A 55869-nucleotide genomic window follows, 5' to 3' on the forward strand; every position below is an offset into this window, starting at 1 on the left:
TCCCTCAACGATGGCCGCACCTCGGACCATCGCGACGCGGACAACACCACGTGCACGCCGTACGAAAGCCCCTGAGCCGCCAGCGCGGTGACCGACTCTTCCAGCGTGTCGAATTCCTGTCGCACGCTTGCCCAGCCGTCGATGACGAGGAAAACGTCACCGAACCGGTCAGCGGATGATTCGATGTCCCCACGCCGCTGCCGGTATTCGGCGATCGACGCGATGCCATGCTCGCGAAACAAGGCTTCTCGGCGACGAACGACCGACTCGCATTCGGCGACTATCCGGCCGACCAGACGTGGCTCGGCCCGGCCCGCGACCGCACCCACATGCGGCAGACCGCGCAACACCGACAGCGCCCCACCACCGAAATCCAGGCAGTAGAACTGCACCTGACTCGGACGATGCGTCGCCGCGAAGGCCGTCGTGAACGTGCGCAGCGCGGTCGACTTCCCGGATTGGGGTGCGCCGATGACCGCCAGATTGCCTGCGGATCCAGACATGTCGACCACCAGCGGCGTCCGGCACTGGTCGAAGGGCCGGTCGACCATCCCGATGGGGACGGTCAGGCCACCCGGCGCGCACGCGGCGTCGGCCAGGACGGTGTGCAACGCCGGCGCCGGGCCGAGCGGAGGCAACCATACGCGGTGCGCGGGCGGCCCCTCGCCGGACAACCGATCCAGGACAGCACTCGAGATGGTTCGTTCGGGCACCGCGCTCGCCGGGGCGGCGCGGCTGATCGTCCCGGTCACCCGGGTGCCGAACACCTGCACCGTCCGCGCCGCGACAGCCCGCCCGCCGGCCGGCGTATTCGTCGGCAGCGGCGCCGAAACCAACGCGGCCTGGAAGCGAATCGGTTCACCGCCGCCGATGCGCAGAAAACCGGCGCCGGGTGCGCCCGGCAGTCGGTATGCGTCGAGACTACCCAACACGGTCTGGGATTCATTGGCCGACAGTGTCTTCAAGCACATTCGATACGACAGGTGGGCTTCCAGTCCGCGTAGCCGGCCCTCGTCGAGACGCTGACTGGCCAGCAGCAGGTGCATGCCCAGCGACCGGCCGAGGCGGCCGATCGCGGCGAACGTGTCCGCGAAATCGGGTTGCTGGCTGAGCAATTCGGAGAACTCGTCGACGATGATGAACAGTGTGGGCAGCGGGGGCAGCCCGCCAACGCCACGCGCCCTTTCGTACGCCGCGATGCTGACGCAGGCCGCGCTCCGCAGCAGCTGTTGACGGCGGTTCATCTCGCCGGAAAGGGCATCGCGCATCCGCGCCACCAGCGGGGCGTCGTCGGCCAGATTGGTGATCACCGCCGCCACGTGCGGGGCGTGCGCATACTCGAGAAAGGTTGCCCCGCCCTTGAAGTCGATGAGCAGTAAGTTGAGGGTGTCGGGCGGGTTGTGCGTCATCATGCCCAATGCGATGGTGCGCAACAGCTCTGACTTGCCGGACCCGGTGGCGCCGATGCACAGCCCATGTGGGCCCATCCCCTCTTCGGCCGGCTCCTTGATGTCCAGCTCGACTGGGGCACCGCCGACGGTGGTTCCGATCGGTACGCGGAGCCGGTCGCGGTCTCGTCGGCGGCGCCGCAAGGCGACGGGATCGAAGCGGTTCAGATCGGAAAGCCCGGCTAAGCGTGGCCAATTCGGCTCGGCACCACCCGGCCGTCCGATGCCTGGGTGGCACCCCGCCAGCCGGCGCGCACATATCGCCGCGTCCAGGGGCGCCATCCCGTCGGGACACCATCCAGGTGCCGGATCGGCGGACGTCCGGATCAGCAACGGTGCGCCGTCGCGGCCGGTGCCGACCACGACCGTGGTTGCGCCGATGATCGGATCGATGTCGACGGCCAGGTCCGTGACGACCACCACTTCGGGTCCTTGGACCGCGGCAAGCGCTTGCCGAGCCTCCGCTGTGCTCGGGTAGATCATCCGCACCGGGCCCGCGTCATCGTGGTGTACCGGATGCTGATTGTGCGGAAGCCATTTCAGCCAATCCCAGTGACCGCGGTTCGCGTCGTCGACAGCCGCGGCGATCAGCACGTCGTCGGGCGCGTGCAGGACGGCAAGCTGGCAAAGGACCGCGCGCAGCAGCCCGCGCACCTCGCCCCGGTCACCCTCGATCGTCACGCGTGTCCCCGCGCGCAGGCTGACCGTGACCGGAGCCCGGACCGTCGAGTGCGCATGCAGGAAACGCTGGAGTGCCGCGGCGGTGACCGGATCGCGGAGCTCCTCCGAGGGAAGCTGCGGGGCAACCAAGCGGCGGGCGAGCGGCCGGGTTCCCATGCCCACCCGGACGAGGCAGAAGTCGGCGTCGGTTGGCCGACGCTCCCACATCCGCGGACCGTCGATCAACGTCCACAGCGTGTCGGGGTCGGGATCCCGGCTGATCGCTGACCGATGTTGTGCCACAGCGATTTCGAACACGCTTCGACTCAGTCCGCTGAGGTAGGACAGATATTGATCGCGGTCGGCATCGACGCTGCCGCCGTGCCCGCGCGCACGACCGGCCAGTCCCGTCACCACGGTCGACACCAACATCGTGGCCGGAAATGCCACAAACATCGGGTTACGTGTCGCCCCAGTGCCGGCGGTGAACATCGCGGCCATGACGCCCATGCCCACCAGCGAAAGCGCCACCGGCAGCAGCCTTGCGAGTGTGCCCGGCACGGTCGACGACGGCAGGTCCGGCGGCGCCTCAATGACGATGTCCGCCGCCGCCACGACAGCCTGGGTCACCTCTATCCCCTTCCGGTGCGATGACGCTAAGTAGCGCCGACAGCGGCGGCAAGTCACCTGTGCACAACCGGATACCGGGTCGTACGGACCTGGCTATGTTTTCCCAATCCGACGGAAGGGATCGCTTTGCCTCCATCCGATACCGGGTTGCGCCGCGTGTCAGTGCATTGGGACGCTGCCGTCGTCGACGTCACCCTGCCCACCGGAATCCCTGTCGCCGCGCTCATTCCGTCGGTCGTCGACATCCTCAGGGTCGACCACGACGGACCCTGGCGCTATCGCTTGTCGTTGCCCGGCGCATCCGGATTGGATCCGTCGATGACGCTGGCGCAGCATGGGATCGGCGACGGTGCGATCCTCGTGCTGAGCCGGAGCACCGCACCGTTGCCCGCTCCCCGCTACTTCGATGCGGCCGAGGTCGTGTCGGCGGCACTCGACGCGGCGACCGAGCCACGCAGCGGCGTTTCACACACGCGCGCGGCCCGACTCATCGGGGTAGCGGCGGCGATAGCCTGGTCCGCCGTCGGCGGGTTGACCTTGATGCGTAACGCATTGCGCCTCAACGCGAACCGGGACGCCGCCACGGCGGTCACCCCGTTGGTGGCAGCCGGTGGTCTCGCCGTCGTGCTGGCGGTCGTGGCGCACCGCGGTTATCAGGACCAGACCGCCGGGCTGGCGTTGAGCCTCATTGCTACGGCGTTCGCGGCGAGTGCCGGCTTCGTCGCGGTGCCCGGCGCGCCAGGCGTGCCCAATGTGTTGCTGGCCGCGGCCGCGGGCGGTGTCACTGTGATTGTCGCGATGCGCACATCGGGTTGCGGTGTGGTCACCTCGACCGCCGTGTCGAGCTGCGCCGGGGTCATCGCGGCGGCGGGGCTGGCGGGCGTGGTCGGCGGCGCTCCGCTGCGCACCGTCGCTTCGGCAGCGGCACTGGCATCCGTCGGCCTGCTTCCCGTGGCGGCACGCGCATCGATAGCTTTGGCCGGGTTATCGCCCAAGCTCAGCACACCTGACGCGGCGGACCTCGAACCGGCCGACGCGACAACGCTTTCCCGGACGGTCCGCGCCGATAGGTGGTTGACCGGCCTGCTTGCCGGATTGTCGGCTTCGGCGACGCTGGGCGCCATCGTCACCGTGCTTGCGGGCGCGCCGCGGCTGACGTGCACGGCGTTCGGCACGCTCACCGGTGCGCTACTGCTGCTGCGCTCCCGATCCGCCGACACGAGAAAAAGGGTCGTGTTTGCGATGTGCGGAATTCTGGTTACCGCAACGACCTTCGGCGTTGCGGTCTCGCGCGCGCCGGTGTCCGGCCCCTGGATCGCGGCGGCCACGATGCTGGCGGTCGCCGGGGCGATGTACCTGGGCTTCGTCGGACCGACGCGGCCCTTTTCACCCGCCCTGCGCCGATGCGCCGGGCTAGTCGAGTTGTTGGTGCTGACCGCCATGGTTCCCTTGACCTGCTGGATATGTGGCCTCTACGGCGCCGTTCGCGGATTGAACCTCACATCATGAGTCTTTATCCGGCGGTCCGCCTGCTGGCGGTGTCGGCGTTGACGCTGGCGACCGCGTGGGGAATGCCGACGGCGCAGGCGGTTTCACCGCCGGATGTCGATGAGAGGTGGCTGCCCAAGCCCGCCGTGCCTGCGCCCCCGCGACCGACCGTGCAGCGCGAGATTTGCGCGACGATGACGGTTGACTCGGCACCGGGCCGCAAGCTGCCGACGGGTTTGGGTGACCTGGCGTCGGTATGGCAACTCAGCCGCGGCACTGGGCAACGGGTCGCGGTCATCGACACCGGCATCTCACGACACCTTCGACTGCCCGATGTAATGCCGGGCGGCGACTACGTCTCCACTGGCGACGGCACGCAGGACTGCGACGCGCACGGCACGCTGGTTGCTGGAATCATCGCGGCCACAGCCGATTCCAAGGCCGACAGCTTCAGCGGGATTGCCCCGGAAGCCACGTTGATCAGCATTCGTCAGTCCAGCGCGAAGTTCGCCCCCACCGGCGACCGGTCCCACACCGGGGTCGGTGACGTCGACACCCTGGCGAAAGCCGTTCGGGCGGCGGCAGATCTGGGAGCCTCGGTGATCAACATTTCGTCGGTTGCGTGCACACCTGCGACGTCGGCGCTCGACGACCGCGCGCTGGGCGCGGCACTGGCCTACGCCGTCGACGTCAAAAACGCCGTCGTCGTGGCAGCGGCCGGCAATGCGGGCGGCGCGGGACAGTGTCCAGCGCAGCGGACCGACGCAACCTGGCAGACCATCACGGTCGCCGTGAGTCCGGCATGGTACGACGACTACGTGCTGACCGTCGGCTCGGTGAATGTCCATGGAACGCCATCGGCATTCACCCTTGCCGGCCCCTGGGTGGATGTCGCGGCGCCCGGTGAGGCGGTGACGTCACTCGCGCCGGAACCGGTATCCGGCACGAGCTATGCCGCCCCGGTGGTCAGCGGGCTGGCCGCGCTGATCCGGGCCCGCTTCCCGGCATTGACCGCCCGCCAGGTGATGCAGCGCATCGAGACAACGGCGCATCATCCACCCGCCGGTTGGGATCCCCTCGTCGGCAACGGCACCATCGACCCGCTCGCCGCGGTCAGCACCGGCACCGGTCCTCCCGGCGACAGGCCCGGCCCAGCGAAGGCACCCGCGCCGATCACCGCGCCGACGCCGAACCAACCGCGCGATTCTCGCGCGCGCGACACCGCGCTGCGTGGAGCCGCGTGCTGTCTGGTTGCGCTGGTTCTCGCGCTGGCCGCCGGGGCAATCAGGGGTCGCCTACGGCGAGCCCACGAACGCATCCCGTGCGATTGATGCGTTCTGCCGGCTCAGCTCGGGCCCGGCGGGCAACAGCGTGAGAAGCGGCCACGGCGCCGGGCCCGCTTCGCCGAGGCCGAGGGCGCGCGCGGCGTCGTCGTCGTGAATGGCGAACCGGACGCCGGTGTCGGTGATCAGGTAGCGGGTACCGGCGTTGTCACCGGCGCGCACGTAGGCGCTTGCGCCGGGCGGCAGGTAGACGGCGTCCACAGCAGGGCCGGGGCCGTCGGCCTGCGCCAAAGCCACCGGCGCCCGGCCGGGCGGGATTGGTAGCCGGCTATCGGACAGGAAAGCGATGTCACTCCGGCCGGACGGCACCCGCTCCCAGCCGGCGCACAAGGTGTCGCCCGGATCTGACAGCGTTGGCGCCCGGTCAGGAAAGAGGCCAACCTGTAGATCGGCGACGACGGGGGCGGCCCGGATCGCATCCGGCGCGACGGTGACAGGGTTGGCCGTTCCCTGCGGGTTGTCGAACCGCAGTAGGTCGGCGGCTACCTGGCCGATGCGCTGCACTCCCGCTGCTAAGACCGCGTAGTACTCGTCGCCGTCGGCTCGTGTGATGCGAAGCACACTGCCGACAGCGAATCCGGGCAGACCCGGCGTCGTCGCGCCCCGCCCATGGATCCGCGGGGGTGCGATCGGTGGCGCTTCCGGCACGGCATTCAGCAATGCCTGCGCGACGAGCAGCGGCGTTCTGCCCTCGAGGCGCAGCGCGCGCACCACGGCGACGTCGTCGAGGTCCACCATCGCCCGGTGGCCGCCGTACAGCAGGTAGGCAGGCGAATCGGAGGCCGTGCCGACCAGAATCGCTTGCCCGGCGGGAACGCCATGCAACGCTGGCTCCTCGGAGCGGCGGCCGATGATGACGGTCGTGGTGCCAGCGCCAGCGCTAGCGCAGATCGACCAACCCACATCCTCTGGAGACAACGGCCTGCCGAGAAACTGCGGCGCGCCCGGAATGCCCAGCAGCGGACCGCGTTTGGTGGTACTCAGGTCGGATTCGGTGACCGGCTGCGGGTTGGCGGCCGCCGCGGCGATGAGCCGGGCAGAGGCCAGGTTCAGCACCGGATGCCAGGCGTCACCTACCCGAACGAAAAGTGCGCCGGACTCCCGGGTCACCGCGATCTGCGCGCGATCCAGCGTCACATGAGGCCGCAACACGGCGAGCAGCGCGCAGCCGGCCACCGCGACAGCGGTGATCAAGCACCCGAAAGCCACCGGATGGGTGCTCGAGCGAAGCCCCGCCCGGACATCCTCCCCCAGCAATGCGCTTTCGATGCGCCGCAGCAAATACCGATAAGCGCTGACGTGCAGCCATGCGGCCGGCTGACGCGGCACCCGATCTCCTGACTTCAAACTTTCGTAAACGGCCACGGTAAGCCGCCTTTTTCGGGCGCCGATGCGTTTATCCACAGGTCATTCGGGTTTCCGCGCAGCACAAGTTGGGTAAAATTGCCCGGTGAATTCTCACCGTGTACGTACCCGTCGGGCGGGCACCGCGCGGTCAGCAGGCCGTTTGATCGGCCTCGGTGCTTCTGCCCTGCTTATCGCTGCTGGCCTGGTCGCGACCCCCGCCGCAGCGCCGAAAGCCTCCGCCGATGACTGCCCGGACGTCGAGGTCATCTTCGCCCGCGGCACCAACGAGCCACCCGGCCTGGGCCGGGTCGGCGACGCGTTCGTGGACTCGCTGCGTCAGCAGACCAACGGCCTGAACATCCTGCCCTACGGCGTGAACTACGCCGCCAGCAAGTTGCAGCTGCACGGTGGCGACGGCGCCAACGACACCATCGACCGCGTCAAGAAGAGCGTGGAGAAGTGCCCCAACACCAAGATCGTGCTGGGCGGCTACTCGCAGGGCGCCTCGGTGATGGACATCGTGGCGGGCGTTCCGATCGGCGGCATCGGCTGGGGCAGCTCGCTGCCGCCGCAGTACGCCAGCAACATCGCGGCCGTCGCCACCTTCGGTGACGTGGCCGACCGCGCCGGCGGCACCCTGCCCAGCCAGAGCACGCTGCTGGGATCCAAGGCCATCGACCTGTGCAACCCCAACGACCCGATCTGCCACGCCGGCCCCGGTAACGAGTGGAGTGGGCACACCGAGGGCTACGTCCCCGTCTACACCACCCAGGCCGCGGCGTTCGTCGCGCAGAAACTGGCGGCCGCCGGCCTCGGCCAGCAGTCGCCCGCGTTCGGTCCGCCGCTGGGTCCCGGCTACGGCCCGCAGAACTCCCCCGGCTACGGTCCACAACAGCCCGGGTACGGTCCACAGTCGCCGGTTTACGGGCAGAACCCGCCCGGGTCGGGCCCGTCGATCCACGGCGGCACCGGCCCCGGTCCGGCCCCCGCGCCGTCGGTGCCGGCTCCGGTTACGGACGCACCGCAAGCACCTCTCGTCTAAATCGTTACCGTCGGGTTATCAACGCCCCCTTAACATCGCTGTGTGAGGCTTATCCCGTTCGGGCTGGGCATCGGAGTTGGCGTGACGGGCGCGTTATTGATTGCTCCCCAATTGGTTCCGCATGCGTCGGCGTCGTGTCCCGGTGTTGAGGTGGTGTTCGCCCGGGGCACCGACGAGCCACCGGGTGTCGGCAAGGTGGGCGGTGCCTTCGTCAGTGCGCTGCGTGAGCAGACCCGCAAAAGCGTTGGCGCATATGGGGTGAACTACCCGGCCAGCAAAGACTTCCTGGCCGCCACCAACGGCGCCAACGACGCCAGCACGCACGTTCAGCAGATGGCCGTCAACTGCCCCAACACCAAACTGGTGCTGGGCGGCTACTCCCAGGGCGCCGCCGTCGTCGACATCGTCACGGCCGCACCGATATCCGGCCTCGGCTACCGCCAGCCGTTGCCGCCCCAGGCCGCCGACCACGTCGCCGCCGTCGCCCTGTTCGGCAATCCGTCCGGCCGGGCGGGTCAGCTGATGAGCGCCCTGTCCCCGAATTTCGAAGGCAAGACCATCGACCTGTGCAACCCGGGCGACCCGATCTGCTCGGGGGGCACGCAGTGGAGTTCGCACCTGAGCTACGTGCCCGGATTGACCAACAGGGCCGCGAATTTCGTCGCGGGCAGGGTCTGACCTTGAGTCAGCGCTGGTGCGGCGCGGCGGGTGCCGCGCCCATCGCGGCGGCATCGCTGCTCGCCCTGGCGGTCACCACCCTTCCCATGCCGGCCGCATCGGCGGAATGCCCTGGTGCCGAAGTGGTTTTCGCCCGCGGCCGCGAGGAGCCACCCGGCGTCGGTTACGTCGGTGCCGCGTTCGTCAATTCCCTGCGTGCGAAGGTGCGCATGCCGGTAGGAGCCTACGGCGTCAACTATCCCGCCGATGTCAGCCCCGCCAAGGGCGCCAACGACATGAGCGCGCACGTCCAGCAGATGGCGAGAACCTGCCCGGGCACCCGCGAGGTGCTCGGCGGCTATTCGCTGGGTGCCGTCTCCGCCGATCTGGTTGTCGCCGTGACCCAACCGGCATTCGGATTCACCAACCCGCTGCCACCGGCACTGGATCAGCAGGTGGCCGCGATCGCCTTGTTCGGCAACGGCACCCGCAAAGTCCTTGGCCCGGTTCCGGATTTCGACCCGGCCTTCGCCGCCAAGACCATCGATGTGTGCGCCAAGGGTGACCCGATCTGCTCTGCGGCGGGGCTGAATTGGCCTTCGCATCTGCAGCCGTCGTACATCGACTCCGGGCTGGTGGATCAGGCCGCGGGCTTCGTCGCAGCCAGGCTGTGACCGCTCAGTCCCGCGAGCGCACATCCCGGGTGATCAGGTTGCGCGCGCCCAGCTGGTCATCGGGCGGGTAGTCGACACCGACCAGCGACAGCCCGTGGGCGGGTGCGGCGGCGAAGTCGCTGGATCGCTCGGTGGCGCTGAGCAATTCGCGACAGTAGGAGACGGGGCGGCGGCGCTCGCCGACGGCCAGCAGCGCGCCGACCAGGGAGCGCACCATCGACCAGCAGAACGCGTCGGCGCTGACGTGCGCGGTGATCAGGTCACCGTCGCGGGTCCAGTCCAGTCGCTGTAGGTCGCGAATGGTGGTGGCGTTCTCGCGATGACGGCAGAACGCGGCGAAATCGTGCAGTCCCAGCAGATCTCGCGACGCGGCCGCCATTGCCTCGACGTCCAGCGGGCGCGGCCAGGCGGTGACGTAGCGGGCCTGAAGCGGCTGCACACCCCACGGCGCCGTCGAGATGCGATACACGTAGTGACGCCGCAGCGCCGAGAACCGGGCGTCGAAACCCCCAGGCGCCCGGGTGATATCGACGACCCGGACATCGGTGGGCAGAAACCGGCCCAGCCGGCGCAGCAGCGGCAGGAACTCCGGCTCACCGATGTGCGGTGCACGCGGATAGGCGTTCGGCAGCGCGTCCAACGGCACGTCGACGTGAGCCACCTGGCCGGTGGCATGCACTCCGGCGTCGGTGCGTCCCGCCGCCCGCAGCCGCACCGGCGTGCGAAAGACGGTCGTCAGCGCCTCGTCGAGAATTCCCGCCACGGTCCGTTGGCCGGCCTGAGTGGCCCAGCCGGCGAAACCCGTTCCGTCGTAGGCGATGTCGAGCCGCAGACGGACGTTCTCGTTAACTCTCGTCAGCCTCGTCGTTCGCCTCGGCGGCTTCGGCTTCGGCTCGCGCGGCCACGGCCTTGTCGGCCTTCTCCTCGGCCTCGGCCTGCGCCTTGGTCGGCTCGGCCTCGGGTGTGGTCTCCTCGGCCTCGGCCGTGACTTCCTCGACCGTCGGGCCGACGGCTTCGGAAGGCTCGACAGCCGCCTGAGGTGCCGCCGCCGCCGCGACAGGTGCATCCGTCTTCTTCGAAGCCTTCACCCGACGAGCCCGATCGGCCTCGGAGGTGACCGTCTTCTCCCGCACCAGCTCGATCACGGCCATGGGCGCGTTGTCGCCCTTGCGCGGCTCGACTTTGATGATGCGGGTGTAGCCGCCGTTGCGGTCGGCGAAGAACGGGCCGATCTCCTCGAACAGGACGTGCACCACGTCCTTGTCGCGGATCTTCTTCAGCACCTCTCGACGGTTGTGCAGCGCACCCTTTTTCGCGTGCGTGATCAGCTTTTCGGCGTACGGCCGCAACGCACGCGCCTTCGGCTCGGTCGTCTTGATTCGGCCGTGCTCGAACAGCGACGTGGCCAGGTTGGCCAACAGGGCCTTCTGGTGCGACGACGACCCGCCGAGGCGGGGTCCCTTGGTGGGCTTGGGCATGCGACTGTCTCCTAATTGGGGCCGGCCCCCGTATCAGGTAGGGCCGGGACGGAATTCTTCTACAGCTGTTCGGTTTCCGCGTAGTCCTGCTCGTCGTAGGACGCCTCGCTGGACCACGTGCCGGTGGCCACGTCGTAACCCGCGACCTGCGAGGGGTCGAAGCTCGGCGGGCTGTCCTTGAGCGACAGGCCCAGCTGGTGCAGCTTGACCTTCACCTCGTCGATGGACTTCTGACCGAAGTTGCGGATGTCGAGCAGGTCGGACTCGGTGCGGCTCACCAGCTCGCCGACGGTGTGCACGCCCTCGCGCTTGAGGCAGTTGTAGGACCGCACCGTCAGATCCAGGTCGTCGATCGGCAGGGCGAACGACGCGATGTGGTCGGCCTCGGCCGGCGACGGCCCGATCTCGATGCCCTCGGCCTCGACGTTGAGTTCGCGTGCCAGACCGAACAATTCGACCAGGGTCTTACCGGCCGACGCCAGCGCGTCGCGGGGGTTGATCGAGCTCTTGGTCTCGACGTCCAGGATCAGCTTGTCGAAGTCGGTGCGCTGCTCGACACGGGTGGCGTCCACCTTGTAGGTGACCTTGAGCACCGGCGAGTAGATGGAATCGACCGGGATGCGGCCGATTTCGGCACCGGAGGCGCGGTTCTGCACGGCGGGCACGTAGCCCCGGCCGCGCTCGACGACCAGCTCGACCTCGAGCTTGCCCTTGTCGTTCAGCGTCGCGATGTGCAGGTCGGGGTTGTGCACGGTGACACCGGCCGGCGGCACGATGTCACCGGCGGTGACCTCGCCCGGCCCCTGCTTGCGCAGGTACATGGTGACGGGCTCGTCCTCCTCGGAGGACACCACCAAGCTCTTGAGGTTCAAGATGATCGCGGTGACGTCTTCCTTGACGCCCGGCACGGTGGTGAATTCGTGCAGCACACCGTCGATGCGGATGCTGGTGACGGCCGCACCCGGAATCGAGGACAACAGCGTGCGGCGCAACGAATTGCCCAGGGTGTAACCGAATCCCGGCTCCAGCGGCTCGATGACGAACTGGGAGCGGCTGTCGGTGAGGACTTCCTCCGACAATGTGGGTCGCTGAGAGATCAGCATGGTGTTTCTTCTTCTCCTTCTCGGCACCCGCTATTTGATGCCGTTAGGGTTTTCGAGCCGGTCGGCTCGAAAAGTCCTTACTTCGAGTAGAACTCGACGATGAGCTGCTCGGTGAGCGGCACGTCGATCTGTGCCCGCTCGGGCAGCTGGTGGACGAGGATGCGCTGACGCTCCCCCACCACCTGCAGCCAGCTGGGGATCGGGCGGTCGCCCGCCGTCTCCCGCGCGATCTGGAACGGCACGGTGTTCAGCGAGCTGTCGCGCACGTCGATGATGTCGTGCTGCGACACCCGGTAGCTGGGGACGTTGACGTGCACTCCGTTGACGCTGAAGTGTCCGTGGCTGACCAGCTGACGCGCCATGCGGCGGGTCCGGGCCAGACCGGCCCGGTACACGACGTTGTCCAGCCGGCTCTCGAGGATGCGCAGCAGCTCCTCACCGGTCTTGCCGGATTGCCGCACGGCCTCTTCGTAGTAGCGACGGAACTGCTTTTCCATCACGCCGTAGGTGAAGCGGGCCTTCTGCTTCTCCTGCAGCTGTAGCAGGTATTCGCTTTCCTTGATCCGCGCGCGGCCGTGCTGGCCGGGCGGGTAGGGACGCTTCTCGAAGGCCTGGTCGCCACCGACGAGGTCGGTGCGCAGCCGGCGCGACTTGCGGGTGATGGGTCCGGTGTAACGAGCCATGGTTGTCTCTCCTAGACCCTTCTGCGCTTCGGCGGGCGGCAGCCATTGTGCGGTTGGGGGGTGACGTCGGCGATCGCGCCGACCTCCAGGCCGGCGGCCTGCAGCGACCGGATCGCGGTCTCCCGGCCCGAGCCCGGGCCCTTCACGAACACATCGACCTTCTTGACGCCGTGTTCCTGCGCCTTGCGCGCGGCGTTCTCGGCGGCCAGCTGGGCCGCGAACGGGGTCGACTTCCGGGATCCCTTGAAGCCGACGTGACCCGACGACGCCCAGGCGATGACGTTGCCCTGGGGGTCGGTGATGGTGACGATCGTGTTGTTGAAGGTGCTCTTGATGTGGGCGGCGCCGTGCGGGATGTTCTTCTTTTCCCGCCTGCGGGTCTTCTGACCCTTCTTGGGCGCGGCGGCGCCTGCCTTCTTTGCTGGTGGCATCGGGGTTACCTGGCCTTCTTCTTGCCGGCGATGGTGCGCTTGGGACCCTTGCGGGTGCGCGCGTTGGTCTTTGTCCGCTGACCGCGCACCGGCAGGCCGCGGCGGTGCCGCAGGCCCTGGTAGCAGCCGATCTCGATCTTGCGGCGGATGTCGGCCTGCGTCTCGCGGCGGAGGTCACCCTCGACCTTGAGGTTTGCCTCGATGTAGTCACGCAGGTGGGTCAGCTGGTCATCGGTCAAATCCCTGGTGCGCAGGTCCTTGTCGATGCCGGTAGCTGCGAGAATCTCGTTCGACCGGGTGCGGCCGACGCCGAAAATGTAGGTCAGGGCGATCTCCATCCGCTTGTCCCGCGGAAGGTCGACGCCGACTAGTCGAGCCATGGGTGGCGTTTCCTCTTTTTCTAGGCGGAGGTCTGTTCCCAGCCCGTTCCCGCAGCCCCGGTAGGGGTGGTATCTCGCGGGGCCCGGCCTCCGTCCGGGCGTGGGATGAGCTGGCCCATCTCTATAGATGCCAGCCGCTCACTGGTGCTGGGAGGTCTGCATTCAGTTGTGTCGGGGGCGCGGCTTGCCCTGGGGCTAGCCCTGGCGCTGCTTGTGGCGCGGATCGGAGCAGATCACCATGACCCGCCCATGCCGACGGATCACCCTGCACTTGTCACAGATTGGCTTGACGCTGGGGTTCACCTTCACGGCTGTTCGATCCTGTTCTGTTTCGCTCGTAGTTTTTAAAGATCAGGCGCTTTACTTGTACCGGTACACGATGCGGCCACGGGACAGGTCGTAGGGAGACAACTCCACCACCACCCGGTCTTCGGGCAGGATGCGGATGTAGTGCTGCCGCATCTTGCCGCTGATGTGGGCAAGCACCTTGTGACCGTTCTCCAGCTCAATGCGGAACATCGCATTGGGCAGGGGCTCGACCACCCGGCCTTCCACCTCGATGGCGCCGTCCTTCTTGGCCATAACTAGTTAAGAGTCCTCGTCGTATAGTTTCGTTTTCATCTGCGCCTAGTCGACGCGACAGTGCACCGACTTGAAACGTGAGCCGGTGACAGGAAATTCCTAGGGACTTGGCACACAAAAAGTCGGCGCGGATGCCGCACCGTTGTTCCACGATACCTGGTCAACGGGCGTGCGCCAAAATCGCTTACCGAGAAATCCGGGCCGCGACCTCGACCCGCCATACTACGCGTGACGAGCGCATACTTGAGCGCGATGACAGGTCCCTTCGATGGCGCAGCGCAGCCGCGCAAACCCGTGATACTCACCGTCGACGACGATCCCGCGGTGTCGCGCGCCGTGGCCCGCGATTTGCGCCGCCACTACGGCGAGGAACACCGCATCGTGCGGGCCGAATCCGGTCCGGAGGCCCTGGAAACCCTCAAGCAACTCAAACTGCGGGGGGAAACCGTCGCCGCCCTGATCGCCGACTACCGGATGCCGCAGATGACCGGCATCGAGTTTCTCGAACAGGCGATGGACCTGTACCCGCTGGCGCGGCGGATCCTGCTGACGGCCTACGCCGACACCCACGCCGCGATCGACGCGATCAACGTCGTCGACCTCGACCACTACCTGCTCAAGCCGTGGGACCCGCCGGAGGAAAAGCTCTATCCCGTCGTCGACGCGCTGCTGGAGGCCTGGCGGGCGGCGCCGGAGCACCCCATCCCGCACACCAAGGTGATCGGGCACCGCTGGTCGGCGCGGTCCTGGGAGGTCCGCGACTTTTTGGCGCGCAACGGGCTGAACTACTCGTGGTTCATGGCCGACGAACCCGACGGCGAGCGCCTGCTCAACGCCGCCGGCGCCGACCGCCTGCAGCTGCCCGTCGTGGTCACCGAGCGCGGCGACCCGCTGATCGAGCCCACCAACGCCGAACTGGCCGACAAGCTTGGCCTGACCACCACGCCGTCGCAGGACTTCTACGACCTGATCGTGGTCGGCGGCGGACCCGCCGGCCTGGCCGCCGCGGTGTACGGGGCCTCCGAGGGCCTGCGCACGGTGCTCATCGAGCACACCGCGACGGGCGGCCAAGCCGGCCAGAGCTCGCGCATCGAGAACTACCTGGGCTTTCCGGACGGGGTGTCGGGCGGGCAGCTGGCCGACCGCGCCCGCCGGCAGGCCGAGAAGTTCGGCGCCGAGCTGATCACCGCCCGCAAGGCCGTCGCGCTCGAGGTGAACGGAGCCAAGCGCACGGTGCGGTTCGCCGACGGCGGCTCGGTTCACGCGCACGCCGTCATCCTGGCCACCGGCGTCGCGTACCGCCAGCTGCAGGCCGAGGGCTGCACCGAGCTGACCGGCTGCGGCGTCTACTACGGCGCCGCGGTGTCGATCGCGTCGGACTGCGAGGGCGAAGAGGTGTACGTGATCGGCGGGGCCAATTCCGCCGGCCAGGCCGCCATGTATCTGTCGCGGACGGCCAAGTCGGTCAACATCGTGGTGCGCGCCCCGTCGCTGGAGGCGTCGATGTCCTACTACCTGATCCAGCAGATCGAGGCGAACCCGAAGATCAACGTCCTGACCTGCACCGAGGTGCAGCGCGCCACCGGCGACGGCCACCTGGAGCAGCTCAGGTTGGTCAACAACCGGACCAACGAGGTCGAGGACGTCACCTGCGGGCGGATGTTCATCTTCATCGGCGCCGCCCCGCGGACCGACTGGCTCGACGGGGTGCTGGCCCGCGACGACCATGGCTTCATCCTGACCGGGCCCGACCTACGCAACGTGTGCGGCTGGACGCTGGACCGCCCGCCGCACCACCTGGAAACTAGCGTGCCGGGGGTATTCGCCACCGGCGACGTCCGCTCGACGTCGGCCAAGCGCGTCGCGGCCGCCGTCGGAGAAGGGTCGATGGCCGTGATGCTGGTCCACCGTTACCTGGCCGAAGCATGACCGCCGCCGAATCAAGGCCCATGCCCTGCGAGCCCGACGAGCTGCGCAGCCTGTTCCTCTTCGAGGCGCTGACCGATGAGCAGCTCGCGGTGCTGTGCGCCAACGGGCACATCGAAAACTACGAACCCGGCCCGATCTGCGTCGAGGGCGAACCCGCCACCTGCTTTTACGTGCTGATCGAGGGCGAGCTGATGATGTCCAAGCTCTCCGGCGGCCAGGACATCGAAACCAACCGCACCTCGCAGCGCGGTGTGTATTGCGGGGCGTGGCGGGCGTTCACCGGCGGGAAGCAGAAGAACTACGACGCCTCGGTGCACGTGACGAAGCCGTCGCGGTTCTTCGTCATGGACGCCCCGGTGTTCGCACAGTTCATGCGCGACCAGTTCCCGATGGCCGTCCACCTGCTCGATGGCATCGCCGTCGGCACCGACCGAACCCGCCGGATCATCGACAACCGCGAGAAGCTGCTGGCGCTGGGCCGGCTGTCGGCCGGACTGACCCACCAACTCAACAATCCGGCGGCCGCGATCTCGCGGGCCGCGTCGGATCTGCGCGAGCGGGTGGCCAACATGCGGCACAAGCTGGCGATGCTCGCCGACGGGACGATCTCGCCCGAGGCGCTCAGCGCCCTGGTGCGGCTGCAGGAGCGGGTCGCCGAGCAGGTCGCCAAGTCCGCGTCCCAGCACCTGAGCGCGCTCGAGACCTCCGATCGCGAGGACGCCGTCGGCGACTGGCTGGACGACCACGGCATTGAGGGCGGCTGGGAGATCGCGCCGACGTTCGTCGAAGGCGGCGTCGACACCGATTGGCTGGAGCGCATTTCCGCGGTCAGCGACGAGTTGGCGTCCGCGTCGCTGGAGATGGCAATTCGATGGATCAACTACACCATCGAAAGCGAGCTGCTGATGAACCAGATTCTCGAAGCGAGCAAACGGATTTCGGCGCTGGTGGCCGACGCCAAGCAGTATTCGCAAATGGATCGGGCCCCGTTCCAGGTGGCCAACGTGCACGACCTGCTGTACAGCACGCTGGTGATGTTCGCCGACCGGCTGACCAAGGACGGCGGCAAGGACGCCGCCAGTCCGCATCCCGCGATCACCGTCGTCAAGGACTTCGACAAGTCGCTTCCCGAAATACCCTGCTACCCAGGCGATCTCAACCAAGTGTGGACCAACATCATCGACAACGCGCTGGCCGCGATGCGCGAGACCGGCGGCACTCTGACCGTACGTACCTGCCGATACGGCGACAACATGGCGCGCGTGGAAATCTGCGACACCGGGCCGGGAATCCCCGCCGACATCCGCGAGCACATCTTCGAGCCGTTCTTCACCACCAAGCCGTTCGGGGAGGGCACCGGCCTGGGGCTGGACCTCGCGTTCAACATCGTCGTCAAGAAGCACCGTGGGGACCTGCGGGTGGAATCGAAACCGGGCGACACCCGTTTCATCGTGCTGTTGCCGCTGGAGCCGCCCGCCGTCGACGCCGTCGCCGCGGACCTCGACGCCGATGAGGACGTCGCCGCCGCGGAATAGCTCTCGCGGGGCGCGGGTTGGGAACACCATGACCGATGCAGCGAAGAAACCCGATCTCGGCCGGTTCGGATCGTTCGGACGCGGCGTGACACCCGAGCAGGCCAGGGACATCGAAGCGCTGGGCTACGGCGCCGTCTGGGTCGGCGGTTCACCGCCCGCTGAGCTGGCCTGGGTGGAGCCCCTTCTCGCGGCCACGACGACGTTGCAGGTGGGCACCGGCATCGTCAACATCTGGACGGCGGCGGCCCAGCCGGTGGCCGAGTCCTTCCACCGCATCGACAAGGCCTACCCCGGCCGGTTCCTGTTGGGTATTGGCGTCGGCCATCCCGAGGCACACACCGAGTACCGCAAGCCCTACGACGCGCTCACCGACTACCTGCAGCAGCTCGATGACTACGGCGTGCCCGCCAACCGCCGGGTGGTGGCGGCGCTGGGCCCGCGCGTCCTCAAGCTGTCCGCGGAACGCTCGGCCGGGGCGCACCCCTACCTGACCACCCCGGAACACACTGCGCGAGCCCGCGAACTCATCGGGCCGTCCGCTTTCCTGGCCCCCGAACACAAGGCGATCCTGACCACCGACCCCGAGAAGGCCCGGGCCGTCGGCCGCAAGGCGCTCGACGTCTACTTCAATCTCGCCAACTACCGAAACAATTGGAAGCGGCTGGGTTTCACCGAGGACGAAGTCACCCGCCCTGGTAGCGACCGCCTGGTGGACGCGGTGGTGGCGTATGGCACCGTGGACCAGATCGCGGCGCGACTCAAAGAACACCTGGACGCCGGCGCCGATCACGTCCCCGTGCAGGTCCTCACGAAGGATGAAAACCTGGTGTCGGCGCTGGCCGAACTGGCGGGGCCGCTGGGTTTGACGCCGTCCTGACCTGCCGTAGGGGGAGCTGGATGACCGAGGGAGTTTCACTCAAACCCGGGCTTGGCCGGTACGGCGTGTGGCTGCCCACCCGATCGATCTCCCCCGAATTGGCGGCGGGCATCGAATCGCTGGGCTACGGCGCCGCCTGGATCGGCGGGTCACCGGACGCCGACCTGTCCTGGGCCGAGCCCGCCCTGGCGCAGACGACGTCGCTGCAGCTGGCCACCGGAATCGTCAACATCTGGTCGGCGCCCGCCCCGGCCGTCGCCGAGTCCTTCCACCGGATCGAATCCGGCCATCCGGGAAGGTTTTTGCTGGGCATCGGGGTGGGGCACCCGGAGCACACCGGAGAATACGTGAAGCCCTACGACGCCCTGGTCTCCTACCTCGACGAACTCGACGCGGCCCTGGTGCCGACCAGCCGTCGGGTCCTCGCCGCGCTCGGGCCGCGGGTGCTCGGCCTCGCGGCGCGGCGCAGCGCCGGCGCGCATCCGTACCTGACCACGCCCGAGCACACCGCCAAGGCGCGCGAGTTACTGGGTGGGGCCGTCTATTTGGCGCCCGAACACAAGGTGGTGGCCCCCGCAAGCGGGAAATACCCCCACACCACCGACGCCGAGGAGGCCCGAGCGATCGGTCGTCGGACTGTCGAGTTCTACCTGGGCTTGAGCAACTACGTGAACAACTGGCTGCGGCTGGGGTTCACCGAGGCCGATGTGCGCAAACCCGGCAGCGACAAGCTGCTCGACGCGGTGGTCGCCTACGGCACCGCGGAGGACATCGCGAGGCGGTTGGCCGAGCATCTGGATGCCGGCGCCGACCATGTGGCGATCCAGGTGCTGGGCGGGGGCGACGAAAAGGCCCTTCTAGCTGCGCTGAGTGAATTGGCCGGACCCCTGGGGCTGACCCACGCGAGCTGACCGGTCGGCTCGGTTAGGGTTTGGGCATGCGGTTACTGGTCACCGGCGGCGCTGGATTCATCGGCGCCAACTTCGTGCACAGCACGGTCCGGGAACATCCCGAGGACTCCGTGACGGTGCTCGACGCCATGACCTATGCGGGTCGGCGCGAGTCACTGACCGACGTGGAGGACTCCATAGAGCTGGTGGTCGGTGACATCTCCGACGCCGAGCTGGTGGGGCGGCTGGTCGCCGAATCCGACGCGGTGGTGCATTTCGCCGCTGAAAGCCACGTGGACAACGCATTGGACAGTCCCGAGCCTTTCCTGCACACCAACGTCGTCGGCACCTTCACCATCCTCGAGGCGGTGCGGCGTTACGGCGTTCGGCTGCACCATATCTCGACCGACGAGGTCTACGGCGACCTGGAGCTCGACGACCCGCAGCGGTTCACCGAGGCGACGCCCTATAACCCGTCGAGCCCGTATTCGGCGACCAAGGCCGCCGCCGATATGTTGGTTCGCGCCTGGGTGCGCTCGTATGGGGTGCGCGCGACGATCTCGAACTGCTCCAACAATTACGGGCCGTATCAGCACGTCGAGAAGTTCATTCCGCGCCAGATCACCAACGTGCTCACCGGCCGCCGGCCCAAGCTGTACGGCACCGGCGCCAACGTCCGCGACTGGATCCACGTCGACGACCACAACAGCGCGGTCCGGCGCATCCTGGACAAGGGCGAGATCGGGCGCACCTATCTGATCAGCTCCGAAGGGGAGCGCGACAACCTGACCGTGCTGCGCACGCTGCTGCAGATGATGGGCCGCGAGCCCGACGACTTCGACCACGTCACCGACCGCGTGGGCCACGATTTACGGTACGCCATCGACCCCACGTCGCTGTGTGACGAACTTTGTTGGGCGCCAAAGCACACCGATTTCGAGGACGGCCTGCGTGCCACCATTGACTGGTATCGCGCGAACGAATCGTGGTGGGGTCCGTTGAAAGACGCCGCGGAGGCCCGCTACGAAGAGCGCGGGCAGTAGCGTGCAAGTCCGCGAGTTGAAGGTTCCCGGAGCCTGGGAGGTCACTCCCAACGTCCATGGGGATTCGCGTGGCCTTTTCTTCGAATGGCTCAGCGACAAGGGATTCCGCTCCTTCGCCGGCCACGGGCTAAATGTCCGGCAGGCCAATTGTTCGGTGTCGTCGGCCGGTGTGTTGCGCGGATTGCACTTCGCCCAGCTGCCGCCGAGCCAGGCCAAGTATGTGACGTGCGTTCGCGGTGCGGTGTTCGACGTTGTCGTCGACATCCGGGTCGGCTCGCCGACATTCGGGCAGTGGGATTCGGTCCTGCTCGACGACTCCGATCACCGGACGATCTACATTTCCGAAGGTTTGGGCCACGGTTTCCTTGCGCTGCAAGACAATTCGACGGTGATGTATCTGTGCTCCGCGGAATACAACCCGCAGCGCGAACACACGATCTGTCCGACCGATCCGGCGCTGGCCATCGACTGGCCACTGGTGGACGGCGCCACGCCCAACCTGTCCGACCGAGATGCCGCGGCGCCCAGCTTCGCGGAGGTGCGGGCCTCCGGCCTGCTGCCCACCTGGGACGAGACCAAGACATTTGTCGAGGAAATGCGGCTCAAGCAGCCGCGGCCCGATTCCTCCTAGCCGCTAACGCGCTCGCCCACAACGCCACCGTGAGCACCTCGGCCATCACACTGAGGGCGGCGTACGGCGCCGGGTCCCATCCCCGTTCAAGGAAGCCGGACAGGCCGACGGTGCGTGACAGAACGAATGCCACCAGCGAACCGGCCGCGAGCGCGGCACCGGCCCAGCGCAGCCACCCGGGTCCGCCGATCAGGATCAGCAGCGCGACCGCGAACGAGAGGCTGGCCTGAATCACGAACGCGGTGCCGATCGTCGGAATATGTCGGTAGCCATGCACATAGAGGTAGGCGTGGCTGGTGGCGCTGACGGCCAACGACACGGCGAGGCCGACGCGGATCAGGATACTCGTCAAACTCATTGCAGCGCAGTCTCCTTTAAGGCCAGAGCGGTCTCTCCCCTGGCGTAGCTGACCTCACGGATGCCCAGTGCGTCGCGCAGCTTGCCGGCCGGAAGCGTGACCGGCTTGGGCGCGGGCCCGTCGCCCGGCCGGGGCAGCGGGTAGGCGGTGGTGGTGCCGCTGTAGAACGTGACGTTGTTTTCCGTTTTGGAGAACAGCTGGTGGACATGACCATTCAGGCAGGTCACCGAGGAGAAGCGGCGCAGGTAGCTCAGCGCTTGCGTGGCGTCGTCGGTGCCCCAGCCCCATTGCGGGTACATCGCGAACAAAGGGATGTGACTGAACACGATGATGGGCGTATCGCTGGAAAGGCGCGCGACATCGCGCTTGACGAACTCCAACTGATCGGCACCGAGATGCCCGAGCTTGCGCAGATTCAGCGTGTTGACCAACGCGATCAGGTGCACTCCGGCGATGTCAGCGCTATACCACCCGTCGCCAACGGAGCCGGCGCCGAACGCGTTCCGGTACTTCTGCCCGGCGTCGTCGATCGAGTCGTGTTCTCCGGGCACGGTGAACACGTGTGGCGTCTTGAGGCCGCTCATCATCTGCTTCACCCGGTCGAACTGCTCCGGGCTGGACAGGTGGGTGAGGTCCCCGGTGTGGATGACGAAATCCGGTGTGTAGCCGAGGTTGTTGACCAGATCTATCGCGTGGCCGAACGTTGCGGTGACGTCGGGGTTGGGCGCACCGGTGAACCCGAGGTGGCTGTCGCTGATTTGGGCGAACCGCAGCGTGGGCCGCACCGCCGCGTGCTGCGCCCCGGCCTGGCCCGCGACATGCGAGATGACCTCGCCGCCGGCCACGGCGAACCCGACCGCCGCACCGAACCATGCCGTGTGCCGGATGAGCTGGCGGCGAGTCATGCCGTTCTCTTTGTTATTCATCCCGTCACCACCACCGTGCCGTGCATCATCGGGTGGATCGAACAGACGTAATCGAAAGTCCCCGCCGTGGAGAAGGTGTGGGTGAAGGTGGCGCCCGTTCCCATGCCGGGTGAGTGGAACGAGCCGTCGCTCGCGGCCACCGTGTGGGGTTCTTCGTCGCGGTTGGTCCACGTGACGGTAGTCCCGGCGGGCACGGTCAACGTCCCGGGCGCGAACGCGAAGCCGTCGATGTTGACCTGGTCGCCGCGGACCGGAGCCGCCGGCGCGGTGATCGAGATCGCGGTGGTGGGCGCGGCGGTGGTCGCCACCGGCCGTGGCTGGGAGCAGCCGGCCAGCAGCAACACACCCGCGGCCGCCAAAAGTCTTCGTAGCATGGAGATATCCATGCCAAGAGATAGCGCGGCGGGTTACACCGCTCAGGCCGGCCGGCCGGGGCCCGGTGGGGCGAACACCTCGATGATCCCGTTGACCTCACGAGCCATCAATGCGGGCAACGGTTTTGGCGCTATCGGCAACTGATGGGTGAGCACCTGCCCGGCGGGCGAGAACGACGTAGTGTGGCAGGGGCAGCGCAGTATGTCGTCGGGCGCGTCGAACCACAGCTTGCAGCCCTGGTGGGTACACACCCCGGAGATCGCCTGGATCCTGCCGTCGACGCGGCGGACGAACCCGGTCACCGAGCCGAGGTCGAAGGCGTGCATCGCGCCGTCGGGCACGTCCGAGCCGGCTGCGACGCGCTGCCAGCTGCCCTGGTTGGGCGTGAGTTGCCCGCCGGCAGTATCGGGCGTACCACCGTCGCCTGCGTGGCCCGCGGTCAGGGCCCGGTCCACGGACACCGCGGCGACCGCCGCGGTGGCGGCGGCCGACGTGCCGACGAGGACCTGGCGGCGCGTGCTGCCGCGGCCCGGCGGCGTTTCCGTCGGGCCGCCCGCCATCTGCTCGGCAACCCGCCGGTGCAGATCGGCGACGAACTCCGGGCGGGGCGCGTCACCACCCTCGCGAGCCGCGCGCAGCTCGATCGCGGTGCGGACCTGCGCGGCCTCGAAGTCGTCCGGCGCGAACGGCCTGGGCCGGCGCCCCCGCAACAGGTCGTCGACGTAACGTCGCAGCGATCGCGCATTCATGGCTGGCCCCCATCGTTGACCTGCGCCGCCAGCCGCAGGGCGCGGTGCTGAAGCACTTTGGCATTGGCCACGCTGATCCCGAGTTCCGCGGCTGACTCCTTGATCGAATTACCCCGCAGGAAGCGGGATTCCAAAATCTGGCGGTAGCGGTCCGGCAGGCTGTCCAGTACGCGGGCGACGCGCTGCGGCGCGGTGCTGATCGCTTCCTGGCTGTCGGCGGGTTGTTCGATGTCCTCGATCGAGGTTATCTCTCGCCCCAGCGTCTCTCGCCAGTGCGCGGCCAGCACCGTCCGGGCCGTCGCCCGCAGGTACGCGCGCACCTCCGCGACGCTCGCGGTCAGTCGCAGCGGCCGCAGCGCGGCGAGGAACACCTCGGCGGTGAGGTCTTCGGCGTCGGTCTGGTTGCCGACGCGCGCGAACAGCGTGCGGTACACCCAGGTCACGTTGTCGGAGTACACGGCTTCCCAGTTCGGGTAGCCGACGTCTTGGCCATCGTCGGGCACCGCGCGCAAGGGTCGCGGCCCGACGGGTTCGTTTCTTGCCGCCACATGCCTCCTTCACCCGATGAATAGCGGCTCGGGTTACACGGCTCAGGGCGCCGCGAGGGCGGCTTCGGCGGCCATCAGCTGGTCGAGCTTGGCGGCGGTGGCGGCGAACACGGACTTGGCGATGCTCAGGATGCGCATCCGCACCCGGGGCTTCGCCGAACCCGACGGCAGCAGGTGTCCGATCAGGTGCCCGAACAGGTCCAGGCGAGCCGCGGCCAGCCACGACATCAATTCGGGATCATCGAACCAGCGCAGCTGGTTGCTGTAGTCGGCCTGCGCAAGCCGCAACCAGTCGACGTCGGTGTCCGGATGCGGCAGGGGAACGCACAACTCGTTTTTCACGGCGTCGTCGGAGTATGCGGCTTCGACGTGGGCGATCAGCGCGGCGCTGAAGATCTGTTGGCATCCGCGCACGCTTTGCAGCGTGATATCTGCGACATCGAAAATGGGCTTGGCGGGCCGTTTTTCGGCGCCATCCGCAGTGCAATCGATGTACAGCTCGTCGCCGCCGACCGCCACTGTGCCGCCATCGAGCACCATCCTGTCCGCCTCGATCGCCAGGAGGTGGCCCATGCGAACCACGTCGGTGATGCGGCGGAGCTGCTCGAGCTCGAGGCGGGTGACGGTGGCGCAGCGGTACATGGCGGGCCGGATGGCCGGATCGATCCGCAACAGCACGCCGGCATTCTCGAGATGCGCGAACAAATCCTGCACCGTGTCCGCGTCGTTGATCGCGCGCAGTTGTGCGGTGAAGCTGGCCTTGAGCTTGTCGGCGAACAAGGCGCCGGGTTGCATCGTCTCGCGATCCAGCAGCCAGGAGTCGCGGGGCATGATCCAGGTCAGCCGATCCGGCCCGACACCATGACTGAGCAGCCACAGGCAGGTGTCGATGCCGGTCTTGCCGCCCCCCACGACGACATAGCGCTCACGCGCGGCCTGCCAGGGCAGGTCGTTGGGCGGCAGGCATCGGATGCCGTCGGCAACCGCATAGGGCGGGCGGCGCATGGCGGGAACGGTGACCCGCATGTAGGTGGCGTCGACGACGCGGCGCGTCACGCGGACGGTGTGGTCGGCGCCGGCCAGCGTGCGAAACCGGCCATCGCCGAGGTATTCGCTCATCGGGAAGTAGCTGACCCGGCCCGTCGGCAACCACTCCCGGCGCATGATGCGCTCGTAATACGCGCAGATTTCACCGGCGGACGCCAATTCGTAAAGGCCGTGGTTCCAACCCACTTGGTCGATGGTGTCGCTGCCCAGCCGGGACGAGTTGACGCCGTAGAACGCGGAGGGCTGATGCAGCCGCACGAACGGGTAGGCCATGGTCCAGTGCCCACCGGGCGCGTGGTGGCGGTCCACCACCACCACGCGGGCCTCCGTCTCGGAGACCAGCGTGTCGATGAACGCCATGCCCATGGCGCCTGCGCCGACTACCAGGTAGTCGGACTCGATGGTGCGCATACAGCTGTCAGGCTAGCCCGGCGCCCACCTTGCCAACGTCCTATCCGCGTTACTAGGATATGCAAGTATCCGCTTAAGCGCCGTAATCACATCGAGGGCCCCATGACCACACAAATCCCGCACTTCATCGATGGGCAGCGCACCGTCGGCCAGTCCGGCCGCAGCGCTGACGTCTTCGACCCCAGCACCGGCCAGGTTCAGGCGACGGTGCCGATGGCCGGCCAGGCCGACATCGACGCCGCGGTGGCCTCCGCCGTTGAAGCCCAAAAGGGCTGGGCCGCAACGAATCCCCAGCGCCGCGCCAGGGTGATGATGCGCTTCATCGAGTTGGTCAACCAGTCAGTCGACGAGCTGGCCGAGCTGCTGTCGCGCGAGCACGGCAAGACAGTGGCCGACGCCAAGGGCGACATCCAGCGCGGCATCGAGGTCATCGAGTTCTGCATCGGCATCCCTCACCTGCTCAAAGGCGAGTACAGCGAAGGCGCCGGTCCGGGCATCGACGTCTACTCGCTGCGCCAGCCGCTGGGAGTGGTCGCCGGCATCACGCCGTTCAACTTCCCGGCGATGATCCCGCTGTGGAAAGCCGGCCCGGCGCTGGCCTGCGGCAACGCGTTCGTGCTCAAGCCGAGTGAGCGTGACCCGTCGGTCCCGGTGCGCCTGGCCGAGCTCTTCCTGGAGGCGGGCCTGCCGCCGGGGGTTTTCCAAGTGGTGCACGGCGACAAGGAGGCCGTCGACGCCATCCTGAACCACCCCGACATCCAGGCGGTCGGCTTCGTCGGCAGCTCGGACATCGCGCAGTACATCTACGCGGGGGCCGCGGCCACCGGAAAGCGCTCGCAGTGCTTCGGCGGCGCCAAGAACCACATGATCGTGATGCCCGACGCAGACCTGGACCAGGCCGTCGACGCCCTCATCGGCGCCGGGTACGGCAGCGCCGGCGAGCGCTGCATGGCGATCAGCGTCGCCGTCCCGGTGGGTGACAAGACCGCCGACCGGCTGCGTGCCCGGCTGATCGAGCGGATCAACAACCTGCGCGTCGGCCACAGCCTGGACCCGAAGGCCGACTACGGCCCGCTGGTGACCGAGGCCGCCGTGGCACGGGTGCGCGACTACATCGCCCAGGGTGTCGACGCGGGAGCCGAACTGGTCATCGACGGCCGCGAGCGCGCCAGCGACGACCTGGCTTTCGGTGACGCCAACCTCGAGGGCGGCTTCTTCATCGGCCCCACCCTGTTCGACCACGTCACCCCGGAGATGTCGATCTACACCGACGAGATCTTCGGCCCCGTGCTGTGCATCGTCCGCGCGCACGATTACGAGGAGGCGCTGCGGCTGCCGTCCGAGCACGAATACGGCAACGGCGTAGCGGTTTTCACGCGCGACGGCGACGCGGCCCGCGACTTCGTCTCCCGCGTGCAGGTTGGCATGGTCGGCGTCAATGTGCCCATCCCGGTGCCGGTGGCCTACCACACCTTCGGCGGCTGGAAGCGTTCCGGCTTCGGCGACCTCAACCAGCACGGTCCGTCGTCGATCATGTTCTACACCAAAACCAAGACGGTGACGTCGCGGTGGCCGTCCGGCATCAAGGACGGCGCCGAATTCGTCATTCCCACAATGGATTAGGGTTGACTGCTTTATGGCTTCCTTTACCCTCGATGACGACGAACGGGTGATCACCGAGACGGCCGCCGCGTTCGCCGCCAAGCGCATTGCCCCGCACGCCCTGGAATGGGATGCGGCCAAACATTTCCCGGTCGACGTGCTGCGCGAATCGGCCGATCTCGGCATGGCGGCGATCTACTGCCGCGAGGATGTCGGCGGCAGCGGTCTGCGCCGGCTCGACGGGGTCCGCATCTTCGAGCAGTTGGCCATCGCCGACCCGGTCACCGCCGCGTTTCTGTCCATCCACAACATGTGCGCGTGGATGATCGACACCTTCGGCACCGCCGAGCAGCGCAAGGATTGGGTCCCGCGGCTGGCCTCGATGGACGTCATCGCCAGCTACTGCCTCACCGAGCCCGGCGCCGGTTCCGATGCCAGCGCGCTGAGTACCCGTGCGGTCAAACAGGGCGGCGATTACGTGCTCGACGGCGTCAAGCAGTTCATCTCCGGCGCGGGCGCCTCGGACGTCTACGTGGTGATGGCCAGGACCGGCAATGAGGGGCCGCGCGGCATATCGGCCTTCGTTGTCGAAAAGGGCACTGCCGGGCTGAGTTTCGGCTCGCTCGAGGAGAAGATGGGCTGGCACGCCCAGCCCACCGCGCAGGTGATCCTGGAGGGGGTACGGGTGCCCGCCGACGCGATGCTGGGCGGCGCCGACGGCGAGGGCGCCGGGTTCGGCATCGCGATGAAGGGCCTCAACGGCGGCCGGCTCAACATCGCCGCGTCCTCGCTCGGCGGCGCCCAGGCCGCCTCCGACAAGGCCGGCGCCTACGTCCGCGATCGGCAGGCGTTCGGGTCGTCCCTGCTCGACGAGCCCACCATCCGGTTTACCCTGGCCGACATGGCGACCGGCCTCGAGACGTCGCGAATGATGTTGTGGCGGGCGGCCAATGCGTTGGACACCGACGATCCGGACAAGGTCGAGTTGTGCGCGATGGCCAAGCGCTACGTCACCGACACCTGCTTCGAGGTCGCCGACAAAGCCCTGCAGCTGCACGGCGGCTACGGCTACCTGCGCGAGTATGGTCTGGAAAAGATCGTCCGCGATCTGCGCGTGCACCGGATCCTGGAGGGCACCAACGAAATCATGCGGGTGGTCATCGGCCGGGCCGAAGCCGCACGGGTCCGCGCAAACGCGTAGAAAGGTCTTGCAGATGACCGAGCACCTGACGGTGGCCTTCCTGGGCCTGGGTCATATGGGCGGGCCCATGGCGGCGAACCTCGTTGCGGCCAAGCACGCGGTGCGCGGATTCGATCCCGTGCCGGCGGCGATGTCGGCGGCGACGGAGGCCGGGGTCACCGGATTCGGGAGCGCCACCGACGCGGTCGCCGGCTCGGACGTGGTCATCACCATGCTGCCCAACGGCGAGCTGGTCAAACGCTGCTACGCGGAGATCCTGCCCGCGGCGCGACCCGGCGCGTTGTTCATCGACAGCTCCACGATCTCGGTCAACGATGCCCGCGAGGTCCATGCGCTGGCGGAATCGAACGGCGTCGCGCAGCTGGACGCACCGGTGTCGGGCGGGGTGAAGGGTGCCGTCGCCGGGACGCTTGCGTTCATGGTGGGGGGTGACGGGGACGCCCTGCAGCGGGCGCGGCCGGTGCTGGAACCCATGGCGGGCAAGGTCATTCACTGCGGCGCGGCCGGAGCGGGGCAGGCCGCCAAGGTGTGCAACAACATGGTGCTGGCGGTGCAGCAGATCGCGATCGGCGAGGCGTTCATCCTGGCCGAGAAGTTGGGGTTGTCCGCCCAGTCCCTATTCGACGTCATCACCGGTGCGACCGGCAACTGCTGGGCCGTGCACACCAATTGCCCTGTGCCGGGCCCGGTCCCGACCTCACCGGCCAACAATGACTTCAAACCGGGCTTCGCCACCGCGCTGATGAACAAGGACCTGGGCCTGGCGATGGACGCGGTGTCCTCCAGCGGGTCGGCGGCGCCGCTGGGTACCCACGCCGCCGAGATCTACGCGAAATTCGCCGCCGACCACGCCGACAAGGACTTCAGCGCGGTCATCGAGATGCTGCGCGGCAGCTGAACTTACGCGGCCCTGGCTTCCACCACGCTCAGCGGCGAAGCGGTCCGTACCATCCTGGTCATCTCAAACCCCGCTTGGCTCAGCAGGTGTCGGTACTCGGCCGCCGTGCGTTCGCGAGCGCCCAGATTCAGCAGCATCTCCAGGTCCACCCAGTTTCCCGGGAAGTCGCGGTTGTGTTCCGGGATGACCATCTCGACCAGCAGCACCCTGGCCTGCGGGCCGGCCGCTGCGCGAACGTTGCGCAGGATCCGGACCGCCATGTCGTCGCGCCAGTCGTGGATGATGTTCTTGAGGATATAGGCGTCGCCGCCACCCGGAACGGTGTCGAAAAACGAGCCCTCCGCGATGCGCACCCGGTCGGCGACACCGTGCTTTTCGAAAAACGGGCGCGCGCTCGCGACGACCGAGGGCAGGTCGTACAGCACGCCGCGGGAAGCGGGCGCCGCCGCGAGGACGGCGGCCAGCAGCGGGCCGTGACCACCGCCGACGTCGACGATCGTGGGGTAGGCGCTGAAGTCGTAACCGGCGACCACGGACGCGGTGGTCAGCTCCGAAATGTTGGTCATCGTCTGGTTGAAGAGCTCGGCGAGCTCCGGCTGGTCGGCGAAGTACGCGAAGCTGTCCTTACCGTGCAGCGCCGGGACGACGGAGAGACCGGTGCGGACCGAATCGACGAGCAGGGTCCAGCGTTCGCGCTGCTCCCGCGACCCATAGAACTGCGCCGCGGATGTTGTCGACACCGGCGCATCCGAACACAGCGTCGCCGCAAGCGGATTCAGCCCATAGCGGCCGTCGCGCCGGCGTTGGAAAACTCCGCGGCCGATCAGTGCGCGCAGCAACCGTCGCAGCGCGTCGGCGTCCGCGCCCACCCGACCCGCCAGTTCCTCGATCGGCAGTGGGCCATTGGCCAGAGCATCGGCGATGCCCAATTGCGCCGCCACCGTGATCGCCTGCGAAGTCCACGTGGCCGTGATCATTTCCATCATCGCCGCCGGCGGGGGGACCAGCCGTTGATGTAGCCGATACAGGCGGTGGCGGATCCATTCGACAGCGCGGGCCAGCCGCGGGGGCGGCAACTTGGCGATCGACGACATCACCTCACCTCTGACCAGACGCGTGCGGGCGCGGTGGCCCCGAGGCCTCGACTGATCTCCCGGGACATCCGGCTGTGACTCACCCTGTGCAGGAACGCCGCCAAAGCCCACGTCATGAACCGGTCGGAGATCATTGCCGCGGGCTTCAGCACGGACTCGCTGCGCGACACCTGCTGCGTGGTCACCCAGGACACTGCCTTGACCTGGCGTCGCCGGGTCTTTTCGTACCAGCGCAGCGCGCTCGCGAGATGACTCCTGCCGTCGGGCAGGAGTGTCCGGTCGAGATCCGAAAGCGCCTTGCGCAACACCATCGTGTCGAGCAGCGCCTGATTGGTCCCCTGCGCAAGGGTGGGCGGCATGGTGTGTGCGGCATCGCCGAGCAGCGTGACGGCGCCACGGCCCGCGCGGGGAATCGGATGCCGGAAATGCGGGAACGGCGACGGGGCAAGGTCCTCATCGTTCAATGTCGTTAGCACGCGGTCGACAAGATCGGACCACCCGGTGAAGTGGGAGCGCACCATGTCGACCGGACGTCGCGGTCGGACGAAATCGGACGACCACGGCAGGTCAAACCACCACTGCAGGTTCGTTCCTCCCGCCGGCCACAACCCGAGGTTTCCATGCTCGCCGATGATCATGAGCGCAACGTTCCTGTCGACGTCGCCCGGAAGCGTCACGAGTCCCTGCCAGCTGCACCAGCCCGTGGGCCGCGCGGCCGGACCGCCGACGAAATCACGGACCCGCGAGTGCAGACCGTCCGCGCCGATCAGCAGGTCTCCTTCGGCCGAACTGCCGTCGTCGAATTCGACCCGAACCCCACTGCGGGTGTTGACGAAACCGACGGCGCGGCGGTTGAACCGGATGCGCTCTGCGGGAAACCCTTCCAGCAGGCGTCCAAGCAGGAGCCGACGCGGGACCATCCGGACCGGCGCGCCGAACCGCGCCGTGATCACCGTCAAGTCCACAGTCGTGATCCGGCGACCGGTCGGTGTCGTGACGCGCACCGTGGACAGTAGCTGCCCGGCGCCGTCCATATCGACACCGAGCTGGCCCAAAACCCTTGCGCCATTGGGCCAAATGGTTACGGCACCCCCACCCGGCTGCGAATCCGGGCGTCGCTCGAACACGGTGACATCGTGCCCGTCGCGCATGAGTCCCCGGGCAACGGAGATACCGCCGACACCGGCACCGACGACGAGGACACGAAGCGGCATCGGTGTTAATTCCGCGCAGGGCGAGGATTCATCGCAGACCTCCTACCGCTACCACGTAGGACGTCGGCGCGAGGTTCAAAAGTCGCCGGCGTTGCGCCGCAGCGTCTCAATGGATGACACGAGCGCTTCGGACTCGTCGGCATCGATCCCGATGTCGGCGAACACCTGCTCGTTGAGCGTGATGGTGGCGTCCTCGACGGTCGAGCGGCCGAGATCGGTGATCTGCACGAGGGTGGTACGCCCGTCGGTGGGGTGGGGCACCCGCTGCACCAGCCCGTTGGCTTCCAGCCGACGGATCGCGTGCGTGACGCTGGTGACGTGAACCTGCAGGCGGTCGGAGGCCTTGGTGATGGGCAGCGCGCCGCTGCGGCTGAAAGCCAGGAGCCGCAACAGCTCGAAGCGGGAAAAGCTCAAGTCGTAGGGGCGCAGCGCATTCTCGACGCGGGCGAGCAGAATCTGGTGAGCCCGCATCACGGACGTCACCGCAACCATGCCCGGCGCCACGTCGCCCCAGCCGGCACGCGTCCAGTTCGCCCTGGCCTGTGCGATCGGATCGGGTTTGTCGGATGCTGAAGGGGCCACGCCCTTTCATACCGCACTTTGGTTCCTCAGGCGTGTGACTTTGCCACCGCGGCTAGCACCGCGCGGGTGGATGCGCGGCTCCCGACGGTGATGCGTGCGCCTCCGTCTGGGTAATGCCGGACTCTCAGTCCGGCCTCGCCGAACACCTGCTGCCAGTGCCGTCCTACGGGCGGTAGGTAGACGAAGTTGGCGTGTCCGTCGGTGGTGCGTACCCCCAACGCGGCGAGGCGCCGGGACAAATACTGCCGCTCACCGGCGATTCGCAGAATGCGTTGGCGCAACTGGTCGTCGGCCGCGTAGGACGCGGCCACCGCGACCAGGCTGGTGATCCCCATGCCGAACGGCAATTGCATCTTCCACAGGATCGCGGCGAGCTCCGGCGCCGCGAACCCGTACCCGATCCGAAGTCCGGCCAAGCCATAGGCCTTCGAGAACGTGCGCAGCACCACGACATTGGGGAAGCGCCGCACCAGATCAGGCCCGCCGACGCGGTGCTGGGGGGCGACGAACTCGATATAGGCCTCGTCGAGCAGCACGACAGTGTCGGCTGGCACGCGGCGCAGGAATCGTTCCACCTCCGGGACGGGCTCCATCGTGCCGGTCGGATTGTGCGGCCGGCACAGCACGACGACGTTGGCGCCCGCCGCCGCCGCAGCCATGGCTTGCAGGTCGTGGTGGCCGGATTGGTCGAGCGGAACGGCGATGGGCGTCAGGCGCGCCATCCGCGCGAAGATCGGGTATCCGTCGAATGTCGGCTCGCTCAACACGACTCGGTCACCGGGCCGCGTCACCGCGTGCAAGACCTGCATCGCCACCCCGCTCGCCCCGGCTCCGAGCACCACCTGCTCGTCGCCCACCCCGACGTGACCGGCGACGAGGGTCCGCATCCGTTCGGGCCGAAATTCGGGATAACGGTTGGCGGCGTCGATCGAGCGGATCAACGCCGAGCGCACGGCCGGCAGCGGCGGGAACGGGTTCTCGTTGAGCGACAGCGCCAGCGGATCGATCGCGTCCGGCAGCGCGCCGCCCATCTCGGCGGGGTTCGCTTCCAGCACGGCCGACATCAGTCTCGCCCGCCCCAGCGGACCGCGGCAGCACCCGCAAAGTCGCCGGCGTGGGCGAAAGCCGCCATCATCACCACGTCGCCGGTCTTGAGCTGACCGTCGGATATCGCCCGGTCCAGGTTGATCGGGATGCCGGCGCCGAACAGGTTGCCGCATTCGTCGAAGGTGTCGCGATGACGTTCGGGCGGAACCTCGAGCGCCTCGCGCCAGTTGCGCAGAAACACCCGATTGGGCTGGTTGGTCACCAGCAGATCGATCTCCTTGGAGGGCAACCCGATACGGTCGCAGACCGCCAGCGCGACTTCGGGGACCTGCCTGTTGCCGCGCGCCAACACCTTGGTGATCTTGCTCTCGGTGAAACCGATGCAGCCTTCACCCGGTCCGGGTTGCCACCATTTGCGGGGCGGGTCGACGGCGATGGTCATGTCCCCGGCGTATTCGCCATAGGTGCGGCACTCGACGTCGAGAATCGGTGAATCGTCCGACAGCGTGACCAGGCCCACGGCGGCACCGTCACCGGGCACCGACGACTGTGCCTTCGCCCGCACGCCGGGTTGGTCGAAGATCTGTCCGGCGGCGTTCTGCGCGACGGCGATGAGTGCGGTGCGCCCTTCGCCGGATGTCAGGAGCCGGCGGGCCACCTTGAGCCCCAGCAGGAACGCCGCGCAACCGCCGTTGTGCAGATCCAATACCCAGTTGGGTCGCATGCCCAGGCGGTGCGCGATGCTGCCACCCGCACCGTAGAACGGCATGTCGGGCATCTGAGTGTGGGTGATCAGCACGTCCACGTTGGAGATGGCGTCGTGGCCGTTTCGTTCGATGACGCCCGCGGCGGCCCGCTCGACCATGTCGACGGCGGTTTCGTCGGCCGCGACGTGATGGCGGAATTCAGGGGCGCGGAACATCAGATTGTCGGCCAGTTCGTCCGAGCCGGCGAACTGCGCGTAATAGCTTGCGCCGATGGGTTTTCCGGGCAGGTAGGTGGAGACGTCGGTCAGGCTCGCGGTTGGTTGCTTCATCGTGTGGCGCTCATCTCATCCAGACCGGCGTGATCGGCAGGCCGTTGCGGTGGCGGTACTCGGCGATCGTCTTGAGGTTGTGCAATTCCACCCCGTGGCCGGCACCGAAGATGTCCCAGAAGTCACCCACCCAGCCCGTCCGGTCCGGCGGCGCGGCGTGCGTGTACGGGTTGTTGTCGTAGAAGGGGTGGCGGCAGTTGGTCCACAGCACAACGGAACCGGGCTTGTTCAGCACCATCTGCGCACCGACGACCCGCATCAGGTAGATCATCCAGAGGTGCTCGCCCTGGTCCCAGGCGCAGTGGTAGTCGACGGTGCCCGCTTGGGCGTTGGCGACGGTTCGGGTGAAGATCTTGGTGTCTGGGAGCAACCGGTCGTGGGCCAGCCACAGCCCGGGCTCGTCGGTGGGGGTGAAGCCGCGCAGCGTGTACGTCCACTCCTCGAGGCTGCGCGTATCGGCCAGGTATTCGAACAACTCCTCCGGTGGGCAGTCGACGTAGTCGCTGACCGTGCAGTATTGCCCGAAGACCTCGTCGTGCGGGTACATCGACCGCATCTGGGCCATGAACATCGGCGCGGTCTTCTCCAGGGGCGAAGTCTCGATCCGGACCAGCCCCTCGATCGGTTCGGTGGTGCCGGTGTGAACGTGAATGTCGTCAAGCGCTGGCAGGGACATCTGATCTTTCCCCTTTGTGAGGTGTCGGTCGGCCAATGAGTTTGGTCGCTTGCTGATTCAAAAATGTTGCGAAGGGTGGGATTTCGTCGGCGGAGCACTCGACGCTGATCACCGACGGTCCATCCGCGGTCATCGCCCCTTCGAGCACGGCAGCCAGTGCGCCGACATCGGCCACGTCTATGGCCGACAGCCCCGGGAACATCGCCGCCAACCCGGCACCCAGCCGGCTGGGGCCGAACCGGTTGTAGCTGTATAGATCGTTGTAGAACAACTGCTCGCGGGTCACGCACATGGCGTGGGCGTTGTTGTTGAACAGGACGAACGTCACCGGCAGCCGGTACTGCACCGCTGTGTGAACTTCCATGCCGTGCATGAAGAATGCGCCGTCGCCGGCGATGACGACAGTGCGCCGGCTGAGCCGGCCGCCCGCGGCACGGCCGAAAGCCATCCCGATGGCGGCTCCGAAGCTGTAGCCCATGCCCCCCATGCCGAGTGCGACGGCGAACCGTCCGCCACGCCGCACCGGCAGATGATGAATGGCCGCGGCACCGGTGTTGCCCGCGTCGACGACGATGTCCACACCGTCGGGTAGCACCCGGTCCAGCACGCTGAGCGCATCGCGGTAGCGGACACCCGGACCGCGGCAGGGTGGCGGGCTGAGTTCGGTGTCGGTCACGAAATCGGGCACTCGCAGGCCCCTCGGCCTCCCGCGCCCGGACAGTTCCATGGCCACCATGCGCAACGAGGTCCGCAGGTCGTCCGTGTACACGTGGGTGCACTCGAAGTACGGCGCCGCCGACCCGATCGAGACCGTGCGCGCCGCCGTCAGCGCGTCGTCGAGGCCGGCCCGGGCCGTCACCGACAGGCGGGTGCCCACCACCAGGCACACCGTGCTGTCAGCGACCGCCTCCGCCACGCCGGGATGCCCCATGACACCGGTCACGCCCAGCGCCGACGACGAACCCGAACCCGGCGTGCCCGCGACGTCTTTGGCGTCGGGCACGCATGCCACCCGAGCGCGCAGCATCGCGCGCAGCGTCTCCAGCTCGACGCGGGCATCGTCGCGGGCCACCTGCTCGCCGGCGATGATCGTGACCGGTCCGTCGGCGGCGCGTAGCGCGCGCAGTACCGGATACAGATCACCGATCCGCGGCGCCGCCGCCGTACCGCCGGTGCTATGCCCGTCGTAATCGATGACGGTTACCGGCTTCTGCTGAATATCCTTGGGCAACAACAGGACGGCCGGGCCGCCGCCGCGTGCCGCCGCGATGGCCTCCGGCAGGGCGGTGACGATGTCGGAGGGCGTCAGCACCCGCCGGCACCAGACGGATACCGCCGAGAACAAGGCCTCGGCGTCCAGCGAGCCGTTGCGGCCGCTGGTGTCCTGAAAGCTGCCCCGCCCGTCCATCGTCGTCGCCGGCTGGCCGACCAATGCCAACACCGGGACGCGGCTGGCCAACGATTCTCCAAGGCCGGGGACGAGATTGAGGGCGCCCCCGCCAGACGTCGCCGCCACTACGCCCAGGCCGGCGCCGCTGCGGCTGTACCCGTCGGCCATGGTGGCCGCGGAGAATTCGTGCTTGGCCAACACGGCGGTGATGTCCACGCAGAAGTGTGCGGCATCGTAGAGATCTTCGATGTTGGCGCCGTCGACGCCGAATATGTAACCGGCGTCGGTCCTCGCGAGATGCTCGACGATGTGGTCGACCACCCGGTGTTGCCTCGACATCTACTCACCTAACTCATGACGATGCCAGTGACACGACCCGCGGGTAACTTCAGTTCACTGCGAGAGTGGAATCACCATGGATGCCAGCCCTTTTAGATACGTGTCAAATAGCTGTGGAACCGGCCATCGGCGTCGTAAGCCGAGCGCACCCGGTCCAGCCGCGCCATGTTCGGCTCGGTGATGAATCGCGCGGGGCGCCGGCACAGGTTCTCGTCCGCCAGCGAGATGCCGGTCGCCAGGTGCGACATCGCGGTCATGTTGGACGCGGCCCAGTCGCGGTACCGTTCGTCGTCGGCCGGATCCTGCCAGATGGTGTACAGCGCCATGTAGATCTCGTCTTCGAGGCCGTACACCATGTCGGTGCGGCTCGGCGACGTCTTCCAGCCCGTGAAGATGAAGTGTGACGGGTGGGGCGGCATGGTTTCGATGATCCGGCGGATGCCCGGCAGAAGTTCTTCGGCGGAAGCCGAGGTGAACATGCTGTCCGCGATGTACCGGTGGCCCTTCGGGTAACTGGTCATCACGGCCGTGTACCAGTTGGCCAGGGTGGTCGGCGCGTAGGGAAGGCTGACGATCGCTTGATCGACTACCGGGCAACTGCCCAGCGGCGCAAGGGCTTTGACCGCCTCCTCCGCCGTATCGGCGAACACCGGCGAGGCGATCGTGATGCCCGGCTGGTCGAGGCCGGCCCCCGGGAAGCTACGGGCGGTATGCATTTGCAATTCGACCCGGTCGTCGAGCTCGCCGCTGATCGACCGCGCCCACGTGAAGACCTCGTCGGCGAGTTCGATCGGGTACATGTACAGGCAGGTGCCCCAGACCGCCGGCCGAGGATAGACCCGTAGCTTGAACGAGGTCACCACGCCGAAAAAGCCGGGGCCCGAACCGCGTGCCGCCCAATACAACTCGGGGTGGTTCTCGGGATCGCAATAGATCCGCTCGCCGGCGGCGGTGATGACCTCCAGCCCGAGCACGCTCTCGCACGCCGGTCCCAGTGCCCTGCTGTTCCAGCCGTAGCCGCCTTGCAGCAGGTAACCACCGAGGCAGATCCCCTCGCAATGGCCCGCGGGAAAGAACATGTCCTGCGCGTCGAGTTCGGCCGCGAAGACGCTGGCGACCTTTCCCGGGCCGACGTCCGCGGTCATCCGTTCCGGATCGACGCTGCAGTGGTCGAGGCGGCTGACGTCCAGCAGCAGGCCGCCGTCGCGAAGGTGGTTGGCGACCCAGCTGCGCCCGCCCGAACATACCCCGACGCGATGCCCGTTCGCCTGCGCATAACGCAGCGCCGAGACCACGTCGTCGGTGTCGCTCGCCTGCACGATGACATCCGGAAATCGTTCCGGCACAAGGCCGTTCCATACGGTATCGTGGCGGACCGTTTCGTAACCGGCGTCGCCGCGATAGAAGGTGCGTTCGGTGGTGAGCAGAGCCATTCGCGTTCCTTAAACCGAAGCCATTTGTTCGCTGTCCTGCGACCGCCTGAGGTAGCCGGCCACCTGCGCGGCCAGAGGCGTGGCGGCCAGCCGGATCGCCCGCAGCGGACCATTCGGCGGAATTCCGTATCCGATCGCAAACATTCCCTCGCCGACGTGGCACGCGAAGCCGCCGCGCGGGTTGCCGTGCTCGTCGAGGACGCCTAAGTGGCCGACCAATCCGCGCAGGTTGGTCTCGAACCCGGTTGCGGCGATGATCACCTCCGGGGACACCGATGTGCCGTCGGCGAGGAGGACGGAATCGGATTCCAGCCCGGTGACGGCGGCGACGACTTCGACGCGCCGCGCCCGCACCGCGTCGACCAGCCCGTCGGCCAGCGTGGGAATGCGACCCCGTGTCTCGACAGTCGCTTTGAGGCCGACGCTGGGCCGCTGAAAACCGTAGGGGGACAGGTCGCCCCACATCAGGCGGGTCGCGCGGGCGATCAGCGGATCGACCACGCGGGCGGGGACCCGTGCGGACAGCTCGAGGAAGATGTCCGACGGGAACCCGCCGATGGCTCGCCGCACCAGGTGCGGCGGTGTGCGTACCGCCAGCCAGATCCGGCGGGCGCCGTCGTTGGCCAGCTGCACGGCGATGTCGGCGGCGGAGTTACCCGCGCCGACGACGAGGACGTCGCGGCCGCGGTAGGGCCACGCGTTGACGAAGTCCCCGGAATGAACGATCTCGCCTTGAAAGCCGTCCACCCCGGGCCAGTGCGGGGCGACCGGCGCCCCATAGTTTCCTGTCGCCAGAATCACTGTCCGGCAACGGATTTCGCCCGACGATGTGTCGAGCTGCCACGCTCCCCCGCCACGTTCGACCGTCTGGACTTCGCACCCGAGCACGAGCGGGATCTTCTGCCGCACGGCGTAGCGATCGAAGTAGCGGACCATGTCCTCCTTGGTGGGCCAACGGCCGGCGCTCAACGGGATACGTTGTCCCGGTAGGTGAGACAAGAACCCGGTCGTGTTGAGGCGGAAGTCGTCATAACGCCTGCGCCACGAGATCGCTGGGGCCGCGGCACGGTCGAGCACGAGCGCCGCGACACCGTGCCGATGGTCGAGTTGGCGTGCGACGGCCAGACCCGCGGGCCCGGCTCCGATGACAACGGCATCGACGCTGTCCCGAATCCCGGCCGCGCGGTGGGTCCTTGGCATGCCTGTGTAACGACACGCGAGCGCGTTGAGTTCACCGCGCGGTGGTTACAGCGAACGCTGCAACAGGACCTGCCCGGTGTCGGCGGCAACCACCTGCACGGCGGCGATCTGGTCGACCGGAGTCGAGATGGCCCCCGCAGGCGTCGCCGTGTGGCCGGGCACGGCCACCCAGGTCGCCAGCCGGGTCTGGCTGCCGTCACGCCCCAACACGACCATCGCCAGCGTGTCATGGTGCGCGGTCAGCGGAGCCAGGCACACGCAGCGCAGATTGATGGACGTTCCCCAGTGCTGGCCGCTGACGGCGATCGTCGACGTCAGCAGGCTGGTGCCCACCTGCGCCATCGGCTCCGACGACGCGGTCACCTGCTGGGTCGGAGTCGACGACCACCCGTGCAGACCAACGAACACCGCGATGGCCAGCACCGCGGCCGCGGCCGCCGACGCCACCCAGGTCGCTATCCGGGTGCGGCGCCGCCGCCAACGAACCGTCGCCAGCAGGGACGGCAGCAACTCCGCAGACATCTCCGGGGCCGGAGCGGATTGGTCGATCGCGGCCACCTCGTCACGGTCGAGCTGTGACAACAGGGCCGGCACACCGCTGAGGTCGGCCACGGCGGACCGGCAGGCCGGGCAGTGCGCCATGTGCGTCTCGAACTCGCGCCGTTGCGCGGCCGACAAAGAGCCCAACACGTATGCGGCATCCCACATCGCGTAACGGTCTTCGGGAGGGCCGACATCGCGCACCGGCGTCCTCATTTCATCCATCTCTCTCACCCCTCGCGCATTCGGAGCCCCTCATCGGGTAACTCCAAGTTCCTGCAGAGTGAGCCGCAACGCCCGCACGGCATAGTGTAGTCGCGACTTCACCGTTCCCTCTGCGATTCCCAGGTCTGCAGCAGTCTGTGCGGTGGTCCAGCCGCGGTAGTAGGACCGTTCGATCACCGCTCGGTGCTCGGCGGATAACTGCGTCATCGCATCCGCTATCAGCAACCGGTCCAGCGCCGCGTTGACCTCGTCCGGCGTGGACTGTTCGGGCGCACCCGAGACGTCTGTGGAGCCGACCACGTTGCGAAACCGCGCGCTGCGCCGGTCGTCGATGATCATGTTGCGGGCGACGGTGAACAACCAGGCCCGCGCCGAGCGCTCGGTGTCGCCGACGACCTCGGGGTGTTGCCACGCCCGCAGCAGCGTTTCCTGGACCACATCCTCGGCCTGACTCGCGTCCCCGGTCAGCCGCAGCGCGTACCGCCACAGAACCGCAGCGTGTTCGTCGTAGAGCGCCTTCATCAGAGCGGCCTCCGCAACGCCGGTCGCCCCACGACTGCCAGAAACCCGAGCCACTCGATCACCTCCTGCCCGGGAAACGAGGTGAGTGGGCGTTTAGTTCAAGGCTAGTCGGCCACTAAGCCGAGGTCAGGATGCGTGGCCCGGCGTCGGTGACCGCGACGGTGTGCTCCCAGTGTGCCGCCCGCGACCCATCGGTAGTGGTGACCGTCCACTGGTCGTCGAGCACCACGGTCTTGCCGGTTCCCAGCGTCAGCATCGGTTCGATGGCCAGCACCGACCCGGCGGCCAGCAGGGGGCCGCGTCCGGGAGAGCCCTCGTTGGGCAGGAAGGGGTCCATGTGCATCTGGCGGCCGATGCCGTGGCCGCCGTAGCCTTCCACGATCCCGAACGCCCGCGAATGACGGGCCTCGGCGTCGCGCGTGCCCATCTCGATGGCGTGCGACACATCGGTCAGCCGGTTACCGGGCACCATGGCCGCCATCCCGGCCTCCAGCGATTCCCGGGTCGCCTGCGACAGGGCTTCGTCGGCCGCACCCAGCGTCCCGACCCCGAAGGTGATCGCGGCGTCACCGTGCCAGCCGTCGAGCACCGCGCCGCAGTCGATCGACACCAGATCACCGGGTGCCAGGATCTCGGCGGCCGAGGGAATCCCGTGCACCACGCGCTCGTTGACCGACGCGCAGATCGATGCGGGGTAGCCGTGATAGCCCAGGAACGACGGCACCGCGCCGGCGTCCCGGATCACCGATTCGGCGATTTCGTCCAGGCTCAGGGTCGACACCCCGGAAACCGCGGCCGCGCGGACCGCCTGCAATGCGGCCGCCACCACCGCGCCCGCCGCGGCCATCGCGTCGAGTTCGCCGGCGCTGCGCTGCGGCACCACCTTGCGACCCCGCAGCCGCGCCAGCGGGTTCATCCCTACTTGCCCAGCGCCTGCAGCGCGCGGGCGAACACTTCGTCCATGGTGCCGATGGCGTCGACCGTCTTGAGTCGGTCGCTGTAGTAATCCAGCAGCGGCGCGGTCTCGTCGCGGTAGATCTTCATCCGGTTCAGGATGATGTCATCGGTGTCGTCTGCGCGCCCGCGGCCCTTCAGCCGCTGCAGCAGCTCGTCTTCGGAGACCCGGAACTCCAGCACCGCGTCGATGTCGGTCCCCCGCCGTCCCAGCATGTCGTGCAGCGCTTTGGCCTGCTGGATCGAGCGTGGATACCCGTCCAGGATGAAACCGTTGACCGCGTCCGAGTCGTTCAGCCGATCGTCGACGAGCTGGTTGGTCAACTCGGAGGGCACCAGGTCGCCGGCGTCCAGGTAGCGCTTGGCCTCCAGGCCGAGCTTGGTGCCGTTCTCGATGTTGCTGCGGAACAGCTCTCCGGTGGAGATTTGCGGGATCCCCAGCTTCTCCGAGAGCTTCTGGGCCTGCGTTCCCTTGCCCGCCCCCGGCGGGCCCAGCAAAACGACTCTCACTTGAGGAACCCTTCATAGTTGCGCTGCATGAGCTGACTCTCGATTTGCTTGACCGTATCCAAGCCCACGCCGATCATGATCAACACCGCGGTACCGCCGAAGGGCAGGTTCTGAACCGCCCCGCTGTTGCCGATCTGCAAGAACAAGTTGGGCAGCACCGAAATCGCGCCAAGGTAGATCGAACCCGGCAGCGTGATGCGGCTCAGCACGAAACGCAGGTAATCGGCGGTTGGCTTGCCCGGCCGAATGCCGGGAATGAAGCCGCCGAACTTCTTCATCTCGTCGGCACGCTCGTCGGGATTGAACGTGATCGAGACGTAGAAATACGTGAAGAAGATGATGAGGCCGAAGTAGATGCCGATGTACACGGGATCGCTCGGGTCGGACAGGTAGGTGCCGACGAACTTGTCCCACCAGCTGTTGCCCACGCCGCCGGCGCCGCTGCGGATCAGCTGGGTGATCAGGTGCGGGATGTAGATCAGCGACGACGCGAAGATCACCGGGATGACACCGGCCTGGTTGACCTTGAGCGGCAGATACGTCGACGTTCCGCCGTACATGCGGCGGCCGACCATGCGCTTGGCGTACTGGACCGGGATCCGGCGCTGGCCCTGCTCGACGAACACCACGCCGACGATGATGATCAGCGCGGCGATCAGGACGGCGCCGAAGATCATGCCGCCGCGGCTGTCCAGGATCTGCTTGCCCTCGGCGGGGATGCGTGCCGCGATGCCGACGAAGATCAGCAGGGACATGCCGTTGCCGATACCGCGCTCGGTGATCAGCTCACCCATCCACATCACCAGCGCCGCGCCGCTGGTCATCACCAGCACGATGACGACCAGCGTGAAGATGCTCTGGTCGGCGATGATGTCGAGCGAGCAGCCCTGCAGCAGCCCGCCGTTGGCCGCCAGGGCCACGATGCTGGTGGCCTGCAGGACGGCCAGCGCGATGGCCAGGTAACGGGTGTACTGCGTCATCTTGGCCTGGCCCGATTGGCCTTCCTTGCGCAGCTCCTCGAACCGAGGGATGACCACCGTGAGCAGCTGCACGATGATGCTCGCGGTGATGTAGGGCATCACCCCCACCGCGAACACGGTGAGTTTGAGCAGCGCACCACCGGAGAACAGGTTGATCAGCGAGTAGATCTGTCCGGCCGCGCCGCCGCTGGCCTCCTTGATGCACTGCTGGACGTTCGGGTAGTTCACGCCGGGAGACGGTAACGCGGCGCCGACCCGATACAAGACGACGATGCCAAGCGTGAAGAGGATCTTCCGTCTCAGGTCGACTGTCCGCAGCGATGAGATGAAAGCGGAAAGCAACTCTTCCTCCTGCGCAGCCGGGGTTTCCTGCATCACGCGCCCAACACCCGCAGGCCAGGACGTACGGCCGACTTATCAATAGCGCGTCAAACCGTGTACGAGACTAACAGCTGGTACGCCCAGGTCCGGTCAGGGCCTTTGCGTCGGCCCCTCGATGGCCGCCGCAACGCGCGGAAGAAACACAGCAAGCCGTAAGCCGTGAGGCGTAAAGTTCCACCTGACTCGTTGCATTTGCTAAATAACTTGGGAGCAGCATGACACGCACTGACCAGGACAGCTGGGACTTAGCCTCGAGCGTGGGTGCCACGGCCACGATGGTCGCCGCGGCCCGCGCGCTGGCCAGCGAGGCCGCCGACCCGATCATCAACGACCCGTTCGCCGCGCCCCTGGTGCGCGCCGTCGGTCTGGATTTCTTCCGGCGCCTGGTCGACGGTGAGGTCACCGAGGCCGACGACGGCAGCGTCAAGGATCTGGGGCTGGAGACCGATTCCATCGCCGTGCGCACCCGCTTCTTCGACGACTTCTTCCTCAACGCCGCTAGGGACGGGGTCCGCCAGGCCGTGATCCTGGCCGCCGGCCTCGACGCCCGCGCCTACCGGCTGAGTTGGCCGCCGGGGAGCGTGGTCTACGAGGTCGATCAGCCCGAGGTCGTCGATTTCAAGACCACCGCGATGTCGGACCTGGGCGCCGCCCCGACCGCGGACCGGCGAACCGTTGCCGTCGATCTGCGAGACGATTGGCCGGCCGCGTTGCGCCGCAGCGGGTTTGACCCGGCGCAACCGACCTCGTGGAGCGCCGAGGGCCTGCTCATGTACCTGCCGCCCGACGCGCAGGATCGGCTCTTCGACAACATCACCGAGCTCAGCGCGCCCGGAAGCAAGCTGGCCACCGAATACCACGGCGACGATTCGGGCGCGACCATGAGCGAACGCGCACAGGCGTTCAACCAGCGGTGGGCCAACATCGGGTGCGACATCGACCTGTCCGGGCTGTTCTTCGACGGCGAGCGCAGCAACGTCGTCGAGTACTTGGCCGACCGGGGCTGGGAGGTGTCCACCCGGCCGCGGCGGGACTTTTTCGCCGACTACGGCCGGCTGTTCCCGGACGACGAGCAGTCCCAGCTGCGCAACATCGTCAGCCTCACCGCCACCCTGCTCTAGGAGATTGCCATGCCGGAGACCGACAGCAAGCGATCAGAAGGCGACAGCTGGGACCTGGCGTCCAGCGTCGGCGCCACCGCCACCGCGGTGGCCGCCCGTCGGGCGCTGGCATCCAAGGGCCCCGACCCGTTGATCGACGATCCCTTCGCCGAGCCGTTGGTGCGTGCCGTCGGCGTCGAGGCCTTCATCCGGATGATGAACGGAGAAATCGACACACCCGAGGACGATCCGGCGTTCACGCCGCGGCGACTCGGTGAGGGCATGGCGGTCCGCACCAGGTTCTTCGACGCGTTCTTCCTCGAGGCCGCCGACGCCGGTATCCGCCAGGCGGTCATCCTGGCCTCGGGGCTGGACACCGGCGCCTACCGGCTGGCCTGGCCGCGCGGCACCGTGGTCTATGAAATCGACCAGCCCAGGGTGATCGAGTTCAAGACCCGCACCCTGGCCGATCTAAGCGCAACCCCGAGTGCCGACCGGCGGGCGGTGGGCGTCGACCTGCGCGACGACTGGCCCGCCGCGCTGACCGGCAGTGGATTCGATGCGGGCGCGCCCACGGCGTGGAGCGCCGAAGGGCTGCTCGGTTATCTGCCGCCGGAGGCACAGGACCGCCTCTTCGACAACATCACCGCGCTGTCCGCCAACGGCAGCAGGATCGGCACCGGCTATGTGCCTGACATGCGCGGCCGCATCGAAAAGCGCGGCCGGGAGATCAGCGAGCGCTGGCGACGCATGGGACTGGACCTCAACTGGGCCGAGCTGATCTATCCAGGCGAACGCCACGACGTGGTGACCTACCTGTCCGGGCATGGCTGGGACTCGTCGGTGCACACGACGCCGGAACTCTACGCGGCCAACGGTTTTGATTTCCCCGAGCAACCCTCGATGGCCGCCTTCGGCGACATCAGATACGTCACCGCCACGTTGACCAAGGGGGTGGTGTGACACGCACCGATCAAGACAACGCATGGTGGAGATCATGGCCGTGCGGACCCGCTACTTCGACACTTCTCGGCAGTAGCGTAGCGCCTAGTTGGGTTTGGCGGCCGGCGCCCGGACGACCAATGGCGCTGCGGGGAAACACCACGCCAGCTCCGAGCGCGACTTGCGCAGCGCGGCGGTGCCGTAACCTCGCTTGCGGTGCTCGGGGTGAATCCAGATGCGCACCTGCACCTCGCCGTGGGACAGCTCGCCGAAGACCATGCCGACCTTCTCACCGGAGTCGACGGCGACGAACCACGCGGCCTCTTCGTCGTCTACACGTGCGAGCGCGGCTTTGATCTCGTCGTCGAGGTTGCCGGCTTGGCCGCCGGATCCATCGCCCGACGCACCACCCATGTCCTCGGTGCGGATGCTGAAGATGTCGCGGTCCTCGCTCGCCGAGAACGGCCGGAGTTCGAGGGTGTCCCCCGAGCTCGCCGGACGCTCGCCCAGGGTGAAGCTCAGCTGCTTGTTCAGGTCCTCGAGTTCGGCCTGGATCGTCTTGCGCGAATCCTTGGTGAGTCGGTCGAAGGACAGGCCGAACACCGCTTCGGCACCCGTGTGCGACGTGCCGAGCAAATCGGCGATGGCCTTGATCGCCTCCGGTTTGTTGTCGGCCTCCACGATCAGGTCGAGCACTTCGTGCCGTCTCTCAAGGGCTTTCAACAGTGCGTCCGCGATTTCGCGGCGGGCGGCTTTGCGGTCCTGGTCGGTCATGGCACCAGCCTAGAACGCCGCTGGTGTCACCGCGCTACATCTGCGGCTTCCCAGCTCGCAGAAGCGCTGATAGCGATCCTCGACCGCGCTCGCCCATGCGGGGTCGGGCTCGATCACGCGCTCGGTGCGCGCCCATCGGGCGGCATCGGCGATGGTCGTCTCCAGGCCGACCGCCATGCGCGCCAGGAAGGCCGCTCCCAGGGCGGCCCCTTCCGCCACCCCGGACACCTCGACGGGCCGCCCGGTGGCGTCGGCGATGGCCTGCAGCCACGGCCCCACCCGCGTGCCGCCGCCGGTGGCCACGACGCGCGACACCGGCGCCCCACCGAGTTCGATGAGCCTGCGGACCACGAAGCCGGACGCCTCGTAGGCGGCGCGCCGCAGCGCGGCGGCGTCGTGGGTCAGATCCAGGGCCTCGAGCACACCCCGGCGGTCCCGATCGTGAAACGGGGTGCGCTCACCGCGCAGATAGGGTGCCCACACCGGAATGCGCCCGGGCTCGACGGCGGCCGGGTCTGCCGCTGCCACAACGCGATCCACCCAGCCCAGGAACAGCCCGCCCGCATTGCTGGCCCCGCCGATCTGGCTCTTGCCGGGGGTGGTGTGCGGAATGGTCCACAGGCCGGGCATCTGCCGGGCCTCCGAGATGGTGGTCCACACGATCAGCGTGGTGCCGCACATCACGAGCACGTCGCCGTCGTGGTCGGCGCCCGCGACAATCTGTTCGCACAGCGCGTCGATGGCGCCGGTGGCCAATGCGGCATCGGTGCCCCGCACCTGCCCGACGACGGCCCCCATGCTCTTGACCCGCGGCATCTGCTCGACCGCCGCGCCGCGCTCGGCGCACGCCTCGGGATTCCACCCGGTCCCGTCGAACAAGGGGAACGCGGTGGCGGCGGTGGCGATGTCGATCACCGGCTGGCCCGACAGCGCGTGGTTGGCCACCGCCGGCGCGGGCCAATAGCCGGCGGCGCCCGGCGCGTGGGCGGCCGTCCAGCGCAGGAATTCCGCGGCCTCGCCGATGGCGGGCAGCGGCTGAGCGTCGCCGCCCGGCGTGCGGCCCCGGCCGTCGCCGTAGAGGAGTCCGGGCGTGATGGGCGCGCCGCCGTCGTCGACCGCGGTCATCGACGGCACCATCGCCGAAACGGCCGCCGCCGCGATGTCGGGCAGGCGGATCAGTTCGTCGAGCGCCGCCGACGGTCCACGCCGCCACGCCGCCTCGGCGTCGTGCTCCAGCCGGTCGGGTGCGGGTACCCGCAGCTCGTGCGGTATCCGCACGCGACCCGTCACGTTGCCGTCGGCGTCGGCCGCTATCGCCTTGACCGCGGTGCTGCCGACGTCGATGCCGATTGTGACGTCTTTGCGTGACACGGGCGTCACCGTACGCCAGCATTGGCACTCGTGACGTCCAAACCGCGCGCCTTGGTGACCGCCCCGATGCGGGGGGCGGGCTTCGCCAAACTGCGCGAACTGGCCGACGTGGTGTACGACCCCTGGATCGAGCAGACCCCGCTGCGCATCTACAGTCCCGAGCAGCTGGCCGAGCGGATCGCCGGCGAATCCGCCGAAATCGTGGTCGTGGAAGGTGATTCGGTGCGGGGTCCGGTGTTCGAACAGGGCGTGCGGGTGATCGCGTCCACCCGCGGCGACCCCAACAACGTCGACATCGCGGGCGCCACCGCGGCCGGCATCCCGGTACTCAATACCCCGGCGCGCAACGCCGACGCCGTCGCCGAGATGACCGTGGCCCTGCTGCTGGCCGCCACCCGTCACGTGCTGACCGCGGACGCGGATGTGCGCAGCGGCAACATCTTTCGGGACGGCAGCATCCCATATCAGCGGTTCCGCGCCGCCGAGATCGCCGGACTCACCGCGGGGCTGGTGGGCCTCGGCGCCGTCGGCCGGGCGACGCAATGGCGGTTGTCCGGGCTGGGCATGAGGGTGATCGCGCACGACCCCTACAACCCCGACGCCCGGCACAGCCTCGACGAGTTGCTGAGCGAGGCCGACGTGGTCTCGATGCACGCCCCGGTCACCGACGACACCACCGGCATGATCGGTGCCCGCGAGTTCGCCGCCATGCGCGACGGCGTGGTCTTCCTCAACACCGCGCGCGCCGCGCTGCACGACACCGATGCGCTTGTCGACGCCCTGGCCGCGGGCAAGGTGGGCGCCGCGGGCCTCGACCACTTCGCCGGCGAGTGGCTGCCGGCCGATCACCCGCTGGTGGCGATGCCCAACGTGGTGCTGACGCCCCACATCGGGGGCGCGACCTTCGACACGGAGGCGCGGCAGGCGCAGATGGTGGCCGACGACCTGGAGGCGCTGCTGGCCGGCAAGCTCCCAATTCACATCGTCAACCCGGAGGTGCTGGGGCCATGAAGTACGTCGAAAACCCGGAAGCCGCCGTGCTGGACGCCGCCAAGGACATGCTGCGCCGCGGCCTGGTGGAGGGGACGGCCGGCAACATCTCGGCGCGGCGCGCCGACGGCAACGTCGTCATCACCCCGTCGTCGGTGGACTACCGCGATATGCAGCTCGACGACCTGGTGCTCATCGGCGCGGACGACTCGGTGCTGCAGGCGGCCGAGGGCCGGTCCCCGTCTTCGGAGATGCAGCTGCACCTGGCCTGTTATCGGGCCTTCGACGACATCGGCAGCGTCATTCACAGTCACCCGGTGTGGGCGACCATGTTCGCCATCGCCCACCAATCGATCCCGGCGTGTATCGACGAGTTTGCGGTGTACTGCGGCGGCGACGTCCGGTGCGCCGACTATGCCGCATCGGGCACGCCCGACGTCGGCGCCAACGCGGTGAAGGCGCTCGAGGGCCGTGGCGCGGCGCTGATCGCCAACCATGGTCTGGTGGCGGTGGGACCGCGACCCGACAAAGTGCTGCACATCACCGCGCTGGTCGAGCGGACGGCGCAAATAGTCTGGGGCGCAAGGGCTCTCGGCGGACCGGTACCGATCCCCGAGGACGTCAACCGCAACTTCGCATCGGTCTACAGCTATCTGCGCACCAACGCGTGATGCGCCCGCTCCGGTTGGGCCGCGCCGTTGTGGCGCGGGTGCGGGCTCCTCGATGCTGTGGTTGGATGCGGGTCAGCCGGCTGTCTTCGTCGGCGATCTCACCCACAGCAAATTGCAGCTGCGCAGGCCCGCCGCCGCGCTCACGCGCCGGCGGATCTTCACGGAGGCCGTGCAAGCCAAGGCCGCCATGATCCCCGCACACTACCCCGGTCGATCACTGGTTGGACATCGATTCCCTGTGACGCCACTCGCGGGGCGAGGCCCCGTGCGCGCGGGCGAACAGCCGGCTGAAATAGCCGGGATCGCACACCCCGACCCGCCTGGCCACCTCGGCGACCGGCAGGTCCGATTCGGCCAGCAACGCGCGGGCCGCGGCCATCCGGCGGTCGGTGATCCACTGCCCGACGGTGTGCCCGGTGCGGCGGCGCACCACGGTGGTCAGGTGGCCCGGGGTCATGCCGAGTTCGCCGGCCACGTCACGCAGCGACAACGGCCCGGTGTGACGCCGCTCGATCACGTCGAAGACGTCGGCCAGCAGCGGTTCGCCACTGCGCCGCAGCTCGGCCACTACCGGTCCGGCCAGCCGCGCGAGGTCGATCAGCAACAGCGTCAGGTGCGCCAGAGTCGCCTGCCGATACCCGTCCTGCCGCGCGCGCAGTTCCGATTCGATCGACCCGATCGCGGCGTCCCACGCCGCCCGCCGCGCGACGGGCAGGTCCAGGCAAAGGATGCCGCCGGCCTGCGCGTGCAGGAACGGGAACAGCAGCGGGTGCGCCCGCCACGCTGGCCACGGCGATCGCGCGTCCTCCCCGAGCGCGGCCGGGTCGAAGAACACCGCCACACCGGCGTCGCGGAGGTCCAGCCGCCCGGGGTCGAGCACCCGGCCGGCGGCCGCCACGTAGAGGCGCCCGACCGCGGGGAGGTACCACAGCGCGGGAAAGTCGTGAATGTGGCGACCGCGCTCGACGAAATCCTGCGGACCCGAGCGCACCACCGACACCGGCGGCGTGTCCGGATCGGTGCGGTACGCGTAGATCGGCACTCCGGCGCGCTGCCGAACCAACCGGGCGGGACGGGTCATACCGCCGAAAATAGTCCCATTTCCACCGAGAATCACCCAATTCTGCGGCCGCTCAGCGGTTCACCATGTATTACGTGACCAAACATCATCCACACGACTACCTGCCCGCCGCGGGCCACGACGCGCTGCTGCCCTGCTATGACCTGATCTCGCGGCTGCTGGGCATGACGAAGGTCCACGAGGCCCTGATCGCCCAGGCCGAGCTCACCGACTGCCGTCGCGTCCTGGAAATCGGCTGTGGCACCGGCAATCTCATCATTCGCGCGAAACGCGACCATCCCCAGTTGGAGGCGGTCGGATGCGACCCCGATCCGCGCGCGCTCGACCGGGCGCGGCGAAAGACGAACGCAGTCCGCTTCGAACAGGGTTACGCCGAGCGGCTGCCCTACCCCGACGACGAATTCGACCGGGTGCTGTCGTCGATGATGTTGCACCACATCAACGACGACGCGAAACCCGCCGCGGCGGCCGAGGTCTTCCGGGTGCTGCGCCCCGGCGGCAGCCTGCACCTGGTCGACATCGGCGGCGACGTGAGCACCGAGCACGGCCTGACGGCGCGGCTCATCAGGCGCAACCACCACGCCGCCGGCAACCTCGGTGAGGCGATTCCGCGCCTGCTCCGCGGCGCCGGATTCGACTGCACCGAGGTCACCGCGCACCGGCAGCGGGTGGTCGGCAGGCTCACCTACTATCGCGCCACCCGGCCCGCCTAGACCGCCGGGTTACGGTTGAGGCCATGGCGCCCTACCGCGTGGTTCAGTGGTCAACCGGCAACATCGGGAAGCGGGCGCTCGAAATCCTGCTGGACCGCGACGACTTCGAGGTCGTGGGCGTCCACGCCTTCGGTTCGGACAAGGTGGGTCGCGACGCGGGCGCCCTGGCCGACCGGCCCCCGATCGGTGTTCTCGCCACCACCGACGCCGACGCGTTGATCGAGCTTCGGCCGGACTGTGTGAATTACATGCCGCGCGTCATCGACTACGACCTGGTGATCAGGATGCTGCGCTCCGGCATCAACGTCGTCACGACGGGGGATTTCCTGACCGGCACCCATCACCCGGTCGAGCTCCCGGCGCTCGAGGAGGCGGCGCAACAGGGGTCCGCGACCTTCCTGGGCACGGGATTCGAGCCGGGCTTCATCAACGTCGTCGCCGGTTTCCTCACCGGCGCCTGTCGACGGGTCCACAGCGTCAAGCTCGTCGAAACATTGGACTGCACAACCTATCCGGTGCAGGACGTGTGGAAGGTACTCGGGTTCGGCAAACCGCCCCGGGAGCGGGTGACGCACCTCGACCCGGCGACGCAACGGTACGGCCTCGGCTACTTCGAGACGCTGGACATGATCGCCACCATGCTGGGCGTCGAGCTCGACTCCAAGGAGGCATTCGTCGAGCCCGCTGTGTTGACAAGGGATTTGAATCTGGGTTGGGTGGACTATGCCGCAGGCACCGCCGGGGGCCAGCGCCGCACCTATCGCGGCTATCGTGGTGGCCGTCCGGTGATCGAGCTGGCCATCTGCTGGACCATGAGCGATGACGCGCTCGACCCGAAGTGGGCCGACCCCAAGGGATTCAGTGTGGTGATCGAAGGTGAACCACTCATCGACGCGACCATCCGGTTCGGCAAACCCGGGCAGGACGTGATGACGGTGTTGATGGACAGCACGGCCGTCGCGGCCGTCAACGCCATACCGTTCCTTTGCGAAGCCCGCCCGGGTGTCATCACCCCGATCGACCTGCCGATCACCGGCTCCCCAGGGGCGCTCGCCTAGCGCTGGTCGATCCCCACCTTCACCGCGCCGGTCTCGCCCTGGTTGGCGATCGCCAAAAAGGCGTCCCGCCACTGCTCCAGCCCGAAGGTGTGGGTGAGCATGGGACGCAGGTCCACCCGGTCGGCCGCGACCAGGTCGAGGTAGTGGGCGATGGCGTGCTTGCGTTGCCCATCCACCTCTTCGACGCCGAACGCGTTGGAGCCGACGTAGGAGATCTCCTTGAAGTACAGCGGGCTGTCCTCCCAGCGCCCGGGGGCATGAACACCGGCCTTCACCAGCGTCCCGCGCGATCGCAGGACCCGGACGCCGACTTCGAACGTCTCGGGCTTGCCGACGGTGTCGTAGACGACGTCGACGACGCCGGGGTGAGCCATCGGCAATCCCTGCAACGGCTGGCGCAGCCGGCCACCGCCCCAGTCGACGAGTTGTTCGATGACGGCCGTTCGCGGTTCGTGCGCAAGGACTTTCGCGGCACCGAACCTGCGGGCCAGCCCGGCTTGCGCGGCGAAGCGCGCCACCACCGCGACGGCCACGTCGGGATACAGCGCCCGCAGTATCGCGACCGCACACAACCCCAGCGAGCCGGCCCCGTACACCAGTGCGGCGCCGGAGCGGGGCGGCGGGTGGCGGGTGATCGCGTGCAGCGACACGGAGAACGGGTCGGCGAACACGGCCATCTCGTCGGGAATCGATTCCGGCACCGCGAAAAGCATGCTGTCGTGGGCGGGCATCAGTTCGGCATAGCCACCCGTCACGTCGGCCGACACCCCGGTGTGGATGCCGGGCCTGATGTCGCCGTCGGCGAAACTCCAGCACAGGCTGTAGTCACCGGCTTCGCATGCGGGACAGGGCGGTTGGATGCCACGCGGCCCGCAGGACAGCCACGGGTTGAGCACCACCCGCTCGCCCACGTGCAGCCCCCGGGCTTTGGGGCCAAGGGCCACCACGTCGGCGACCACCTCGTGTCCCATGACTTGGGGGAACGAACAGAACGCCGCCATCGCGTTGTCGGTGTCGCCCGCGCCGAAGTCCATCAGGATCTGCTTGGAGTCCGACCCGCAGATGCCGGTCAGCCGCGGCCGGGTGATCACCCAGTCCTCATGCGGCAGTTCCGGATCCGGCAGATCGCGCAGAGCTGTCGGGGTTTGCGCCAGGTTCTTGGTCAGCGGGTTGGCGTCGCTGGGAACCTCGAAAGGCTCCGGCGGCACGCCGTAGACGAGTGCCTTCATCGGGACGCCATCCCCGCCGCCCCGGCGATGAACGCATCCAGGTCGGCGTTCTTGGCGCCGACGACAGCTTTCATGTCTGGCAGGTAGTGCTCGAACGTGGCGCTGCCCAGCGCCTCGATGATCCCTTCTGCCACCACCCCGGCGGGCACCTTGGGCCCCCGGTAGAGGGGCTCCTCACTGCCCGCGTGATCCCAGATCTCGGTGTCGACCGGCCCCGGCTCGATCAGCTTCACCGAGATCGGCGTGCCGTGCAGGTCGACGGCCATCGCCTCGCTCCAGCCGCACAACGCGAACTTGCTTGCGCAGTAAGCGCTTTCGTGGACGATTCCGAGCCGGCCACCGACGCTGGACACGTTGACGATCATGCCGGATCCGCGGACCAGCATCCGCGGCAACAACGCCAGCGTCATCCGCATCGGGGCGAAGAAGTTGACTCGCATGACGTCTTCGGCCTCGTCCGGATCCAGTGCCACGACGCTGCGCCGCTTGGGCGTGGCCGCGTTGTTGATCAGCACGTCGATCTCGCCGAGCGCATCCCAGGCCCTCAGCGCCAGATCACCCAGCGCCGACGTGTCGGCAAGGTCGGCCACGAACATGGCCGATCCGGGTGAGGTGTGCCGGCAGTCGGCCAGCACCTCGCCGAGCCGGTCCCGACGGCGCGCTATCAGCCCCACTACCGCCCGCCGGCCGGCCAGCCGCCGCGCCAGGGCCGCCCCCAATCCCGACGAGGCACCCGTGATGAGCACCCGTTTACCTGCCGCCGCGAACGCCATCAGTAAAGGTTGCCGCGAATCGCGGGAAGCGTACAGTGGCAGAAGCTTGTTATATCGGCTAAATATTAGATTGACTACCTCCGATTGGGGCACAAACATGACTTCCACCAGGTATGACGGCGACACCTGGGACCTGGCGTCCAGCGTCGGCGTGACCGCGACGATGGTCGCGGCGGCCCGCGCGATGGCCACCCGCGCCGACAAGCCACTGATCAACGATCCGTTCGCCGAGCCGCTGGTCAAGCTGGTGGGCGTGGACCTGCTCTCCCGGCTGGCCAGCGGGCAGCTGGATCCCGGCGAGTTGAACGACGTCCACGACGGCGCCGCGGGGTCGGCCGGGGCGATGTCGCGGATGGCTGACAACATGGCGGTCCGCACCAAGTTCTTCGACGAGTTCTTCCTCGACGCGACCAACGCGGGTATCAAGCAGGCGGTGATCCTGGCCTCCGGGCTGGACGCGCGTCCCTACCGGCTGACGTGGCCCGCCGGGACGGTGGTCTACGAGGTGGACCAGCCGCAGGTCATCGAATTCAAGAGCCGCTCGCTGGCCGACCTGGGGGCAGAGCCCACCGCGGAGCGGCGCGTGGTGGCCGTCGATCTGCGCGACGACTGGCCCACCGCGCTGCGCAACGCCGGCTTCGACCCGTCCCAACCCACCGCGTGGAGCGCGGAGGGCCTGCTCGGGTATCTGCCGCCCGAAGCGCAGGACCGCCTGTTGGACACCATCACCGAGCTCAGCGCGCCGGGGAGCCGGCTGGCCACCGAAAGCGCACCCAACCGCGAGCCGGGCGACGAGGAGAAGATGAAGGAGCGCATGCAGACGATCTCCGAGCGCTGGCGCGCGCACGGGTTCGAGCTGGACATGGCGGGGCTGGTCTACTTCGGCGAACGCAACGAGGCGGCCCCGTACCTGACCGACCGCGGTTGGCGGCTGAACAGCGCCAGTATCGCAGAATTGTTCGCGGCCAACGGACTCGACCCTCTCACCGACGACGACATGCGCATGGGCGAGATGCTGTACACCAGCGGAACTTTGGAGAAGTAGGAGCCATGGCGATGACCGCTGACACGGGAAGAACCGAGGGCGACAGCTGGGACTTGGCGTCCAGCGTGGGAGCGACAGCCACCATGGTCGCCGCATCCCGCGCAGTGGCTTCGCAGGGACCCAACCCGCTCCTTGACGATCGGCTGGCCGACCCCCTGGTTCGCGCCGTCGGGTTGGAGCCCTTCATCCGGATCATCGACGGCAACGACGATTTCGGCGACGACCCCCTGATGAACCGCAAGACCAGGGCTGAGCAGATGACGGTGCGCACCAGGTTTTTCGACGACTTCTTCGTCAATTCCGGTGTCCACCAAGCGGTGATCCTCGCTTCCGGGCTGGACACCAGGGCCTACCGCCTGCCGTGGCCGGCGGGCACGGTGGTTTTCGAGATCGACCAACCGGAGGTCATCGCGTTCAAGACCAATACCTTGGAAGGCCTCGGAGCCGCTCCGACCGCCGAGCGCCGCACCATCAGCATCGACCTGCGCGACGACTGGCCGGCCGCCCTGCGCGAGGGCGGATTTGACGTCACCCAGCCGACGGCGTGGAGCGCCGAAGGGCTGCTGCCCTACCTGCCGCCCGAGGCCCAGGACCGGCTGTTCGACAACATCACCGCGCTCAGCGCCCCGGGCAGCCGGCTGGCCACCGAACACGTTCCGGACCCCAATTCCCTCACCGACGAGCGCATGCAGCGCATCACCGAGCGGTGGCGACGTGCCGGGTTCAACATCGATGCGGGTGACCTGTTCTACCGGGGTGAGCGCAGCGTCGTCGTTGACTACCTGACCGGGCACGGCTGGGATGTGACGGCCCACCCGGTCAGGGAACTGTACGCGCACAACGGCTTCGAATTCCCCGAAGAGGTGGTCGCGGCCTTCGGCGACCTGAGTTACGTCGCCGCGACGCTCAAGTAGGGTTCCAACCATGTCACGCACTCACGATGACGAGTGGGATCTGGCGTCCAGCGTCGGCGCGACCGCGACCATGGTCGCGGCCGGGCGCGCGATGGCGACCAAGGATCCCCGCGGTTTGA

General features: G+C 67.9%; 58 protein-coding genes and 1 pseudogene (2 of these 59 cut by a window edge). 24 read left to right on the top strand and 35 right to left on the bottom strand.

The genetic code is table 11. From position 1 onward, the window contains the following. Nucleotides 1-2723, bottom strand: the 5' portion of a protein-coding gene (gene eccCa / locus AC5Y4H_RS08765) for a type VII secretion protein EccCa (RefSeq protein WP_499980734.1). 934 nt of this gene lie to the left of the window's left edge; the window shows 2723 of its 3657 coding nt (coding positions 1-2723); its start codon is at nucleotides 2721-2723; the stop codon falls past the left edge of the window. A 162-nt stretch (nucleotides 2724-2885) separates the two neighbouring features. On the opposite strand from eccCa, the gene eccD reads away from it, so the two are divergent. Both eccD and mycP read left to right on the top strand, forming a co-directional pair. Then, complete coding sequence (gene eccD, locus AC5Y4H_RS08770) at nucleotides 2886-4247, top strand: type VII secretion integral membrane protein EccD (protein ID WP_499980737.1); 1362 nt, start codon at nucleotides 2886-2888, stop codon at nucleotides 4245-4247. Then, nucleotides 4244-5557, top strand: coding sequence for a type VII secretion-associated serine protease mycosin (mycP, locus tag AC5Y4H_RS08775; protein ID WP_499980402.1), 1314 nt, complete (start codon nucleotides 4244-4246; stop codon nucleotides 5555-5557). The genes eccD and mycP overlap by 4 nt, the downstream gene beginning before the upstream one ends. On the opposite strand, the gene eccB is transcribed toward mycP, so the two are convergent. Next, nucleotides 5522-6898, bottom strand: a complete 1377-nt coding sequence (eccB, locus tag AC5Y4H_RS08780; protein WP_499980406.1) for a type VII secretion protein EccB — start codon at nucleotides 6896-6898, stop codon at nucleotides 5522-5524. The two genes, mycP and eccB, sit on opposite strands and share 36 nt — an antisense overlap. 121 nt (nucleotides 6899-7019) lie before the next feature. Between eccB and AC5Y4H_RS08785 the strand changes: the two genes are divergently transcribed. From AC5Y4H_RS08785 to AC5Y4H_RS08795, 3 genes are all read left to right on the top strand, one after another. Continuing rightward, a complete protein-coding gene (locus AC5Y4H_RS08785; protein ID WP_499980407.1) occupies nucleotides 7020-7958 on the top strand; it encodes a cutinase family protein in 939 nt (312 codons plus the stop codon). 42 nt (nucleotides 7959-8000) lie between these two features. Continuing rightward, complete coding sequence (locus AC5Y4H_RS08790; protein ID WP_499980409.1) at nucleotides 8001-8636, top strand: cutinase family protein; 636 nt, start codon at nucleotides 8001-8003, stop codon at nucleotides 8634-8636. Nucleotides 8637-8722: 86 nt separating this feature from the next. Then, entirely contained in the window at nucleotides 8723-9289 is a 567-nt protein-coding gene (locus AC5Y4H_RS08795) for a cutinase family protein (protein WP_499980739.1), read from the top strand. 4 nt (nucleotides 9290-9293) lie between these two features. Here the strand turns inward: AC5Y4H_RS08795 and truA are convergent, their stop codons facing one another. The 8 genes from truA to infA all read right to left on the bottom strand — a co-directional run bounded on the left by truA (nucleotide 9294) and on the right by infA (nucleotide 13946). Further along, the gene (truA, locus tag AC5Y4H_RS08800) at nucleotides 9294-10148 is read right to left on the bottom strand and encodes a tRNA pseudouridine(38-40) synthase TruA (RefSeq protein WP_499980741.1); all 855 of its coding nucleotides are present in this window, start codon (nucleotides 10146-10148) and stop codon (nucleotides 9294-9296) included. Beyond that, complete coding sequence (gene rplQ, locus AC5Y4H_RS08805; RefSeq protein WP_499980411.1) at nucleotides 10135-10767, bottom strand: 50S ribosomal protein L17; 633 nt, start codon at nucleotides 10765-10767, stop codon at nucleotides 10135-10137. The genes truA and rplQ overlap by 14 nt, the downstream gene beginning before the upstream one ends. A gap of 59 nt (nucleotides 10768-10826) precedes the next feature. Then, entirely contained in the window at nucleotides 10827-11870 is a 1044-nt protein-coding gene (locus AC5Y4H_RS08810) for a DNA-directed RNA polymerase subunit alpha (protein ID WP_499980412.1), read from the bottom strand. Between the two features lie 77 nt (nucleotides 11871-11947). Next, nucleotides 11948-12553 (bottom strand): 30S ribosomal protein S4, encoded by a 606-nt coding sequence (gene rpsD, locus AC5Y4H_RS08815; protein ID WP_067833946.1) that lies wholly within the window; start codon nucleotides 12551-12553, stop codon nucleotides 11948-11950. Nucleotides 12554-12564: 11 nt separating this feature from the next. Next, complete coding sequence (gene rpsK, locus AC5Y4H_RS08820) at nucleotides 12565-12984, bottom strand: 30S ribosomal protein S11 (RefSeq protein ID WP_067345980.1); 420 nt, start codon at nucleotides 12982-12984, stop codon at nucleotides 12565-12567. Between the two features lie 5 nt (nucleotides 12985-12989). Next, the gene (rpsM, locus tag AC5Y4H_RS08825) at nucleotides 12990-13364 is read right to left on the bottom strand and encodes a 30S ribosomal protein S13 (RefSeq protein WP_067129331.1); all 375 of its coding nucleotides are present in this window, start codon (nucleotides 13362-13364) and stop codon (nucleotides 12990-12992) included. 195 nt (nucleotides 13365-13559) lie between these two features. Then, nucleotides 13560-13673 carry a 50S ribosomal protein L36 gene (rpmJ, locus tag AC5Y4H_RS08830; RefSeq protein WP_003879483.1) on the bottom strand — a complete coding sequence of 38 codons (114 nt, stop codon included), beginning with the start codon at nucleotides 13671-13673 and terminating at the stop codon, nucleotides 13560-13562. Nucleotides 13674-13724: 51 nt separating this feature from the next. After that, complete coding sequence (gene infA / locus AC5Y4H_RS08835; protein ID WP_003418601.1) at nucleotides 13725-13946, bottom strand: translation initiation factor IF-1; 222 nt, start codon at nucleotides 13944-13946, stop codon at nucleotides 13725-13727. 252 nt (nucleotides 13947-14198) lie between these two features. On the opposite strand from infA, the gene AC5Y4H_RS08840 reads away from it, so the two are divergent. Genes AC5Y4H_RS08840 through rfbC form a run of 6 tightly spaced genes read left to right on the top strand, consistent with a single transcriptional unit; the run spans nucleotide 14199 to nucleotide 20851 of the window. Then, entirely contained in the window at nucleotides 14199-15875 is a 1677-nt protein-coding gene (locus AC5Y4H_RS08840; protein ID WP_499980417.1) for an NAD(P)/FAD-dependent oxidoreductase, read from the top strand. After that, entirely contained in the window at nucleotides 15872-17410 is a 1539-nt protein-coding gene (locus AC5Y4H_RS08845) for an ATP-binding protein (protein WP_499980420.1), read from the top strand. Before AC5Y4H_RS08840 ends, AC5Y4H_RS08845 begins: the two co-directional genes overlap by 4 nt. A gap of 28 nt (nucleotides 17411-17438) precedes the next feature. Next, nucleotides 17439-18287, top strand: a complete 849-nt coding sequence (locus AC5Y4H_RS08850; protein WP_499980422.1) for an LLM class F420-dependent oxidoreductase — start codon at nucleotides 17439-17441, stop codon at nucleotides 18285-18287. A gap of 20 nt (nucleotides 18288-18307) precedes the next feature. After that, complete coding sequence (locus AC5Y4H_RS08855; RefSeq protein ID WP_499980423.1) at nucleotides 18308-19198, top strand: LLM class F420-dependent oxidoreductase; 891 nt, start codon at nucleotides 18308-18310, stop codon at nucleotides 19196-19198. Between the two features lie 26 nt (nucleotides 19199-19224). Next, nucleotides 19225-20220 carry a dTDP-glucose 4,6-dehydratase gene (gene rfbB / locus AC5Y4H_RS08860; protein ID WP_499980425.1) on the top strand — a complete coding sequence of 332 codons (996 nt, stop codon included), beginning with the start codon at nucleotides 19225-19227 and terminating at the stop codon, nucleotides 20218-20220. A gap of 1 nt (nucleotide 20221) precedes the next feature. Continuing rightward, nucleotides 20222-20851: a dTDP-4-dehydrorhamnose 3,5-epimerase gene (rfbC, locus tag AC5Y4H_RS08865; RefSeq protein WP_499980426.1), complete on the top strand. Its 630-nt coding sequence runs from the start codon at nucleotides 20222-20224 to the stop codon at nucleotides 20849-20851. Here the strand turns inward: rfbC and AC5Y4H_RS08870 are convergent. The 6 genes from AC5Y4H_RS08870 to AC5Y4H_RS08895 are packed head-to-tail and all read right to left on the bottom strand — an operon-like array spanning nucleotide 20823 to nucleotide 25265. After that, entirely contained in the window at nucleotides 20823-21209 is a 387-nt protein-coding gene (locus AC5Y4H_RS08870; RefSeq protein WP_499980427.1) for a hypothetical protein, read from the bottom strand. The two genes, rfbC and AC5Y4H_RS08870, sit on opposite strands and share 29 nt — an antisense overlap. After that, the gene (locus AC5Y4H_RS08875) at nucleotides 21206-22135 is read right to left on the bottom strand and encodes a metallophosphoesterase family protein (protein WP_499980428.1); all 930 of its coding nucleotides are present in this window, start codon (nucleotides 22133-22135) and stop codon (nucleotides 21206-21208) included. The genes AC5Y4H_RS08870 and AC5Y4H_RS08875 overlap by 4 nt, the downstream gene beginning before the upstream one ends. Beyond that, a complete protein-coding gene (locus AC5Y4H_RS08880; protein WP_499980430.1) occupies nucleotides 22132-22521 on the bottom strand; it encodes a cupredoxin domain-containing protein in 390 nt (129 codons plus the stop codon). The genes AC5Y4H_RS08875 and AC5Y4H_RS08880 overlap by 4 nt, the downstream gene beginning before the upstream one ends. A 30-nt stretch (nucleotides 22522-22551) precedes the next feature. Beyond that, nucleotides 22552-23259, bottom strand: coding sequence for a Rieske (2Fe-2S) protein (locus AC5Y4H_RS08885; protein WP_499980432.1), 708 nt, complete (start codon nucleotides 23257-23259; stop codon nucleotides 22552-22554). After that, the gene (locus AC5Y4H_RS08890; protein ID WP_499980434.1) at nucleotides 23256-23807 is read right to left on the bottom strand and encodes an RNA polymerase sigma factor; all 552 of its coding nucleotides are present in this window, start codon (nucleotides 23805-23807) and stop codon (nucleotides 23256-23258) included. The genes AC5Y4H_RS08885 and AC5Y4H_RS08890 overlap by 4 nt, the downstream gene beginning before the upstream one ends. Nucleotides 23808-23849: 42 nt before the next feature. Beyond that, a complete protein-coding gene (locus tag AC5Y4H_RS08895) occupies nucleotides 23850-25265 on the bottom strand; it encodes an NAD(P)-binding protein (RefSeq protein WP_499980435.1) in 1416 nt (471 codons plus the stop codon). A gap of 102 nt (nucleotides 25266-25367) precedes the next feature. On the opposite strand from AC5Y4H_RS08895, the gene AC5Y4H_RS08900 reads away from it, so the two are divergent. The 3 genes from AC5Y4H_RS08900 to mmsB are packed head-to-tail and all read left to right on the top strand — an operon-like array spanning nucleotide 25368 to nucleotide 28966. Continuing rightward, nucleotides 25368-26888, top strand: a complete 1521-nt coding sequence (locus AC5Y4H_RS08900; protein WP_499980437.1) for a CoA-acylating methylmalonate-semialdehyde dehydrogenase — start codon at nucleotides 25368-25370, stop codon at nucleotides 26886-26888. A gap of 13 nt (nucleotides 26889-26901) precedes the next feature. Continuing rightward, nucleotides 26902-28068, top strand: coding sequence for an acyl-CoA dehydrogenase family protein (locus AC5Y4H_RS08905; RefSeq protein WP_499980438.1), 1167 nt, complete (start codon nucleotides 26902-26904; stop codon nucleotides 28066-28068). Between the two features lie 13 nt (nucleotides 28069-28081). Next, nucleotides 28082-28966, top strand: coding sequence for a 3-hydroxyisobutyrate dehydrogenase (mmsB, locus tag AC5Y4H_RS08910; protein WP_499980439.1), 885 nt, complete (start codon nucleotides 28082-28084; stop codon nucleotides 28964-28966). A gap of 2 nt (nucleotides 28967-28968) precedes the next feature. Here mmsB and AC5Y4H_RS08915 read toward each other — a convergent pair whose 3' ends face one another. The 14 genes from AC5Y4H_RS08915 to secY form a co-directional block, all read right to left on the bottom strand. Further along, nucleotides 28969-30060 (bottom strand): methyltransferase, encoded by a 1092-nt coding sequence (locus AC5Y4H_RS08915; RefSeq protein ID WP_499980442.1) that lies wholly within the window; start codon nucleotides 30058-30060, stop codon nucleotides 28969-28971. Beyond that, nucleotides 30060-31274, bottom strand: a complete 1215-nt coding sequence (locus AC5Y4H_RS08920) for an FAD-dependent oxidoreductase (protein WP_499980445.1) — start codon at nucleotides 31272-31274, stop codon at nucleotides 30060-30062. Before AC5Y4H_RS08920 ends, AC5Y4H_RS08915 begins: the two co-directional genes overlap by 1 nt. Before the next feature lie 75 nt (nucleotides 31275-31349). Beyond that, the gene (locus tag AC5Y4H_RS08925) at nucleotides 31350-31856 is read right to left on the bottom strand and encodes a MarR family winged helix-turn-helix transcriptional regulator (RefSeq protein ID WP_499980448.1); all 507 of its coding nucleotides are present in this window, start codon (nucleotides 31854-31856) and stop codon (nucleotides 31350-31352) included. 26 nt (nucleotides 31857-31882) lie between these two features. Further along, on the bottom strand, nucleotides 31883-32920 hold the full coding sequence (locus AC5Y4H_RS08930; RefSeq protein WP_499980452.1) for a pyridoxal phosphate-dependent aminotransferase: 1038 nt from the start codon (nucleotides 32918-32920) through the stop codon (nucleotides 31883-31885). Further along, on the bottom strand, nucleotides 32920-33939 hold the full coding sequence (locus tag AC5Y4H_RS08935) for a 3-oxoacyl-ACP synthase III family protein (protein WP_499980455.1): 1020 nt from the start codon (nucleotides 33937-33939) through the stop codon (nucleotides 32920-32922). Before AC5Y4H_RS08935 ends, AC5Y4H_RS08930 begins: the two co-directional genes overlap by 1 nt. A 10-nt stretch (nucleotides 33940-33949) precedes the next feature. Continuing rightward, the gene (locus tag AC5Y4H_RS08940; RefSeq protein WP_499980456.1) at nucleotides 33950-34615 is read right to left on the bottom strand and encodes an SRPBCC family protein; all 666 of its coding nucleotides are present in this window, start codon (nucleotides 34613-34615) and stop codon (nucleotides 33950-33952) included. Beyond that, entirely contained in the window at nucleotides 34596-36344 is a 1749-nt protein-coding gene (locus AC5Y4H_RS08945) for a thiamine pyrophosphate-binding protein (protein ID WP_499980457.1), read from the bottom strand. Before AC5Y4H_RS08945 ends, AC5Y4H_RS08940 begins: the two co-directional genes overlap by 20 nt. Nucleotides 36345-36436: 92 nt before the next feature. Then, nucleotides 36437-37777 (bottom strand): FAD-binding oxidoreductase, encoded by a 1341-nt coding sequence (locus AC5Y4H_RS08950; RefSeq protein WP_499980460.1) that lies wholly within the window; start codon nucleotides 37775-37777, stop codon nucleotides 36437-36439. A gap of 9 nt (nucleotides 37778-37786) precedes the next feature. Then, entirely contained in the window at nucleotides 37787-38977 is a 1191-nt protein-coding gene (locus AC5Y4H_RS08955) for a flavin-containing monooxygenase (protein WP_499980462.1), read from the bottom strand. A 45-nt stretch (nucleotides 38978-39022) separates the two neighbouring features. Further along, complete coding sequence (locus AC5Y4H_RS08960; protein WP_499980743.1) at nucleotides 39023-39733, bottom strand: anti-sigma factor family protein; 711 nt, start codon at nucleotides 39731-39733, stop codon at nucleotides 39023-39025. Between the two features lie 39 nt (nucleotides 39734-39772). Then, on the bottom strand, nucleotides 39773-40318 hold the full coding sequence (locus tag AC5Y4H_RS08965) for a sigma-70 family RNA polymerase sigma factor (protein WP_499980464.1): 546 nt from the start codon (nucleotides 40316-40318) through the stop codon (nucleotides 39773-39775). 61 nt (nucleotides 40319-40379) lie between these two features. Further along, entirely contained in the window at nucleotides 40380-41180 is an 801-nt protein-coding gene (gene map / locus AC5Y4H_RS08970) for a type I methionyl aminopeptidase (RefSeq protein ID WP_499980466.1), read from the bottom strand. A 2-nt stretch (nucleotides 41181-41182) separates the two neighbouring features. Continuing rightward, entirely contained in the window at nucleotides 41183-41728 is a 546-nt protein-coding gene (locus tag AC5Y4H_RS08975; RefSeq protein ID WP_499980469.1) for an adenylate kinase, read from the bottom strand. Continuing rightward, the gene (gene secY / locus AC5Y4H_RS08980) at nucleotides 41725-43050 is read right to left on the bottom strand and encodes a preprotein translocase subunit SecY (protein WP_499980745.1); all 1326 of its coding nucleotides are present in this window, start codon (nucleotides 43048-43050) and stop codon (nucleotides 41725-41727) included. Before secY ends, AC5Y4H_RS08975 begins: the two co-directional genes overlap by 4 nt. Before the next feature lie 254 nt (nucleotides 43051-43304). Here secY and AC5Y4H_RS08985 point away from each other — a divergent pair, with 254 nt between their 5' ends. Both AC5Y4H_RS08985 and AC5Y4H_RS08990 read left to right on the top strand, forming a co-directional pair. Then, complete coding sequence (locus AC5Y4H_RS08985) at nucleotides 43305-44210, top strand: class I SAM-dependent methyltransferase (RefSeq protein ID WP_499980471.1); 906 nt, start codon at nucleotides 43305-43307, stop codon at nucleotides 44208-44210. Nucleotides 44211-44219: 9 nt separating this feature from the next. Beyond that, complete coding sequence (locus AC5Y4H_RS08990) at nucleotides 44220-45152, top strand: class I SAM-dependent methyltransferase (protein WP_499980473.1); 933 nt, start codon at nucleotides 44220-44222, stop codon at nucleotides 45150-45152. Between the two features lie 84 nt (nucleotides 45153-45236). Here AC5Y4H_RS08990 and AC5Y4H_RS08995 read toward each other — a convergent pair whose 3' ends face one another. Next, on the bottom strand, nucleotides 45237-45905 hold the full coding sequence (locus tag AC5Y4H_RS08995) for a GNAT family N-acetyltransferase (RefSeq protein WP_499980475.1): 669 nt from the start codon (nucleotides 45903-45905) through the stop codon (nucleotides 45237-45239). Nucleotides 45906-45914: 9 nt separating this feature from the next. Further along, complete coding sequence (locus AC5Y4H_RS09000; protein ID WP_499980476.1) at nucleotides 45915-47276, bottom strand: xylulokinase; 1362 nt, start codon at nucleotides 47274-47276, stop codon at nucleotides 45915-45917. A gap of 30 nt (nucleotides 47277-47306) precedes the next feature. On the opposite strand from AC5Y4H_RS09000, the gene AC5Y4H_RS09005 reads away from it, so the two are divergent. The 3 genes and pseudogenes from AC5Y4H_RS09005 to AC5Y4H_RS09015 form a co-directional block, all read left to right on the top strand. Then, nucleotides 47307-48287: an NAD(P)-dependent oxidoreductase gene (locus AC5Y4H_RS09005; RefSeq protein ID WP_499980478.1), complete on the top strand. Its 981-nt coding sequence runs from the start codon at nucleotides 47307-47309 to the stop codon at nucleotides 48285-48287. Next, nucleotides 48284-48937 (top strand): L-fuculose-phosphate aldolase, encoded by a 654-nt coding sequence (locus tag AC5Y4H_RS09010; protein ID WP_499980480.1) that lies wholly within the window; start codon nucleotides 48284-48286, stop codon nucleotides 48935-48937. The genes AC5Y4H_RS09005 and AC5Y4H_RS09010 overlap by 4 nt, the downstream gene beginning before the upstream one ends. Beyond that, a pseudogene (locus tag AC5Y4H_RS09015) lies at nucleotides 48915-49151 on the top strand (MBL fold metallo-hydrolase); the annotation flags it as partial. The gene AC5Y4H_RS09010 and the pseudogene AC5Y4H_RS09015, both read left to right, overlap by 23 nt. On the opposite strand, the gene AC5Y4H_RS09020 reads toward AC5Y4H_RS09015, so the two are convergent. Then, entirely contained in the window at nucleotides 49152-50018 is an 867-nt protein-coding gene (locus AC5Y4H_RS09020) for a helix-turn-helix transcriptional regulator (RefSeq protein WP_499980483.1), read from the bottom strand. A 74-nt stretch (nucleotides 50019-50092) separates the two neighbouring features. Between AC5Y4H_RS09020 and AC5Y4H_RS09025 the strand changes: the two genes are divergently transcribed. Continuing rightward, nucleotides 50093-50731: a class I SAM-dependent methyltransferase gene (locus tag AC5Y4H_RS09025; RefSeq protein WP_499980487.1), complete on the top strand. Its 639-nt coding sequence runs from the start codon at nucleotides 50093-50095 to the stop codon at nucleotides 50729-50731. A gap of 23 nt (nucleotides 50732-50754) precedes the next feature. Beyond that, entirely contained in the window at nucleotides 50755-51789 is a 1035-nt protein-coding gene (locus tag AC5Y4H_RS09030) for an NAD(P)H-dependent amine dehydrogenase family protein (RefSeq protein ID WP_499980490.1), read from the top strand. Here AC5Y4H_RS09030 and AC5Y4H_RS09035 read toward each other — a convergent pair. Continuing rightward, complete coding sequence (locus AC5Y4H_RS09035) at nucleotides 51786-53018, bottom strand: zinc-dependent alcohol dehydrogenase (RefSeq protein WP_499980492.1); 1233 nt, start codon at nucleotides 53016-53018, stop codon at nucleotides 51786-51788. The two genes, AC5Y4H_RS09030 and AC5Y4H_RS09035, sit on opposite strands and share 4 nt — an antisense overlap. Then, a complete protein-coding gene (locus tag AC5Y4H_RS09040) occupies nucleotides 53015-53791 on the bottom strand; it encodes an SDR family NAD(P)-dependent oxidoreductase (RefSeq protein WP_499980497.1) in 777 nt (258 codons plus the stop codon). Before AC5Y4H_RS09040 ends, AC5Y4H_RS09035 begins: the two co-directional genes overlap by 4 nt. A gap of 97 nt (nucleotides 53792-53888) precedes the next feature. Between AC5Y4H_RS09040 and AC5Y4H_RS09045 the strand changes: the two genes are divergently transcribed. The 3 genes in view from AC5Y4H_RS09045 to AC5Y4H_RS09055 are tightly spaced (at most 10 nt apart) and all read left to right on the top strand, a layout consistent with a single transcriptional unit that may run on beyond the window. After that, a complete protein-coding gene (locus AC5Y4H_RS09045; RefSeq protein WP_499980499.1) occupies nucleotides 53889-54836 on the top strand; it encodes a class I SAM-dependent methyltransferase in 948 nt (315 codons plus the stop codon). Between the two features lie 5 nt (nucleotides 54837-54841). After that, nucleotides 54842-55750: a class I SAM-dependent methyltransferase gene (locus AC5Y4H_RS09050; protein ID WP_499980500.1), complete on the top strand. Its 909-nt coding sequence runs from the start codon at nucleotides 54842-54844 to the stop codon at nucleotides 55748-55750. 10 nt (nucleotides 55751-55760) lie between these two features. Continuing rightward, nucleotides 55761-55869: the start of a class I SAM-dependent methyltransferase gene (locus AC5Y4H_RS09055; RefSeq protein WP_499980503.1), read on the top strand. Its footprint extends 821 nt past the window's final position; 109 of the gene's 930 nt are visible here — the first part of the coding sequence; the start codon lies at nucleotides 55761-55763; its stop codon lies off the right edge, out of view.

The organism is Mycobacterium sp. NGS58, from assembly GCF_059812385.1.

Bases quoted from the DNA above. Each gene is read 5' to 3' on its own strand.
- mycP (WP_499980402.1), top strand. From the start codon at position 4,244: ATGAGTCTTTATCCGGCGGTCCGCCTGCTGGCGGTGTCGGCGTTGACG.
- infA (WP_003418601.1), bottom strand. From the start codon at position 13,946: ATGGCCAAGAAGGACGGCGCCATCGAGGTGGAAGGCCGGGTGGTCGAG.
- AC5Y4H_RS08955 (WP_499980462.1), bottom strand. From the start codon at position 38,977: ATGCCAAGGACCCACCGCGCGGCCGGGATTCGGGACAGCGTCGATGCC.
- AC5Y4H_RS08875 (WP_499980428.1), bottom strand. From the start codon at position 22,135: ATGAATAACAAAGAGAACGGCATGACTCGCCGCCAGCTCATCCGGCAC.
- AC5Y4H_RS08915 (WP_499980442.1), bottom strand. From the start codon at position 30,060: ATGTCGTCGATCGCCAAGTTGCCGCCCCCGCGGCTGGCCCGCGCTGTC.
- AC5Y4H_RS08930 (WP_499980452.1), bottom strand. From the start codon at position 32,920: ATGTCGGCCGTGCTGGAAGCGAACCCCGCCGAGATGGGCGGCGCGCTG.
- AC5Y4H_RS09050 (WP_499980500.1), top strand. From the start codon at position 54,842: ATGGCGATGACCGCTGACACGGGAAGAACCGAGGGCGACAGCTGGGAC.
- AC5Y4H_RS08920 (WP_499980445.1), bottom strand. From the start codon at position 31,274: ATGCCGCTTCGTGTCCTCGTCGTCGGTGCCGGTGTCGGCGGTATCTCC.
- map (WP_499980466.1), bottom strand. From the start codon at position 41,180: ATGAACCCGCTGGCGCGGCTGCGGGGTCGCAAGGTGGTGCCGCAGCGC.
- AC5Y4H_RS08855 (WP_499980423.1), top strand. From the start codon at position 18,308: ATGACCGAGGGAGTTTCACTCAAACCCGGGCTTGGCCGGTACGGCGTG.
- rpsM (WP_067129331.1), bottom strand. From the start codon at position 13,364: ATGGCTCGACTAGTCGGCGTCGACCTTCCGCGGGACAAGCGGATGGAG.
- AC5Y4H_RS09040 (WP_499980497.1), bottom strand. From the start codon at position 53,791: ATGGCGTTCGCGGCGGCAGGTAAACGGGTGCTCATCACGGGTGCCTCG.
- rpsD (WP_067833946.1), bottom strand. From the start codon at position 12,553: ATGGCTCGTTACACCGGACCCATCACCCGCAAGTCGCGCCGGCTGCGC.
- AC5Y4H_RS08840 (WP_499980417.1), top strand. From the start codon at position 14,199: ATGACAGGTCCCTTCGATGGCGCAGCGCAGCCGCGCAAACCCGTGATA.
- AC5Y4H_RS08885 (WP_499980432.1), bottom strand. From the start codon at position 23,259: ATGAATGCGCGATCGCTGCGACGTTACGTCGACGACCTGTTGCGGGGG.
- AC5Y4H_RS08905 (WP_499980438.1), top strand. From the start codon at position 26,902: ATGGCTTCCTTTACCCTCGATGACGACGAACGGGTGATCACCGAGACG.
- AC5Y4H_RS09020 (WP_499980483.1), bottom strand. From the start codon at position 50,018: ATGACCCGTCCCGCCCGGTTGGTTCGGCAGCGCGCCGGAGTGCCGATC.
- mmsB (WP_499980439.1), top strand. From the start codon at position 28,082: ATGACCGAGCACCTGACGGTGGCCTTCCTGGGCCTGGGTCATATGGGC.
- AC5Y4H_RS09045 (WP_499980499.1), top strand. From the start codon at position 53,889: ATGACTTCCACCAGGTATGACGGCGACACCTGGGACCTGGCGTCCAGC.
- AC5Y4H_RS08795 (WP_499980739.1), top strand. From the start codon at position 8,723: ATGCCGGCCGCATCGGCGGAATGCCCTGGTGCCGAAGTGGTTTTCGCC.
- rfbB (WP_499980425.1), top strand. From the start codon at position 19,225: ATGCGGTTACTGGTCACCGGCGGCGCTGGATTCATCGGCGCCAACTTC.
- AC5Y4H_RS08940 (WP_499980456.1), bottom strand. From the start codon at position 34,615: ATGTCCCTGCCAGCGCTTGACGACATTCACGTTCACACCGGCACCACC.
- AC5Y4H_RS08945 (WP_499980457.1), bottom strand. From the start codon at position 36,344: ATGTCGAGGCAACACCGGGTGGTCGACCACATCGTCGAGCATCTCGCG.
- AC5Y4H_RS09030 (WP_499980490.1), top strand. From the start codon at position 50,755: ATGGCGCCCTACCGCGTGGTTCAGTGGTCAACCGGCAACATCGGGAAG.
- AC5Y4H_RS08895 (WP_499980435.1), bottom strand. From the start codon at position 25,265: ATGCGCACCATCGAGTCCGACTACCTGGTAGTCGGCGCAGGCGCCATG.
- AC5Y4H_RS08810 (WP_499980412.1), bottom strand. From the start codon at position 11,870: ATGCTGATCTCTCAGCGACCCACATTGTCGGAGGAAGTCCTCACCGAC.
- AC5Y4H_RS09010 (WP_499980480.1), top strand. From the start codon at position 48,284: ATGAAGTACGTCGAAAACCCGGAAGCCGCCGTGCTGGACGCCGCCAAG.
- AC5Y4H_RS08935 (WP_499980455.1), bottom strand. From the start codon at position 33,939: ATGAAGCAACCAACCGCGAGCCTGACCGACGTCTCCACCTACCTGCCC.
- AC5Y4H_RS08960 (WP_499980743.1), bottom strand. From the start codon at position 39,733: ATGAGGACGCCGGTGCGCGATGTCGGCCCTCCCGAAGACCGTTACGCG.
- AC5Y4H_RS08870 (WP_499980427.1), bottom strand. From the start codon at position 21,209: ATGAGTTTGACGAGTATCCTGATCCGCGTCGGCCTCGCCGTGTCGTTG.
- AC5Y4H_RS08985 (WP_499980471.1), top strand. From the start codon at position 43,305: ATGACACGCACTGACCAGGACAGCTGGGACTTAGCCTCGAGCGTGGGT.
- AC5Y4H_RS08880 (WP_499980430.1), bottom strand. From the start codon at position 22,521: ATGGATATCTCCATGCTACGAAGACTTTTGGCGGCCGCGGGTGTGTTG.
- AC5Y4H_RS08850 (WP_499980422.1), top strand. From the start codon at position 17,439: ATGACCGATGCAGCGAAGAAACCCGATCTCGGCCGGTTCGGATCGTTC.
- rplQ (WP_499980411.1), bottom strand. From the start codon at position 10,767: ATGCCCAAGCCCACCAAGGGACCCCGCCTCGGCGGGTCGTCGTCGCAC.
- AC5Y4H_RS08990 (WP_499980473.1), top strand. From the start codon at position 44,220: ATGCCGGAGACCGACAGCAAGCGATCAGAAGGCGACAGCTGGGACCTG.
- AC5Y4H_RS09035 (WP_499980492.1), bottom strand. From the start codon at position 53,018: ATGAAGGCACTCGTCTACGGCGTGCCGCCGGAGCCTTTCGAGGTTCCC.
- rpsK (WP_067345980.1), bottom strand. From the start codon at position 12,984: ATGCCACCAGCAAAGAAGGCAGGCGCCGCCGCGCCCAAGAAGGGTCAG.
- AC5Y4H_RS08950 (WP_499980460.1), bottom strand. From the start codon at position 37,777: ATGGCTCTGCTCACCACCGAACGCACCTTCTATCGCGGCGACGCCGGT.
- AC5Y4H_RS08845 (WP_499980420.1), top strand. From the start codon at position 15,872: ATGACCGCCGCCGAATCAAGGCCCATGCCCTGCGAGCCCGACGAGCTG.
- AC5Y4H_RS08900 (WP_499980437.1), top strand. From the start codon at position 25,368: ATGACCACACAAATCCCGCACTTCATCGATGGGCAGCGCACCGTCGGC.
- AC5Y4H_RS08995 (WP_499980475.1), bottom strand. From the start codon at position 45,905: ATGACCGACCAGGACCGCAAAGCCGCCCGCCGCGAAATCGCGGACGCA.